Raw genomic sequence first — 56215 nt, forward strand, 5'->3', positions numbered from 1 at the left:
CGATTACGGTCTGGTGGGCGATCTGTTCACGCTCGTGCCCGAACTCGTTAGCGAACTCGGTTAAGCGCCGTAACGCCGCATAGAAGGCGTCTGGCAGCACATGAAGGGCGTGGGACCGATCAAGTCCAGCGCCCTTTTTTTATATCAGAAGCGGGAGGAGAACTGAAATGAGCTATACGGCGCCCATCAAGGACATGCTGTTCGTGATGAAAGAACTGGCCGGTCTCGAAGACATCGCGACCTTGCCGGGCTTCGAAGACGCGAACCTCGAGACGGCGCAAGCCGTCCTCGAAGAGTCGGCGAAACTGTGCGGTGGCGTGCTGGCGCCGTTGAATGCAGAAGGCGATCGCAATCCGAGCAGCTGGAAAGACGGCGTGGTCACCGCGACGCCCGGCTTCAAGGAAGCGTTTCGCCAGTTCGGCGAAGGCGGCTGGCAAGGCGTGCAACATCCCGTCGACTACGAAGGCCAAGGCCTGCCGAAGCTGATCGCGACGCCGTGCGTCGAAATGCTCAACGCGTCGAATTTGTCGTTCGCGCTGTGTCCGCTGCTGACCGACGGCGCGATCGAAGCGCTGCTCACCGCCGGCACCGAAGCGCAAAAACAAACCTATGTGCCGAAGCTGATTTCCGGCGAGTGGACCGGCACGATGAACCTGACCGAGCCGCAAGCCGGTTCCGATCTCGCGTTGGTACGCACGCGCGCCGAGCCGCAAGGCGACGGTTCGTTCAAGCTGTTCGGCACGAAGATTTTCATCACCTGGGGCGAGCACGACATGGCGAAGAACATCGCGCATCTCGTGCTGGCCCGCACGCCGAATGCGCCGGAAGGCGTGAAGGGCATTTCGCTCTTTATCGTGCCGAAGTTTCTCGTCAATGAAGACGGTTCGCTCGGCGAACGCAACGACGTGCATTGCGTGTCGATCGAACACAAGCTCGGCATCAAGGCGAGCCCGACCGCGGTGCTGCAATTCGGCGACCACGGCGGCGCGATCGGTCATCTGATCGGCGAAGAAAATCGCGGTCTGGAATACATGTTCATCATGATGAACGCGGCGCGGTTCGCTGTCGGCATGCAAGGCGTCGGCATTTCGGATCGCGCTTATCAGAAGGCGGTCGCGTACGCGAAAGATCGCGTGCAAAGCCGTCCCGTGGATGGTTCCGCGAAGCAGCCGGTCGCGATCATTCAACATCCGGACGTGCGCCGTATGCTTGCCACCATGCGCGGCCTCACCGAAGCGTCTCGCGCGCTGGCGTACGTGGCCGCGGCGCACTGCGACATCGCGCATCGTCATGCGGACGAAGGCAAGCGCGCCGAACATCAGGCGATCTACGAGTACCTCGTGCCGATCGTGAAGGGCTGGAGCACGGAGTTGTCGATCGACGTCACGAGCCTCGGCGTGCAGGTGCATGGCGGCATGGGCTTCATCGAAGAAACCGGCGCCGCGCAGTACTACCGCGATGCGCGCATTCTGACGATCTACGAAGGCACGACCGCGATTCAGGCCAACGACCTGATCGGCCGCAAGACCGTGCGGGACGGCGGCAAGGTGGCGAAGTCGCTGCTCGCCGAGGTGGCTGAAACGATCGAGGCACTCGGCGCGCAGCAAGGCCCGGCGTTCGATTCGATGAAGAAGTATCTCGCGCAGGGCCAGCGCTCGTTGAGCGCGGCGGTCGATTTCGTCGTGGCCAACACGAAGGGCGATCCGAACGCGGTGTTCGCAGGCAGCGTGCCGTATCTGACGCTCGCGGGCATCGTGCTGGGCGGCTGGCAGATGGCGCGTGCGTTGCTCGTGGCGGCTCAGAAGCGCGACGAAGACCCGTCGTTCTACGGCGCCAAGATCGCGACCGCGCAGTTCTATGCGGAGCATGTGCTGCCGCTGGCGTCGGCGCTCGAAGCGTCGATTGTCAGCGCGAAGGGTGGAGAGAGTGTGCTGGCTTTGTCGGAAGATCAGTTCTGAGTTAGCTTCTGCTTCGCTTAAAAACAAACGGCGCCTTGTGAGGCGCCGTTTGTTTTTGTCGCGCTGGTCTGTCAGATCGCAAACCAGCGCCACCGCTTTCGCGAAGCGTCGTCGTTAAACCTTAAGCATAAGCCGGGCGATGCGCGCCGCCGATCTCGCCGAGATAGCGATGCACCGACAGATCGTCCGCCTTGATGGCCGGTTGCTTGCCCGACATCACGTCGGCGAGCAGTTGACCGGAGCCGCACGACATCGTCCAGCCCAGCGTGCCGTGGCCCGTGTTCAGGAACAGGTTCGGCACGGGAGTGCGGCCGACGATCGGCGTGCCGTCCGGCGTCATCGGACGCAGACCGGTCCAGAAGCTGGCCTTCGACGTATCGCCGCCGCCCGGGAACAGATCGTTCACGCACAATTCCAGCGTTTCGCGACGCGCCTGGCGCAGCGATTTGTCGAAGCCGACGATCTCGGCCATGCCGCCCACACGAATCCGGTCGTCGAAACGGGTGATCGCGATCTTGTACGTTTCGTCGAGCACGGTCGACACTGGCGCCGACGCTTCGTTGACGATCGGCGCGGTGATCGAATAACCCTTGAGCGGATAGACCGGAATCTTCACCAGACCGGACAGGAACTGGGTCGAGTACGAACCCAGCGCGACGACGAACGAATCCGCGCGCACCAGTTCCTCGCCGCACTTCACGCCGGCGATGCGGCCACCCGCCATCGCGAGTGCGTCGATCGGCGTGTTGTAGCGGAATTTGACGCCGAGTTCCTCAGCCAGCGCGGCGAGCCGCGTGGTGAACATCTGGCAGTCGCCGGTTTCGTCGCCCGGCAGGCGCAGACCGCCGCTCAGCTTGTGCGACACCGCGGCGAGCGCCGGTTCGGCACGCGCGAGTTCAGTCGGCGACAGCAGTTCATACGGCACATTGGCTTCCTGCAGCACGGCGATATCTTTCGCGGCGCCGTCGAATTGCTGCTGCGTGCGGAACACCTGAAGCGTGCCGCCAGCGCGGCCTTCGTACTGAATGCCGGTTTCAGCGCGCAGCGCTTGCAGGCAGTCGCGGCTGTATTCGGCGAGGCGGACCATGCGGCCCTTGTTCACTGCATAACGCGACGACGTGCAGTTCTGCAGCATCTGCCACATCCATTGCAGCTGGAATTGCGTGCCGTCGAGGCGAATCGCCAGCGGCGCGTGCTTCTGGAACATCCACTTGACGGCCTTTAGCGGCACGCCAGGCGCGGCCCACGGCGACGCGTAGCCCGGCGAAATCTGGCCGGCATTGGCGAAACTGGTTTCGAGCGCCGGGCCGGCCTCGCGATCGATCACGGTCACTTCGTGCCCCGCGCGCGCCAGGTAATACGCGCTGGTCACGCCGACGACGCCACTGCCCAAAACGACGACTCGCATAGCTGCTCCAGGTATTCAAAATGAGATCTGAGGGCGATGCGCTCGTCGATACGTTGGAATTCGTTCGATTCACGAGGTGTAATGCGGCTCGCCCAGTGTTAACCGCTATACTATTAACAGTGAGGTAGGTTTTGTTATTGTATTTTCAAGATTTTCAGAAAAAACACCATGCGTACACAGCGCCAACCGGTCCGGGCTCTCGACAAACTCGATCACAAGATCCTGCGGCTGCTGCAACAGGACGGCCGCATGGCCATGAAAGACCTGGCCGAACAGGTTGGACTGTCGGTCACGCCGTGCATCGAGCGCGTCAAGCGGATGGAGCGCGACGGCGTGATCACCGGCTACCACGCGCGCGTGAACCCGGCGGAATTGGGCGCGGCACTGCTCGTGTTCGTCGAGATCACGCTGGATCACAAGAGCGGCAACATGTTCGACCAGTTCCGACGCGAGGTGCAGAAGATTCCGGAAGTGCTGGAATGCCACCTCGTGTCGGGCGATTTCGACTATCTGATCAAGGCGCGCATCGGCGAAATGGCCGACTACCGGAAGCTGCTGGGCGACATCCTGCTGCAACTGCCCGGCGCGGTGCAGTCGAAAAGCTACGTGGTGATGGAAGAGATCAAGGAAACGCTGACGATCGCGGTCGGCGATTAGGCGGCGCGACGGCGCAGGGCGGGGCTCGACAAACGGCGTAAACACTGTATATTTGTACAGGTGTTTTGCGCCGTTTTTCGTTTTTGCGTGTGCCAGCCGTGACCGACTCCAACCCTCACTTCGTCAACGAATTTCCGATCGCACCGCCCGTGCCTCGCAAGGGCCGTGGCGCGGTGACGAACTTGCAAGGCCGCTACGAAGTCGACCAGCGCGAAGCGGTGGACGACGGCTGGCTGTCGTCGCCGGAAGACGATGACGAGCCCAAGGTCTTGCGCACGCAGGTCTTCGAAGAGCGGGCCAAGACCATTCTCACGCGCAACGCGTCGCCGGATATTCCGTTCAGCGTGTCGCTGAACCCCTATCGCGGCTGCGAGCATGGCTGCATTTATTGCTTTGCGCGGCCCACGCACGCTTATCTGGGGCTGTCGCCGGGACTCGACTTCGAAAGCCGGATCTACGCCAAGGTCAATGCGCCGGAGTTGCTCGAGCGGGAACTGTCGAAGAAGTCGTACGTGCCGGAGCCAATCGCGCTAGGCGTCAATACGGACGCCTGGCAACCGGTCGAGCGCGACTTGCGGCTCACGCGCAGGGTGATCGAAGTGCTCAGCGAGCGTCAGCATCCGTTTGCGGCGATCACCAAGTCGTCGCTGATCGAACGCGAACTCGATTTGCTGGCGCCCATGGCGGCGCGCGGGCAATTCATGGCGGCCATCACCATTACCACGCTGGACGCGGACATCGCTCGCACGCTGGAACCGCGGGCGGCCACGCCGTCGCGGCGGCTGCGCACCATCCGCACCTTGAGCGAGGCGGGCATTCCGGTCGGCGTCAGCATCGCGCCGGTGATTCCGTTCGTCACCGAACCGGATATGGAACGCGTGCTGGAGGCCTGTGCTGAGGCCGGCGCAAGCAATGCGAGCTATATCGTGCTGCGTCTTCCTTGGGAAGTCGCGCCGCTATTCAAGGATTGGCTCGCCGCGCACTTTCCCGATCGCGCTGACCGGGTGATGAGCCGCGTGCGGGACATGCGCGGCGGCAAGGACTACGACTCGTCCTTCTCCACGCGCATGAAGGGCGAAGGCTTGTGGGCCGATTTGCTCAAGCAGCGATTCCACAAGGCGGTGCGCCGGCTGGGCCTGAACCGGCGCGACCGCGGCATTCTGGATATGTCGCACTTTCGCCGGGTCGAGGCGGCGCGTCCCGCCGAACCGGCACGCGATGATCCTCAGCTGGATCTTTTTTAGCGCGGTGCGCGCCGGATCACTGTGAGAGCGCTTTCGCCGCCTGCACCTGACTTTCGAAGTAGGTCTGGAACGAAATGGCGAGGCCGGTCATCAGCAGGAAGGCGCCGATCAGCAGCGAAAAAATCACGATGAAAATGACCGTCCAGCCGGAGCGGCTTTTGCGTTGGGTCTGAGCGTTGAACTGTGCGTCCCACTTTTCGTCCGGGCGCAACCCGTAGACGATCGCGGCAAGAAACGCCGCGAGTAGCGAGACCGCGCCGGGAAAGGCCAGCGCCCAGCCGAGCATCGACGACCGTTCGCTGGCTACCAGCAGCATGGCGCCCGGAATGCCGATCAGCGTGCCGATCACGTGAGCCCAACCGTAGATGTCGCGCATGCCGTACAGATAGAAGCGATGCGCGCCAAGGCTGCCGAAGAAGAACGCCAGGGCGGCGGTAATCGTCTTGGATCTGAAACGCGGGGAAGTCGAAACAAGGGTGGACATGTAGGCCAGAGCAGAGTGACAGGCGGTCGAAAGGAGCGGCGCGCGGGCTCGCGCGGACCGACGCGCATTCTACGCCCGCCGCAGGCCGCCGGTCACGTGACGGGTGGTCGCGGTCGCGGGACGGGTGGTGCGAGAAGCATTGGAGCGAGTCGGTCGGCCGAGCGGGTTGTGTGAGATACGCCGGATCGGAAGGCCGCGAGCGTGGCAATTTCGACTGACTGGCCGGACTTTCCGAGCGCCCGGCGTTCAAGGCGGTGAGTCGCTTGAGGCACGCTACGGCGCCGAATAGGTGACGCGATAGACAGCGCCGGCGTAATCGTCGCTGATCAGGAGCGAACCATCGGGCAGTGGCAACACGTCGGCCGGGCGCCCCCACTCGCTCTCGCCGGACTGAAGCCAGCCTTCGGCAAAGACTTCCTGGCGCGCGTTGCTGCCGTCCGGGTCCGTAGTCACGTGGACTACGCGATAGCCGATCTTCTTGCTGCGATTCCACGATCCGTGCTCGGCGATAAAAATACTGTTCCGGTAAGCGGGCGGAAACATCGAGCCGCTGTAAAAGCGCATGCCGAGCGCTGCGACATGAGCACCGAGTTTGACCACGGGCGGCGTAAACGCGCTGCACGGATGGTCCTTGCCGAACTCGGGATCGGGCGTGTCGCCGCCGTGGCAGTACGGAAAGCCGAAATCCATCCCGGCGCGCGGCGCGCGGTTGAGCTTGTCGTCCGGCACGTCGTCGCCCAGCAGGTCGCGGCCGTTGTCGGTGAACCACAGTTCGTGCGTCACCGGATGCCACGCGAAGCCGACCGAGTTGCGGATGCCGCGCGCCACGACCTCGTAGTGACTGCCGTCCGGATCCATGCGGCCGATCAGTGCGAAGCGGTTGCGATCTTTCAGGCAGACGTTGCAGGGCGCGCCTTGCGGCACGTATAGCTTGCCGTCCGGGCCGAACGCTATGAATTTCCAGCCGTGGTGCGTCTCCGTGGGTAATGTATCGATCACGACGGCGGGTTTGGGCGGATCGTTCAGATGGGTGTCGATCGCATCGAAGCGTACAATTTTCGACACCTCGGAGACGTAGAGCGCGCCATCGTGCCACGCCACGCCCGCTGGCGTTTCCAGCCCGGACGCGATCACATGGCGCGCCGTGACGCGTCCGTTTTGCAATTCGAGCGCGTACACGTGGCCGTCGAGGCTGCCTATATAAAGAATGCCCTTCGGCGAGAGCGCCATGGCTCGCGCGCTCGGCACGGCGTCCGACAAGACCGCGATATGGAAGCCTGGCGGCAGTTTGATTCGGTCCACCGGCAAAGCGGCGAGCGCCGGCAGGGCGGTTGCGGCGAGCAACACGGCGGCGCCTGCGCGCAGGCCCCGGCTTCGCAAAGCGAGCGCCAAGACGGCAATCCGCATGGCGGCGGTAAAAAAAGCGCGCAAAAACACAATTGGCAGCAGGAGTTTCACGGGCGCTCCGTCAGGTGATTCGGGCGTTTCGACGTGGTTCCGGGCTCCCGCCTGTATGGCCGGCGCAACCCCGTCGCTCAGTTTATCCGGGTAAGTGTTTGTTATGGCGTCGGTTTCCCGCTATAATCGCGTGTTTCAGTCGTTCCGAACCCCGGTTTTCAAGGATTCTAGTATGGTCATCATCCGCTTGGCTCGTGGCGGCTCCAAGAAGCGCCCGTTCTACAACATCGTCGCAACCGATTCGCGTAACCGTCGTGACGGCCGCTTCATCGAGCGCGTTGGCTTCTACAACCCGGTCGCTACGAAGGGTGAGTCCCTGCGTATCGCTCAGGACCGCCTGACGTATTGGCAAGGCGTTGGCGCACAACTGTCGCCGACCGTCGAGCGTCTCGTGAAGGAAGCTGCAAAGGCGCAGCCGGCTGCTTAATGGTGGCTAGCATGCGTATCGTCGTCGGGTCGACCGGCGGCTCGCGCGGTGTGCGTGAGCAGTCCGATGCGCGAGTTGTTTTGCTGAAGCAGGCGTCGAAGCTGGCAGCGAGGTTCTCTTATGTCTGAGCGTGATTTCGGCAGTTCTGGTCGCGTAAAGGCACAAGCGACAAAAGCAGCAGCAGCCCCGCGCGCGAAGACGTCTGATCAGGCGCCGTTCGGTGCATTCGTCCGCAAGACGGTCGAAAAAGCAGAAGGCAAGGCGAAAGCCAATGTTGCAAACGCCGGTTCCGGTGCAGGAGAAATGCGCATGGAAACGGTGGAAACCTGGCCGGCCGACGCGGTTGAGGTTGGCGCAATCGTCGACGCATACGGCCTCAAAGGCTGGGTCAAGGTAGCCGCTCATGCGGATGCCGGGCATGGCGGCGATGCTTTGCTGAGCGCGAAGCGCTGGTGGCTGCTCAAAGGCCAGGAGCGCAAGTCGGCGCCGTCGTTGCAAGCGAAAACGCATAGCGACAGTGTGGTTGCCCATCTGGGCGGCGTCACTGACCGTGATGTGGCGCTGGCACTGCGCGGCTCACGCGTCTATATCAGCCGCAGCGAATTTCCGGCCCTCGAAGCCGACGAATTCTACTGGGTCGACCTGCTTGGCCTCGATGTGGTGAACGTTGCCGGGGTCAATCTCGGCAAGGTTGCAGACATGATCGACAACGGTGCGCACTCGGTGATGCGTATCGAATATCCGGCTACCGACAAAAGCGGCAAGCCGGCAACCGGCGAGCGTTTGATCCCGTTCGTCGGCGTCTTTGTCAAAACGGTGGACCAGGCGGCGAAGCAGATCACTGTCGACTGGGAAGCCGATTACTAAATAATTCGCTGAATGGAGAGAGCGATGCAGTTCGATGTCGTCACGCTCTTTCCTGACATGTTTCGCGCGCTGACCGACTGGGGTATCACCAGCCGTGCGGCGAAGCAGGAGCGCTACGGGTTGCGTACGTGGAATCCGCGCGATTTCACCACCGACAACTACCGCACGATCGACGATCGCCCGTACGGCGGCGGCCCCGGCATGGTGATGCTGGCCAAGCCGCTGGAAGACGCGATCGGCGCGGCGAAAGCAGCGCAGGCGGAGCAGGGCATCGGCGCGTCGCGCGTCGTGATGATGTCGCCGCAAGGCGCCACTCTGAATCACGACCGTGTCATGCAGTTCGCGGCCGAACCCGGTCTGATCCTGTTGTGCGGGCGCTATGAAGCGATCGATCAGCGTTTGCTGGACCGTGTCGTCGATGAAGAAGTCAGCCTTGGCGACTTCGTGCTGTCGGGCGGCGAATTGCCGGCCATGGCCTTGATGGATGCCGTGGTGCGTCAGTTGCCCGGTGTGCTCAACGACTCGCAGTCGGCGGTGCAGGATAGTTTTGTCGACGTGCTGCTGGATTGCCCGCATTACACGCGCCCCGAGGAATACGACGGCGTGCGTGTGCCCGATGTGCTGCTCGGCGGCCATCATGCGGAGATCGAAGCGTGGCGTCGGCGGGAAGCCTTGCGCAACACGTTGAACAAACGGCCCGATCTGATCGTGAAGGCCAGAAAGAACAAGATGTTGAGCCGTGCCGACGAGGCATGGCTTGCGAGTCTCGCGAAGGAAGAGTCGAAGGCGTAAAGCCTTGGGTCTTTCGAGCGGACATTAGGCGGCGCCGCGCATGCGTGCACGGCGCCAGATGTGAACCCATCCTCTATCGGGGCCGTAGCCAAGTGTTTTCACGAGGCAGGTACGAACGTCGACAAGATGGACTTAGGAGTCAGTGATGAATCTGATTGCAATTCTCGAGCAGGAAGAAATCGGCCGCGCTCTCGGCGAGAAAACCATCCCCGAATTCGCTCCCGGCGATACGGTGATCGTCAGCGTGAACGTGGTTGAAGGCACGCGTAAGCGTGTTCAGGCTTACGAAGGCGTCGTGATCGCCAAGCGTAATCGTGGTCTGAATTCGTCGTTCATCGTCCGCAAGATTTCGTCGGGCGAAGGCGTCGAGCGTACGTTCCAGACGTACTCGCCGCTGCTGGCAAGCATCGTCGTGAAGCGTCGTGGCGATGTGCGTCGTGCGAAGCTGTACTACCTGCGCGACCGTTCGGGCAAGTCGGCCCGGATCAAGGAAAAGCTGGTCTCGAAAGACCGCGCTGCTTCCCAAGCGTAAATGCTGTAAGAAAAAGCACCCCTCGCGGGTGCTTTTTTGTTTGCCAGGTCAAAATAGCGGAATGTCCCCTATCCGCTCATTTCGAGAGACCCGTTGACCCGCCCCGTCTTTGAGCCTGAAACCCTGCCTGTCGAAGCGACAGGCGCCGATCTGCCGCCGGTGGCGGGCGCGCGTCTCACGCCTGATGGCCTGCGCGCCCGCTTCGAGCAGCGTCTTGCCTGGACCCCCGAGCTCGTCGTCGATGCGCCCTGGCGCGATGCCCACGCCGATCCGCGCGTCGCGGCGGTACTGGTGCCGCTGGTGGTCCGCGAGCACGGCCTGACCGTGCTGCTGACGCAGCGTGCCGACCATCTGAACGATCACGCTGGCCAGGTGAGCTTTCCAGGCGGCCGCCACGAACCGTTCGACGCCGATGCCACGGCCACCGCGCTGCGGGAAGCGGAGGAGGAGGTCGGCCTCGATCCATCGCGCGTGGAAATTCTCGGCGCATTGCCCGACTATCTGACGGGCACCGGTTTTCGTGTGACGCCGGTGATCGGCCTCGTGCATCCGCCGTTCACGGTGAAGGCGGACGCGCTCGAAGTGGCCGAAGTCTTCGAAGTGCCGCTCGCCTTCCTGATGAACCCCATGCACCACGAAGTGCGCGTGTTCCGCTATGAAGGCGGCGAGCGCCGTTTTTTCGCGATGCCGTATCCGCGCGCCGCATCGGCTGAACCCGAGGAGAACGGCAGCGAAGTCGGCAGCCACTATTTCATCTGGGGCGCGACGGCGGCGATGCTGCGCAACTTCTATCGCTTCCTTGCGGCCTGAGTTGCACCGGACTGTGCAGTTGTCAGGTGTTTGTCGACGTCCGCGCTCAGTGGCATCCGACCCTGTGCTATCGTTATAAAACAATCGTAAAACTCGAAAAGCACGGCGCATCGCATGACTTTTTTCTCCGTATTGCTGGCTCTGATCATTGAACAGGTACGCGCGTTGTCGCCGAACAATCCGGTGTCGGCGTTGCTTCAATACCATGCGGAGTCGGCGGCGCACGGATTCGATGCCGGCAAGCCGAAGCACGGCTTGCTCGCCTGGCTCGTGGTGGTGGTGCCCTGGACGCTGGCCGTCGCGCTCGTCTACTACGTGCTCTATCACATTCACTTTGCGCTGGCGTTCCTGTGGAACGTCGCGGTGCTGTACTTCACGCTGGGCTTCCGCCAGTTCAGCCACTACTTCACGGACATCCACCTCGCGTTGAATAACGACGACGTGCCGCGCGCGCGTGAGATCCTGAACGAATGGACCGGGCTCGATACCGTCGACATGCCTGTCAGCGAGATCGTGCGCCATACGTTGATTCATGCGGTGGTCGCTTCGCATCGGCACGTGTTCGGCGTGTTCTTCTGGTTTCTGATTCCGGTCGGCCCGGCGGGCGCGGTGCTGTATCGGATTGCCGAATATCTGGCGCGCACGTGGGCACGGCCGGTCGACGACCGCACGGTCGCGTTTTCGAGCTTCGCGCAGCGCGCCTTCTTCGTGATCGACTGGGTGCCGGCGCGGCTGACGTCGCTGGGTTTCGCGATCGTCGGCAATTTCGAAGACGCGATTTATGCATGGCGCAACCATGCGCGCCAGTGGCCGGATGCGAACGACGGCGTGTTGCTGGCCGCGGGCAGCGGTGCGTTGGGCGCACGTCTGAGCGGGCCGCTGGCTGAACCGTCGAGCCTCGACGCGCTCGCCACCGGCGACGGCGGCCCGATGCAGGTCGGCGACGACTGCACGCCGCGCACGCTGCAATCGGCCGTGGGTCTGGTGTGGCGCGCGGTGGTGTTGTGGATGATTTTGCTGCTGATGCTGACGATCGCGGTGTGGCTGGCTTGACGTCGCTACGCTAGGCGCTGCTCGCTACGAAAAAAGCCGGACAAACAATGTCCGGCTTTTTTTATCCGCTCATGCCGCTGCCACGATCAGCACGGTCAATAACGAGCCCTTCACCCATCCCGCGGATCGCGCGCCGTCCCACACTGCCAGCACACCGTAAACTGCGCTTCGAGCGTCTCACCACACTGACGACATCGCCAGCCAGGCGACCCCGCCGCCGGCCCATGCAACGCCGCGTCGATCAACCTCCGCGCCATCGCCTCATCGCGTTCGTCGACGAGCCAAAGCTCCGGCGAGCACTGATCCGCGGGAATATCGCCGAGCGCGCCGTTCAGGTAGCGGTTGTGCAACTCGCAAGCAATGCCCGCGGTCGCCAGCACATTGACCCAATGCTGTCCGATGATCAGATTCGGCGCGCGCATCAGTTTCATGTCAGCGGACGATCTGACTGGCTTCATGCACGAGTTGCGCATACAACGCATGCCGTTCGCGGCGGATGCGGCCGTCCGCGACCGCTTCGAGAATCGCGCAACCGGGCTCATGCAGGTGATGGCAATTGTAGAACCGGCAGTTCGGCAGCAACGGCCGGAACTCCGGAAACGCGCGCTCCAGCCGGCCTTCGGTCAGATGATGCAGGCCGAATTCCTGGAAGCCCGGCGAGTCGATCAACGCGCCGCCTTCGCCGTCCGCGCTGTCGAGCAGCGGATAGAGACGCGTGAAAGTCGTCGTATGGCGCCCGCTGTTCAACGCAGTAGAAATTTCGCGCGTGGCGACTTCGGCATCAGGAATCAGCAGATTCACGAGCGTCGATTTGCCCATGCCGGACTGGCCGAGCAACAGCGTCGAATGACCGTGCAGATGTTCGATCAGCGCGGCACGCGCGGCTTCGGGCTGCATCTTGATCGACACTTCCACGACCGTATACCCCAGCGCGCGATACGATTCGAGCCGCTTGCGCGCGCCTTCGAGCGCTTCGGTCACGTCGGTCTTGTTCAGCACGATCAACGGCCTCAACTCGTTCGCCTCAGCGGCGACGAGTGCGCGCCCGAGCAGGTCTTCGCTGAAATGAGGTTCAGTGGCGAGCACGATTAATAGCTGATCGAGGTTTGCAGCGAACAGTTTCGACTTGTACTGATCCGAGCGATACAGCAGATTGCGCCGCTCGCCGATTTCGACGATCACGCCCTGGTCCGCCGAAGCCAGCTCATAAATCACGCGATCGCCGACCGCCACTTCGCTGCGCTTGCCGCGCGGAAAGCATTGGAGCATGGCGCCGCCGTCATCCGGTGCGACCAGATAGTGGCGGCCATGCGCGGCCACCACGAGGCCGCCTACGCGCGCGCTGGACGGCGCGCGCGGCGCTTTCGGGGAGCGGCCGCTCATGCGTGCCGCAGCAGGCGGTCGATCCGCTGCGACGCCGGCGGATGCGAATAGTAGAACGCGGTGTAGAGCGGATCGGGCGTCAGGGTCGACGCATTGTCCTCGTACAGCTTGACGAGCGCGTTGACGAGGTCTTGCGCATCGGTCTGCGTCGCGGCGAACGCGTCGGCTTCGAACTCGTGCTTGCGTGAGCCGAGGCTGCCGAGCGGCGTCACGAAGAACAGGAACACCGGCAGCGCGAGGAAGAACAGCACCAGCGCGAGGCCGCTATTGCCGCCGATCAGCGACGGCCGCACGCCCAGCCCTTCGTAGAACCACACGCACTGCGTGAGCCAGCCGAGCAGGGCGAGCATCGCGAGACTGATCGCGAAGGTGACGAGCATGCGTTTGATCACATGACGACGCTTGAAGTGGCCGAGTTCGTGCGCGAGCACGGCTTCGATCTCGCTGCCCGACAGGCGCGCGAGCAGCGTGTCGAAGAACACGATCCGCTTGGCCGCGCCGAAGCCGGTGAAGTAGGCGTTGCCGTGTGCCGAACGGCGGCTGCCGTCCATCACGAAGAGGCCCTTGGCGGCGAAGCCGCAGCGCTGCATCAGCGCCTCGATGCGGCTTTTCAGCGCTTCGTCCTTGAGCGGCTCGAACTTGTTGAAAAGCGGCGCGATAAACGACGGATACAGCACCAGCACGAGCATCTGAAAGGCGACCCACACGATCCACGTCCACAGCCACCACAGGCTGCCGGCCTGGTTCATCAACCACAGCACGACGAACAGCAGCGGCAGGCCGAACGCGGCGCCGAGCAGCACGCCCTTGATCCGGTCGACGAAGAAAATGCCTTTGCTCATGCGGTTGAAGCCGAAGCGCTGCTCGACCACGAACTGCCGGTAGTAGTCGAACGGCAGGTCGATCGCGCTGGTGATCGCGATCACCGCCGCGACCAGTGCGATCTGGCCGACGTAACCACGGCCGAGCCAGTCGGAGATGCCCAGATCGAGCGCTTGCACGCCGCCGAGCAGCGTGAGGCCGATCAGCACCGCCGCGCTGACGACGATCTCGATCATGGTGAGGCGGGTGCGCTCGACGGTGTAGTCGGCGGCGCGCTGGTGCGCGGTCAGCGCGATGGTGCCGGCGAACTGGCTCGGCACCTGCTCGCGATGGCCGGCCACGAAGCGGATCTGCCGCGACGCGAGCCACAGTTTGGTGCCGACCATAGCCACGACGGCGATGACGAACAGAACGGTGAAGTACAGGGTAGGCATCCGGGGATTCCGTGGTATCTATGCGAGAATTATATGTTTCTTCCCGCCTCGCGGCGGGGGATGGGCTCAAACTAGCCCAAACCAGCTTAATCCAATCTCAAACGAACAATTGCCGCGGCAGGCGGGCTTGCAGAGAAGCCGTTTGCCCGGCCATCAGGGCTGCCTTCATGACTGACATCCTCGCATCCACCGAACAGCCGCCGCTCGTGCGCAGCGACATGAATCTCGTCTGGCTGGACATGGAAATGACCGGGCTCGAGCCCGACTCCGACCGCATCATCGAAATCGCGGTAGTGGTGACGAATTCGACGCTCGACAGGATGGTCGAAGGTCCGGTACTGGCGATTCATCAGAGCGACGAGACGCTCGCCAAAATGGATCAGTGGAATCAGAACACGCACGGCCGCTCGGGCCTGATCGACCGCGTGAAGGCGTCCACGGTGAGCGAGGCCGACGCCACCGAACAGATCCGCGATTTCCTGAGCGTCTACGTGCCGCCGGGCAAATCGCCGATGTGCGGCAACTCGATCTGCCAGGACCGCCGCTTCATGGCACGCTGGATGCCGGATCTGGAGCGCTTCTTCCATTACCGCAATCTCGACGTCAGCACGCTGAAGGAACTGTGCCGCCGCTGGCAGCCGGCCATCTACAAGGGCTTCCAGAAACGCGCGATGCACACGGCGCTGGCCGATATCCACGAGTCGATCGACGAGCTGAAGTACTACCGCGAGCACTTCCTGATCCCGTCGGCACCGGACCCCGCAGACGGCGCGGAATAAAACTGCGGAATAGCAGCAGTAGAAAAAGCGCGCCTAAGCCGGCCGGGGCGCGCGCTGCGCGTTCTTCGGCCGGAACGCCTTCACCACGTCGGCGTTGGTTTCCACGTACGGTCCGCCGATCAGGTCAATGCAGTACGGCACCGCGGCGAAAATGCCCGGCACCTTCACCGCGCCGCCTGCTTCGGCGTCGCGCAAGCCTTCCAGCGTTTCCTTGATCGACTTCGGCTGACCCGGCAGGTTGATGATCAGCGCCGCGTGCTCCGCCGTTTCGCGGATCACCGCGACCTGGCGCGACAGAATCGCGGTCGGCACGAAATTCAGGCTGATCTGCCGCATCTGTTCGCCGAACCCCGGCATTTCCTTGGTGGCGACGGCCAGCGTCGCCTCGGGCGTCACGTCGCGGCGCGACGGGCCGGTGCCGCCGGTGGTCAACACCAGATCGCAGCCGACCTCGTCGACCAGTTCGGTCAGCGTGGCGGAAATCGTCGGCGCGTCGTCCTGAATCAGGCGGGTGACCACTTGCCACGGCGAGGTGAGGGCCGCGCCGAGCCATTCCTGCAAGGCCGGAATGCCTTTGTCCTCGTACACGCCGGTGGACGCGCGGTCGCTGATCGACACGAGGCCGATCACGATTTCGTCGGGGTGCTTACGTGCCGCCTTAGGCGTCGCGGTCGTCATCGTCGTCTTCGTCCAGGGCGTCGTCGGCATCGGAACCGGTCTCAGCGGACGGGCCGTCCGCGTTCTTGATCCACTGGAACAGTTCGCGGAAGTAGCGCGGCGGCTTGCTCTGCTGCGCTTCCTTACGGGCGTTGCGGATCAGCGTGCGGCCCTGCTGCGGGTCGGCGTTCGGGTGCTGGCGGATGAACTCGGTCAGCGCGGCGTCGTCGGCGAGCAGCTTTTCGCGGGTGCGCTCGATCCAGTGGAGCTTGGCCGTTTCCGCCTTGTTGACGCCGTTATAGGTGTCGAGCGCGGTGCGCAGCGCGGCGGTTTCCTCGTCCAGCAGCGAGCGCATCACGCGGCCGACGTATTGCACCTGGCGGCGTTTGCCTTCGTGATCGGTGATGCGGCGCGCTTCGCGCACGGCGTCGTCGAGCTTTTCGGGCATCGGCATGCGCTTGAGCGCGTCTTTGGGCAGCGCGATCAGCGCCGAGCCCAGTTCCTGCAGCTCGTGCATTTCGCGCTTGAGCTGGGACTTGCTGGGACGGTCGTAGCCGTTCTCGTCGACTTCCGGCTCGGCGGATTCGATGGGTTGAATGCGGGTTTTGCGTGTCATTCCGATATTGTAGCGTGCCGCGCCCACCGCACCCGCAGTGCTGCCGCGCACAAGGGCCTCGTGCCTTGCGAAGCGATGGCGAGGCGGCGCTCGGACGGCGGTGAGGCGAGGCGCAGCGAATGCCAGGTACGGCATCGCGTACCTTGCTATGATCGCGGGATACGTAATCGGACACAGGCGCGGACATCGGCGCGCGTATGCGCCAGGCATGTGCGTGACCGGTGCGAACACAGCGAACACACTGGGCCGCTCGGCCCCGAACAGGACGGCAACGACAATGGCAGCAGACATGGACGTCAAGCAGCGCTTTTTTCCGCATACCCAGGATGAACTGAAGGAAATCGCCTCGGACATCCTTCGTCACGCGAAGTCGCTCGGCGGTACCGACGCGGCGACCGAGATTTCCGAAGGCGACGGCCTGTCCGTCTCCGTGCGGCGCGGCGAAGTCGAGACGATCGAGCACAACCGCGACAAGATGGTCGGGGTGACGGTGTTCATCGGCAACAAGCGCGGCAATGCGAGCACTTCGGACTTCTCGTCGCAGGCTTTGAAGGACACGGTCGCGGCGGCCTACAACATCGCCCGCTTCACGGCGGAAGACGATTGCGCGGGTCTCGCCGAAGCGGAGTTGCTGGAAACGGCGCCGCGCGATCTCGATCTCTATCACCCGTGGAATCTGTCCGCGGACGAAGCGGTGGAGATCGCTCGCCGCTCGGAAGATGCCGCGTTCGCGACCGATCCGCAGATCAAGAATTCGGAAGGCGCGAGCGTCTCGGCACAGCACTCGCAGTTCGTGCTGGCCACCTCGCGCGGCTTCCTGGCCGGCTATCCGTACTCGCGCCATTACATCGCGTGCGCGCCGATTGCGGGCAGCGCCCGCAACATGCAGCGCGACGACTGGTACACGTCCACCCGCAGCGCCGAAGATCTGGCCGATCCCGAAGCCGTGGGCCGCTACGCGGCGCAACGCGCGCTGGCGCGCATCGGCGCGCGCGGTCTGGATACGCGCAAGGTGCCGGTGCTGTTCGAAGCGCCGCTCGCCGCGGGCATCCTCGGCGCCTTCGTGCAGGCCACGAGCGGCGGCGCGCTGTATCGCAAGACCTCGTTCCTCGTCGATAGCCTGGGCAAACCGGTGTTCGCTCCGCACGTGCAGGTGGTCGAAGACCCGCACGTCGCCCGTGCCATGGGCAGCGCGCCGTTCGACGAAGAAGGCGTGCGCACCAAACAGCGTTCGGTGGTGAAGGACGGCGTGGTGGAGGGTTATTTCCTGTCTACCTACTCGGCGCGCAAGCTCGGCATGCAAACCACCGGCAATGCCGGCGGCTCGCACAATCTGTCGCTGCGGAGCTCGAATACGCGTCCGGAAGACGACTTCGAAGAGATGCTGCGCAAGCTCGGCACGGGCCTGTTGCTGACCGAACTGATGGGGCAGGGCGTGAACTACGTGACGGGCGACTATTCGCGCGGCGCGTCGGGCTTCTGGGTCGAGAACGGCAAGATCCAGTATCCGGTCGAGGAGATCACGGTGGCGAGCACGCTGCAGGAGATGTTCCACCACATCGTCGCGATCGGCGCGGATACGATCACGCGCGGCACCAAGCAGACCGGCTCGGTGTTGATCGAGCGGATGACGATCGCGGGGCAATAACAGGGTTCAGCCGCTGTTCGGCGCGCAAGTTGATTGGCCTGCGGGCCCGTAGAAACGAAAACGCCACGCAATTGATTGCGTGGCGTTTTTTTATGTCAGGCGCCTTTGCGCTTGTACGTCACGAACGCGTAGTCGAAATCGTTCGGCGCATCGGCGCGATGCGTTTCATGCGCGACTTCTACCCACTCGTTTTCATCGAGTTCGGGGAATGTGGCGTCGCCTTCGAAGTCGGCGGAAATCTCGGTGATGATCAGCTTGTCCGCCTGCCGCAAACCTTCCGCATACAACTGCGCGCCGCCGATCAGAAACGCTTCCGGCGCCTGATCCTGAGCGGCGAGCTTGAGCGCGTCTTCGAGCGTGGTGGCCGCGTCGCAGCCCTGGAAACGCCGCGTGGCATCCCGTGTCACGACGATGTTGCGGCGTCCCGGCAACGGCCGGCCGATCGACTCATGCGTCTTGCGGCCCATGATGATGGGCGCGCCCATGGTCGTGCGCTTGAAGAACGCGAGGTCTTCGGGAAGTCGCCAGGGCAACTGGTTGTCGCGGCCGATCACGCCGTTGTTGGCGCGAGCGACGATCAAGGTGAGCGTCGTCATCGAATGGAAAGGGGAACGTAACCGGACTGATTCTACCTGACGCGCGGCCCCGCGCCGCGGCGGCGGCTTTCGGCCCGGCGGCGGCCAGTGAGGCCGCAGCGCAGCCGGCCGGGACGCGCCGCGCAAACCACGCGCGCGCCGCAGCCGGACGCGGCTGCCAGATCACGCGGCTTCACTCAGCTTCACGAGACGCCGCCGGCCATGCCCAGCCCGCGCCGCCTCATTCCTGCGCGCTGTCGTCCGCGGCGAATGCCGCCTTCTCGTCGGCGGCGCTCAATTCGCGCAAGCCGTGCTGACCCATCAGCCGGTACAGCGTCACGCGCGAGATACTCAGATCCATCGCCGCCTCGTTCAACCGGTGACGGTGACGCAGCAGCGCCGCTTCGATCGCGCGCTTCTCGGCGGCCTCGCGGGCTTGCGAGAGCGTCATGGTCTGCTGCGCGGTGAAGTGCGCGAGATCGAGGTCGTCGGCGGAAATCAGCTTGTTCTCCGCCATCACGATCGCGCGGCGCACCCGGTTGATCAGCTCGCGGACGTTGCCGGGCCAGTTGTAGTTGTAGAGCGCCTCGATCGCCGACGGCGTGAAGCCGCGGATCTTGCGCGCGCTGTCGGTCTTGAACTTGTGCAGGATGTGCTGCGCGAGAATCTCGATGTCCTTGCCGCGCGCGCGCAGCGGCGGCTCGTCTACACGCAGCACGCAGAGCCGATGGAACAGGTCGGCGCGGAACTGGCCGTCGCGCATCGCGACTTCCAGATCGACGTGCGTCGCGGAAATGATCCGCACGTCGACCGGAATCGATTCGCGTCCGCCGAGCCGCTCGATCTTGCCTTCCTGCAAAAAGCGCAGCAGGCTCGCCTGGCTCTCGAGCGGCAGGTCGCCGATTTCGTCGAGCAGCAGCGTGCCGCCGTCGGCGGCTTCGACGCGACCGATCTTGCGTTGATTCGCGCCGGTGAACGCGCCGCGTTCATAGCCGAATAATTCGGATTGCAGCAGATGGTGCGGAATCGCGCCGCAATTGATCGCGATGAACGGCGCCTTGCGGCGCGGCGAACGCTCGTGAATCGCGAGCGCGGTCAGCTCCTTGCCGGTGCCCGACTCGCCGGAGATGAACACGCTCGCGTCGGTGTTCGCCACCTTGCGAATGGTGCGAAAGAGTTGCTGCATGGCTTCGCAGGTGCCGACCATTTCCTCGTCGCCCGACTGGCTCACGGGCGGCGCGACTTCGGGATCGCACAGCGTCACCATGCCGAACGCGTGCCCGACCAGATAGTCGACCGTGGTGTGGGCCACCGGCACCTTGACGAAATCGAAGCAGTAGTGGCGCACGAGTCGCCGCACCACGGGATCGTTGAGCCGTTCGTTGGTGGCGAGCGCGATCCAGCCGACTTGCTGCTGGCGCAGGCTCGCTTCGAGTCCGGCGAGGTCGCGCGGCGGAAAGCTCGCCAGATCGACGATGCCCGCGCAAGCCACATCGGGATTCACCAGACGGCCGAGCTCATGCGCCGAGCGCGCCGCCACGACGTGCCAGCCGCGGCTTTTCAGATGCGCGATCAGCGCGTCGTCCGGTGTACGCGCCACGTAGAGCAACAGCCGTTCGACGCCGGAGCCGATCGCCGCGGCCAACGGCGCCGCGCCGCCGATCGTCGCCACGACCGGCGAAGCCCGGCTTGTCGCACCGTCGACGGGGGGGCTCGCCGCCGTCTCGTTCGGCAGCGCCGGTGTCCTACGCGCTCCCGATCCCGCTCCGGCTACCGGAGCAACACTGGTCAGATGAGGTGATTCACGCACGTTCGACCTCGTATCGTTGGCACGTCAGAATGTGTAGGGGAACCGCATGCCGACCACGAAGTTCGGCGCGTCGGGCGTCAAGCCCACGGAGACCGAGCCGTTGATGGTCAGGTGCTTGTTCACGACGTGGTTCAGGCCAAAATTGAGCGCCGCGGCGGTCGTCTCGCTGCCCGGCACTTTTTCGTATGAGCCCCCGGGCGCGCGCGTCTTCGATTCGGGTGCGAGCGCCAGCGTGTAGGAAATGCTGGCCGAGTCCTTGTCGGAGAATGCGAGCGCCACGCCGCCGCCGAACTGCACGATGTCGCCGAGCTTGACCGTCGCCGGCTGGGTTTGGCCTTGCACCGACGAGATGTCCGCAAACGAGCGCGCGATGTTGTAGGTGTAAGAGAGGCTGCCGAACAGCACGACCGGGTCATAGGTCTTCAACAGCGAGACGCCGGCCGTGATGTTCCAGAAGCCCGTGCCGGTGGGCAGCTTGCTCGGCGCCACCAGATTGGTGTTGTTGGCGTCCAGCTGCACCAGCTTCTCGCCGAACGGCGAGGTGCCGGTCGGCGCCTTGATGCGCAGGCTGCCGACCACGTCCGGCAGGCTGTTGGTCTCCTTCAGGAACTGATAGTAGATCCCGAAGTTGACGTCGCCGATATTGCTGCTGTTCACCGCTGCATCCGACATCGTGCTGGCCGCGCCGCCCGCGCCACCCACGATGAAGTTGCTATGCCGGTAGATGTACGGCACGTCGACGTCGATACTCATGCGGTCGGTCAGGCCGTAGCGCGTGTCGAGGTCCGCCATTACCTGGTGCGACTTGGTCTCGCCCAGGTTGATGTTGCCGAGGAAAATCGCGTCGAGCGCGAGGAAGCCCGACAACTGCAACTGACGGCGATCGTAGTAGGTGTCGCTGATACCCCAGTCCATCGTCAGCTTGTGGTCGAAGAGCGGGGCATGCTCGCGCTGCACGACCGCTTCTTCGGCCTGCGTGCGCACCGGTTCGGCCGCTTTCTGCGTCTGGCCGATGGCGCCGCTGCCGTCGCTCGCGGGCGGCAGGCCGCCCGCGCTGCTGCCTGCGGGCGGCGGCGGATAGACGGGCACGCCGGTCGCCGTACCCGTGTTGCCGCCGGTCGCGGGGGTGCCGGGATTGAGCTGGGCGAGCGTCGGCAGCGGCACCGGCAAGCCATCGGCACCGGGCTGTTCGGCCACGGCTTCGCTGCCGGCCGGCGCGCCGGCGCCCGGTACGCCGCGACCGCGTTGCGACATCTCCAGATTGGTCATCTGGCGCTCGAGTGAATGAATCTGCCGCTGTTGTTCATCGACGACCCGCATCAACGTATTCAAACGTTCTTCGACCGATTGTCCAGCGAGCGCCTGGGCGCCCGCCCCTTGCGAAAGTGCGAACAGCATGACGGCGGCCGGAATGGCCGCCAGTGCCATGCGCGGCACCTTCTTCGATGAAAGATTGTTCATTTTGTGTTCCCCCGGTGTTCCGGCTGCGCGTCACCGGTCCTGACGGCGCGCGGCCTACCTGTACTGCCTTGCTACGGTCGGCGGGTGGCGGCCCGCGTGCCTATCTCCTGTTTTGCAGAGCTTGTAGTACGCCTAACTGGCGGATCATCGAGGCCGACATTGGCTGAGTTTGCAAATGCAGCTGCAAGGCGTTGGCGACTTGCTGGTTATTGCCTGCAATCTGCAGCAACTGGGCGATCTGCCCGTTGCCCGGTATGACGGTCTGGGTGGCGAGCCCAGCCGGCGTCTGCAGCGCGACACTGATGCCGTTGCTGCCGAACGAGATGCCGGCTTTAACGGAGCCGGTCGAATTGCTGGCCGAGGCTGACGGGGCATTGGCGGTGCCCGCCAGCGTCACGGCGTTGTTGTTGAAATCGATGAGTGCGGAGTTGGCGCTGCTGTTACGGTCGCCCGCCACCTGTGTCACTTGTGAAACACCGTTGACCGTGATGCTCTGGCCTCCGTTGACCTGAGCGTTGGGATTGGCTCCCGAATTGGCCGCATTGGTGTGGCTGCCGGGGCCGCCGCCGGTCACGCTCGCGAGCGTGCTGACGCTGGTGGTCACCTGGCCGAGCGCGTTCTGGGCCGCGCCGAGCGTGCCCTGGGCGAGGGCGGTCACGCCGTTGGGCAGTCGCCATTGCGAGATGATGTTCAGAACGAAGCCGGAGATCATCGTGCCGCCGGCATACTTGCCGGTCTGGCCGGCGAGGACATCGTCGTCCACCATCTGTACCTTGACGGCGCCGGAACCGCTGTCATGAGAAGCGAGAAATTCAGGCAACGGTGGCGAGCCGGTGCCTGATGCTGCCTGGGCGCTGCCGCTTATTCCGCTTAAGCCGCACATCATGGTGCAGATCGCGAGCCCGAGCTGGGTGAGGTGTTGCTTCATGGTCGGTTCAGAACAGGTCTGCCTTGATCAAGCCGTACTCGACAAAGGGAGTCGCAGCGGTGCCGTTGGCCAGCGCGCTGGCGCGCAGCTTGAGCGCCAGCGACTCGTTGTCCTGCAAGAGCGGGGAATCCTCCCTGAAGGGTTTGCCGAGGACCGCGAACACCAGACCGTTCCAGGTCCGGATGAAGTCCTCTTCGAGCAGGATGCGATTGCCGAGGGCGGGATCCGCGATGAACACGCGGCCATCCTGGGCATGCTTGATGATCACGAAATGCTCGTACCCGTCGATGTTCATCAGAACCATCACGGGAATCTGCAAGTGCTGGAGCGCGTCGGCGTTGACCCGGAAGCCGCGGCCGCGCAAACCGATGGTCTCGACGAATTTCTTCATGTCGAGCATGGAGAAGCCATTCTTGACAACGACTTCGGGCGTGGAGAACACCATCATCCGACTGATCAGTTCGGTTTCCGGAATATCGATGCCATAGCCGTATTTGAGGAGCGTAGCCAGCGCCGCCGCACCGCAGCTGTAATCGAACTGCTGATTGACGATGTGGCTGTAGCGGATGTCCTTCATCGAGCGGACCGTCTTTTTCAACGGAACGCCCGCCAGCGTGGACGTGTCGATGCTCGCCTGCGCGTAACTCTGGCCCACGCACAGCGTGCAACTGGCCAGCGCTACGGCGAACTGTAGCGCCGGGTACCTCTTGAACCCCGACATGCTGGTCTCCCCCTTCTTTACGCGCCGGCCGCTGCGATGGCTGCCGGCGCGTCCTCCCCAACTACTTGCCTGGCTTCTTCTGCCTGTCGCCGGCTTAGTGGCCGCTGTTCAGCGCAGCGATCGCGAGGCCGTTGTGCTGCAGGTTCCCCGCGCCGCCGGCGATATTCACGCCGATGTTGCCGGACGCGTTGGCCAGCGAGTTGGCACCCAGCATCGCGGTGCCCTGGAATTGACCCGTGACCGTCATGCCGGCGGTTTGCGAGTTGTCATCCGTGGCGACCATCGCCGTGGTCAGCGCGTTGCCCGCCTTGGTCGTCGTCACAGCACCGGCGAGGCTGTTGTTTTGGATGTTGCCGATGCCCGAGGCGACGTTCACTCCGACGTTGCCCGTCACCCCCGACAGCGAGCCATCCCCGATCGACGCATTCAGATTGAAGTTATTGATCCGGGCGGTGCCGCTCGACGATTGCGTGCTGAAGATCTGCGCATTGCCGAACACGTTGCCGATATCGACCGAGGCCAGCGACACGTCATTGCTCTGGGCGTTGCTGATGCCTTCCGCGATGTTGATGCCCAGGTTGCCCGAGACGCCGTTGGCCGCATTGGTGCCGGTGGTGGCGGTCAGCGTGGCGGCCGCTTGCGTGTTGGTGTGCTGCGTCACCGAACCCCGGGTCGTCACGTCGGTCGTGGTGAGGCTTGCGTCGACGCCGAATGCCGCGGCATAAGCATCGGAGGACGAGGTCCGGCTGGTCGTGTAGCCGGACGATTGTTCGCCGACCGCCGCAAGGCCCGAACCTTCGCTAGCCTTGTAGCCCCACACCTTGCCCTGTCCGGATGCTTCCGATGCTTCGAAGCCGCCGGCCACGCCCGATGTGTTGGCGTAGCTGGATTCGTTGTAGCCGGCCTGGAGTCCGCCTGATGCATGGAATCGCCCGCCGCCGCCGAACGGCGTGTTGATGCCCGAATAGTTGTAGTTGCCGCCGATCGAGCCGCCCGCTGCGATATGGCCGCCCGAGTTCTGGCTGGTGTGCGTGAAGCCGCCGGTAATCGCCGCTGCCTGCTGGCTGGTCTGATAGCCGCCGCCCGCCACCGACGCGCTCTGGCTGCCATACACGTAGCCGCCCGATGCCTGATAGCCCTGCGCGCCCGACGACGAAGTCGAGTGGCTCTGCGATGCCACGGCGAAGACCGAGCCGCTGCCCTTGATCGACGAGCTATTGTTGTTGACGGTCGTCGTCACGCGGCCGGTCGTGTAGCTCTGCGCTTGCGGGTTGAGCGTCGCGTGGACGTTGACCGACTGGCTGTTGTTGATCACCGCGCCCGCCGTGCTGGACACGTGGACGCAGCCGTACAGGCCGACCCAACCTTCGACGCCGATCGCTTCGCCGACCAGCGTGGCATTGAACAGATAGGCCTTTTGCGGCGCGGCAAACGCGCTGCCGGATGCGGCAACGAGAACGGCTGCGGCAATAAGAGTGCGCTTCATGATTCGCTCCGATACTTTAAATGTCATCAGTTAAAAAAAGTGCCCGCCGGGGGACGGAGCACAAAACTGTTTGCCGTGGCATTACCGGCGCCGGCCGTCTGGTTGATCTGCACGATCCCGCTGACGTTCTTGAATGCATCGTTGGAGATGGTTGCCTCGCGTACGCTATGAACCCCGACTGATTGCCCCAGACCTCCGTTTTTCGGGGCCGCCGCGGATAGCTCCCCATCCGAGACGGTCTCGACTCCGAGCGCGGCAGTGCCCAATTGAGTGCTGTTGCGCTGCAGATTTCCTGCTCCGGCGGACTGGTTCACCAGCACCGCACCGGAAGAATTCGAGAAAGCATTGGCTTCGATCGACGCCCGCGCGTTCGTGACCTTCGCGGCCACCGTGGCGCTTTGCACGCTGGCGTTGTCGTTGCCGACCACGCCGCCGGTCGACACGGTGATCTGGTTGGCCTGCGCGTTGTTCAGACCGGCCGTTTCGTTGACGGCGAACGCGCCCGTCACGCCGGCTGCGGCGCCGTTGGCGATGGTCGAGGTGGCGCCGATCGTCGGTACCGACTGCGCGTGGGCGTGGCTCGCCACCAGGGCGGCGCCCATGCAGACGCACAGCGCCGCTTGCAGCGAACGGAGCTTGAGCTGGCTAATGAGCGGATTCACGAGCGGGCTCATTTCAACCCTCCGAGCGCGCCAGTGAGCGTGTTCGACAGCGGTGCCAGCGCGCCCGTCACCGACGAGCTGATGGTCCCGCCGATGCCCGGCGCGGGCAGGCCGATGCCGCCGGAATTGAGCGCTACGTTATTGCCGGTGGCTTTGCCGCTGAGGATCTGGGTGACCGCCTGCATGCCGGTGTCGCCGAGCACGCCGCCGGCTGCCACGCCGCTGGACCCGTGCGCATTCGTCAGATCGGTATCGCCCACGATCGTCGCGACCGCCGGATTGAATGAGTTGGCCGGGAAAGTGGTGGCGCGCACGGCGACCGGGTCCTGACTCTTCGGCACCGGTACGAATGCATCGCGCGGTGTAATCGTGCGCTCGACGATGATGTCGCCCGGATTGACGGCCTGCTGCGCGATGGCGTCGACGGTAAAAGAGGCGCTGAGCAGGACCAGGACGCTTGCCAGTGCCGCCGGCAACGAGGTGTGCGCCGACACGCGCGACCTGAGTGCGCGCGGCGTCCGGATGGAGGTAGTCATGTCGGTCCTTGCTTGCGTCTTGTGTTTTCTTGTTCGCGGGCGGTGTATCCGCCACACCGCCACCCCTGTTTTTTGCTTCGTTAATTTGTTCGGCTACTTTCTTTGGTAGTTGGCGATGTTGCCCTGTGCGGCGCGCGCCGCGTCGATCGGAATCGGCAAGGGCGAGGGCGGGGCGATCTCATCCCACAGCGTCACGCTGTTGCCGCTGCCGCCGTTGCCGCGCATGAGTTGCGGTGTGGTGGCGACCATCACCATGCCGACCGCGCCGCCGCGTTGCCGCGAGAGCACCTGGTCGTCGAGCGAAAAATCGTTCACGGATGCACCATCGGCCGGAATGCTCAGCACGTTGGCGGCAAGCTGGGGGAAAGCGATGGCGGTGCGCGTCGTCGTGTCGGATGAAGAGGGCGCGGCGATCGTGGTGTTCGCGAAGGTGGCGGAGCCTGGGTCGGCGGATTCCGTCAGCGTGGCGGATGGAGCCTCTCCGGCTTCCTGTGCGTTGGCGCTAATGGGCAGCACGATTAGTGCGATTGCGGTGCAAAGTGCCGCGCATGGTGCAACCTTGCCCAGATCGATGCGGAAAGCGAGTCGCATGATGTGTCTCCTTGGTGCATGACATTTAGCGAAACGTGTGCCATCGCTCGCAATCCATTGATGCATCGGCAGGCGAGTCAAAACGCGGGAGTCACAATTGAGAAAACGGACAAAAACGTTTCAGCGTTGAAACGGTGAGCAGGAAATACCTGTAATTCGTTAATCCGGCCGGTACGAACTACCATGGGGTCTACGCCAGGAAAAGCGCTTCCACTAATGATTTATTCGTCGGCTGAATAAGTCTTTATCGCCCGCGCAGCGGCGCTGGGTAAGGAGTGCGCGATTAAATTCGCATAATTGTTTTCCAAGCGGCGCGCGTATAGTAAGCTCTCGAAAAAGAGCTTCAGATTTAAAAAAGCCCGCTAACGGGCCGTCTCAAACACACACGCCGCTTTCTTGGGGATCAGCTGTCCGCACGGAATGGAATGGCCGTTCGGTTTTTGCTATATCGCGAATCCCGAACGAGTCAGCGTGTCTGAACTTGTTTCAGGTGCGTGCGTCATCCTTAACGTTCGTTGACGAGAGGATCTGAATAATGGAACCCGCAACGCGGCAACTGATTTACGTTTCGCGCGATCCGAGCGCGGAGCTGAATACTCGGTTTCACCAGCGCGGCTGGCATGTGGAAGTCGTAGGGTCGGCGCGCGACGTGCGCCGGGCAGTTCGCGCCGGAATGGCGGCTGGCGGCCTGCTTGATCTGTCTAGCGAATTTCAGCCACACGAAATCGCCGCCTTCGAATCCTGCCTGACCATGCCGAACGTCGGCTGGGTTGCGGCCACCATGCCGGGGCAATTGCAGGACGCCGCGTTGCGTCGGCTCGTGCGCGATTATTGTTTCGACTACGTGACGGTGCCGTATTCGGGCGACAGGATCGTCGATTCGGTCGGTCACGCCTACGGCATGATCTCCCTCGGCGAAACGGCTTCCAACGATGCCTCGCAAGGCGCCGAAGGCGAAATGGTCGGCTCGTGCGACGCCATGCTCGCGCTGTTCCGTTCTATCCGCAAAGTGGCGATGACCGACGCACCGGTGTTCATCTCGGGCGAATCGGGCACCGGCAAGGAACTGACGGCGGTCGCGATTCACGAACGCTCGGCGCGGCGCAATGCGCCTTTCGTGCCGATCAACTGCGGCGCGATTCCGCCGCATCTGCTGCAATCCGAACTATTCGGCTACGAACGCGGCGCGTTCACCGGCGCCAATCAGCGCAAGATCGGCCGGGTGGAAGCGGCGAACGGCGGCACGCTCTTTCTCGACGAAATCGGCGACCTGCCGCTAGAAAGCCAGGCGAGCCTGCTGCGCTTCCTGCAGGAGCGCAAGGTGGAGCGGCTGGGCGGGCACGGCGCGATCGACGTCGACGTGCGGATCATCTCAGCCACCCACGTGGATATGACCGCGGCGATGATCGAAGGACGGTTCCGTTCCGACCTCTACCACCGCCTGTGCGTGTTGCAGATCGACGAACCGCCGCTGCGCGCGCGCGGCAAGGATATCGAACTGCTGGCGCGGCACATGCTGGAACGTTTCAAGAAAGATGCAAGCCGCCGCTTGCGCGGCTTCGCGCCGGACGCGATCGCGGCGCTGCATAACTACGGCTGGCCGGGCAATGTGCGCGAGTTGATCAACCGCGTGCGGCGCGCCATCGTGATGTCGGAAGGGCGCGCGATCACGGCGCGCGATCTCGAACTCGCGGAATATGTGGAGATCGTGCCGGTGTCGCTCGCGCAGGCGCGTGAAGCGGCCGAACGTCAGGCGATCGAACTGGCGCTGTTGCGTCACCGCGGACGTCTCGGCGACGCCGCGCAGGAACTCGGCATCTCGCGCGTCACGTTGTACCGGCTGCTGTGCTCGCACGGCATGCGCCATATGGAAGGGGAGCCGCTCGCCACGCCGCACGGCGAATTGCCGGCTTCGGTGCCGCATCTGTAAATCGTTTGACGGGCCTCGCGGGTCTCGTGGGCCGGTAAACGATTTCAGTGGTTCGTCCAGCGCGCATCGAGCGGTCCTGTGACCGGCCGCGTGCCGTCCGCTCGCCCCAACCTCGCACTACCTCGCGTCACCTTTTCCCTCGATATTTTCGATGCCGCGCGCCGTGACCGGGCGTCGTCCCGTCGCGCTTGTTAAAATCGGGTTTTCCGCTCAATCTCCGTGGCGCCCGGATCGACCCGGTCAGCGTCTCGTCGAAGGAACCCGAATGAAACAATACCTCGACCTCGTCCGCACGATTCTCGACACCGGCACGTGGCAGGAGAACCGCACTGGCATCCGCACCATCAGCATGCCGGGCGCGATGTTGCGCTTCGACCTTCAGGAAGGTTTTCCCGCGGTCACCACGAAAAAGTTGGCGTTCAAATCGGCGGTGGGCGAACTGGTCGGGTTCCTGCGCGCCTCGCGCAGCGCCGCGGATTTCCGCGACCTCGGCTGCAAGGTGTGGGACGCGAACGCCAACCAGAATCCGCAATGGCTCGCGAATCCCTATCGCCAAGGGCCGGACGATCTCGGCGACGTGTACGGCGTGCAGTGGCGCCAGTGGCCGGCTTACAAGGTGCTGGACGCGACCGCGAGCGCGCAGCTTGCCGATGCGACCGCACGCGGCTTCCAGGTGGTGACCGAGTTCGATGAAGACGGCAGCCGCAAAGTGCTGTTGTACAAAGCGATCGACCAGCTGCGCCAGTGCGTGGACACGATCATGCAGAACCCGGCCGATCGACGCATTTTGTTTCATGCGTGGAATCCTGCCGTGCTGGATCAGATCGCGTTGCCGGCTTGCCATCTGCTGTATCAGTTCCTGCCGAACGTGGTGCGCAAGGAGATTTCGCTGTGCCTGTACATTCGCAGCAACGACGTCGGGCTCGGCACGCCGTTCAATCTGACCGAAGGCGCGGCGTTGCTGCATCTGGTCGGTCGCCTGACGGGGTACACGCCGCGCTGGTTCACCTATTTCATCGGCGACGCGCATATCTACGAGAATCAGCTCGACATGTTGCAGCAGCAGCTCACGCGCGAGCCGTACGAAAGCCCGGCCTTCGCGATGTCGGAGCGCGTGCCGGAGTACGCGAAAACCGGTGTGTACGAGCCGGAATGGCTTGAAAAGATCGAGCCGTCGGATTTCTCGCTGGTCGGCTACCGGCATCACGAGCCGCTCACGGCGCCGATGGCTGTTTGATCGTCGGTCGGGTCGGTAAGCGGCCCGCTCGCGCAAAAAAAAACCGCCGCGATGCGAATCGCGGCGGTTTTTTTATGCTCCCTGCCAGTTGGCAGGCGGAAGATGCTCAGCCTTTGTGATGCTCGTCGCGGTTGCCGCCGCCCGAATGCTGTTCGCCGTGCTGCGGCTGCGCTTGAGGATGTGGCTGCTGCGCCTGCTGCGGACGCGGCTGCTGCTGCGGCTGCGGTTGCGGATGAAACTCCGGCCGAGGTTGTTGCTGCACCTGCTGCTGGCGCGGTTCGGGACGCGGCTGCTGTTGCTGCTGCTGTTGCGGCTGCGGATGAAACTCGGGCCGAGGTTGTTGCTGCACCTGCTGCTGGCGCGGCTCGGGACGCGGCTGCTGTTGTTGTTGCTGTTGCGGCTGCGGATGAAACTCCGGCCGAGGCTGTTGCTGCGCCTGTTGCTGGCGTGGCTCGGGGCGCGGTTCCTGACGCGGCTGCTGCGTCGGTTGCTGCATGGGCTGCGGATGATATTCCTTACGCGGTTGCTGCTGCGCCTGGACTTCCGCCGGACGCGGCGCCTGCGGCTCAGGCTGACGCTGCGCTTGGACCTGCGGCTGCTGTTGCGGCCGAATCTCCTGCTGACGCGCCTGCTGCTGTTGTTGCTGGACCGCCGGGTTCTCGACCGGGCGTGGCGCGCCGTGCTGCTGCGCACCGGGTTGTTGCGCAAACTCCGGCCGTCCCGCTTGCGGCTGCGGACCGCCGCGCTGCTGGGCTTGCTGTGCCTGCTGCGCCATCGGCGTATGCGGCTGAGTCCAGGCCGGCTCGTGCCGCCCGTTCACACCTGGCTGCTGACCCGCCTGCTGCGGCATACCTCGCTGCTGCTGCTGCTGTTGCCCCATCGCCGCCGGATTGCCGATGTTCGCTTGCGGCGGACGCGGCACACCGTTCGACGGATGTCCCATCTCACCAGGCTGCGGCCGCTGATTGGCGATTTGCGGCGGCATGCCCGGCCGCGCTTGCGGTTCGCCGCCATGCGGCGCCTCACCCGGCCGCTGTCCGGCCTGCTGCTGCATGCCGTTAGGTCCAACAACCGGCGCGCCCGGCGCCATCCCCGGCGCACGTCCGGCGATATGCGACTGCACGACCCGCACGTTCTGCACCGGCAGCGCGCTCGGTCCGCCCGCCATGTGCGCCGGCACCGAGGTTCGAACGATAGGCTGACCGGCGCCCGGCACCCGCCCACCGCTTTGCGCGAAACGCTGCGCGAGACTGTCGTGGTAAGCCGCCGGCATCGCCGGACTACGGGTCGCCACGACCGGACGCGTCATCACCGCCGCGGGTGGGCGGTAATTCGCGTTGCGCAGACCTGGCCCGAAGCTCTCGTGCACCGGCGCGATTCCCGGCCCGCCCGGGTTGATCTGCGCATTGCGCCATTGCCGCGGATCGACCTTCTGGGCGAAGCGCCCAACAGGCTGGCCGTGCACGAAGGCCGTCGCCGGCACCGCGGTCACGCCGCCCGGCGCGCGGTAGTTGATATACGTGTTGTGAATGTTGGTCACATTCACGTTGCGGTTGTAGTTGTTGACGATCGTCGTCCGGTTGACGCGGTTGTAGTAGCCCGGGCTCCAGTGATCGTGATTGCCCCAGTGCGGATGCCACGGCTCGCCTGGGCCGAGCGGGAACCACGCGACACCGGCCGCCACCGCTCCGCCGATCGCCAGATCCACGCCCCAGTTCACGCCGCCGCCACCGCCGCCTACGAAGGCGACGAGGGCCGGTGCGTAGACGGGCGGCTCGCTGACCGCGACCGGCCCCGGCACCCATGCCCACGTATCGTCGACCTGGGCCCAGCGACCGTAGTGATAGGGCGCGAAGCCCCACGGCGCGTCGTCGACCCAGGTCCAGCCCCACGGCGCCTGCCAGACCCAATGGCCGTCGTGATACGGCGCCCAGCCGGCGGGCGTACCGCGCGGCACCCACACTTCGCCGTACTGCGGCGTGCTTTGCCACGTGCCATTGGCGTCGAGATCCTGGTAGCCGGGAATGTCGCGCGACACGTAGCGTGCCGACACCGAGCGGTCTTCCGCAGCGTCGCGGCTGGCGGCCCACTGATCGAAGCCGTCGAGACCGGGTGCGCCGTTGTCGGCGGCCTGTTGCAGGTTGGTGCCGCCGAAGCGGATCTGCTGGCCGGCCGCGACCGGCACCTGGCCGCTGTCGCCGTACACCGTGGCGCCGCCGCTGCGCACGGTGACGGTCGTGCTGCTGCCGTCCGGCGCGACGTCGACGCGATAGTCGCCGGGGCCGTCCAGGCTGAGCGCGAGATTCGGCGTATCGATCTCATAGGACGAGCCGGGCGCAAGTTCACGCACGCGCGCCGACAACGTGCCCTGCGCGACTTTGAGCTGGGCGCTGTTGTCGTCGAGATTCAGTAGATCGAGGCTGGTGGACGGGCCGAGGCGCACCGCGGTCGAGCCGATATGCAGCTCCGAGCGCGCGTTTTGATCGTTCCACAACTGGTCGCCGGTGGTGAGCGGACGGTTGATCTGCGCATACGACCAGTCGGTGGCGCCGGCCGGCTCGGTGGTCACGGCGCCCGCCGTGTAGTTCAGGCGCGCGACGCGGCCGGGCGGATCGGTGTCCTGGGTGGCGGCGGCGTTCTGCGGCGCCTCCTGGATTTCCTGAGCGAAGGTGGCCTGGCCTGCAAAGAGGAACGTGGCGGCTGCGATCAGCGTATAGCCGATAACCCGGCGGTTCGAATGGCGGTGTGGGGTGACTGTTCTCATGATTTGGCTCCGACGGACGCGGCATCTTGCGGCATCCGTGCAGTCACTGTACCCGCGGCGTTTGTTTCAAGGCCCGCACTTTTGTAAGGCTGCCTCACCACCGTGTAACAAAAGGTCTCGATAAGGCGATTCGTAAGCTGATTGCCGATTTCGTGTAACCGCGTCAGACAGTCGGGCGTGCCTCACGCAGCGAGAAACGCATCGAAATGGCGGTGACCGGCCGGCGTGATGCGAAGGATTCGCGGCCGTTCGGTGCGCTCGACCCAGCCATGCGACGTCCACGAATCCAGCAGCGCCGCGCCGAGGGCGCCGCCCAGGTGCGGACGCCGCTCGCTCCAGTCGGGGCAGGTGCAGGCAAAGCGGCGGCGCCGGCTTTTCTGCGCCGACATGTCGATGCCCCAGTCGGCGAGGCGGGCGGCGCCCTCGGTGGTGGCTTCCAGCGACGTGCCGTGCAGCGTCAGCAGGCCGCCTTCGACCAGCCGCTCGAACACGCGCACCGACAATTCGCCGGCCATATGGTCGTAGCAAGTGCGCGCGTAACGCATGTCGAGCGGCACGGTGCGCACGGGTCGCGGCACGGGACGCTGCGGCGCGCTGACTTGCGCGACATTGGCAAGCGCTTCGATCGACGCGGCGATATCCGGCGACGCGATCCGGAAATAGCGATGCCGGCCGCGCACTTCGAGCGCGAGCAGGCCGCCGTCGGTCAGACGCGCGAGATGGGCGCTGGCCGCCGATGGCGAGAGCCCGGCGATCATCGTCAGTTCGCCGGCCGGGCGGGCGCTGCCGTCCATCAGCGCCCACAGCATGGCGGCGCGGCCGGGGTCGGCGAGCAACGCGCCGATGCGGCTCAAGCCGGGAAAGTGGTTCTGTTCGTCTGCGAGAGTGGCTGGCATTTGGCGTCTCCGGAGGGCGGCGCGGTTAGGCGCGCCATGCAGTCCACTGTATCGGGCTGCGCGATTCGATGTTTCAGCTTAGCGTGAAGTGTTGAATGCAGCAGCTACGAAAACCTGGCAGGCGTCGTGGGAAGGGAAGGTGAGCAAAGGCCCCAAAACGCGCTTTGGCGGCGCCGCGGGCCAGCATCGCTGCCGCTATCCAAATCGCGCTCTGGCGGCGCGCAGGACCGCCGTCGGTGCCGCACACCGTGCTTCAGTGCCGGGCATGGCCGCCAGGCTAGAATCAAAGTCTGTCCTAGCAGGAAACTCGCTGTCATGAAAACTCTTCTGGCCGTCGTTGCCGCGACATTGCTGCTCAGTGCATGTGCACAGGGCGGCGGCGGTTCGGGCGCGGGCACCGGCAGCATCACGATGTACGGCACCATCGACGAAGGCATCACGGTCCGCAAATAGGCGGCTGGCGCACGCTTTTCCGGACAATGGTCACGTCTGGCAGGAATTGATGCATCATTGGCATCTCTGCCATCGACGCTCATGTGACGATCAGGTCATCTCACTTCCGCCGCCCGGGACCTTTCGATGCCGCCGTCCGCCGCTTCCGCCGTTCCCACCCATCCGGCCAGCCTGCGCGACTCCGATCCGCACGACCGGCGCGCCGCGCGCGTGCTGGCCATTTGCCAGGCGCTGTACACGTCATCGGTATCGATCGATCTGACCTTGACTGGTCTGGTCGGCTACACGCTCGCCGATGACAAGGCGCTCGCCACGCTGCCGTTCTCGCTGATCACCGTCGCCGCCGCGCTGACGACGATCTTCGCGTCGTTCCTGATGGCGCGCATCGGCCGGCGCGCGGGCTTCGTGCTCGGCGCGGGCGTCGGCGCGCTCGGCGGGGCGGTTTCGGTGTGGGCGATCTTTCATCACAGTTTCTGGGCCTTCTGCGCCGGCACGGCGACGGTCGGCGTGTTTCAGGCGTTCGCGCAGTACTACCGGCTCGCCGCCGCCGATGCGGTCGGCGTCGAAGACAAAAGCCGCGCGATTTCGACCGTGCTGGCGGGCGGCGTGGTGGCCGCCATCTGTGGACCGCTGCTTGCCGCATGGAGCAAGGACTGGCTGGCGCCGGTCGCATTCGCGGGTTCGTATGCGCTGGTGACAGGCTTCGGGCTTCTATCGATTGCCTTGCTGGCGCTCCTGTATCGCGACGCGGCGCCCGTCGTGAGCACGACGGCGACTCACGAGGCGGCGCGGCCGCTCGGCGAGATCGTGCGGCAGCCGATCTTCGCCGCGGCGCTCGCCAACAATGCGCTCGGCTACGCCGTGATGATGTTCGTGATGACCGCGACGCCGATCGCCGCGGTCGCCTGCGGGCACACGATCGGCGACGGCGCGGCGATCATCCAGTGGCACCTGGTCGGCATGTTCGCGCCGTCGCTCTTTTCCGCGCGGCTGATCAAACGCTTCGGCGTGCTGCGGGTGATCGGCGCGGGCATTGTGCTGTCGGCGCTGTGCGGTGTGCTCGCGTTGCGTTCGACCGATCTGCCGCATTTCTACGCGGCGCTCGCCTGTCTCGGCGTGGGCTGGAATTTCATGTTCGTCGGCGGCTCGACGTTGCTCGCGCAGTCGTACCGGCCGTCGGAGCGCGCCAAGACGCAAGCGACCAGCGAATTCACGACGTTCGCGTTTTCCGCGCTGGGTTCCCTGTTTGCAGGGCAATTGCTGGCGCGCTTCGGCTGGACGACGATCAACGTCGCGATTTTTCCGCTGCTCGCGGCGGCGGCGCTCGCCACGCTCGGCTATGCGTGGTCGCGTAAGCGGCAGTTGGCCGCGGAGGTGTCCTGATGGCGGCGCGTCATATCGTTTTCGCAGTCGCACCGGATCTGGTGCTGCTCGACGCTTGCGGGCCGCTGGAGGCGTTCTGGCGCGCTGAGTTAACGGTTGCCGGGATAGCGGCAGCGAGTGTTGCCAAAGCCGTGGAAAGCGAGGAGGGAGTCGCCAGCGATGAGGGCCGATCGGGCATATCGATCAGTTCGGCCAGTTCGGCCAGTTCGGGACGCAGCACGCCACAACCCGTGGCCTACCGCACGACGGTCGCGTCGATCGACGGCGGCATATTGCAGACATTCCCCGGCCTGCCGATCGTCACCGAACGGCTCGATTCACTCGACGACCAGCCGATCGACACGCTGATCATTCCCGGCGTCCCCGTCGACGAACACTGCACGTTGCAACCGGAACTCGTCGCATGGATCCGGCGCCATGCGCCGCGTGCGCGGCGGGTGTGCTCGGTGTGCACCGGCGCGTTCTATCTGGCGGCGGCGGGCCTGCTCGACGGCCGCCGCGCGACCACGCACTGGCGCGACGCCCCGCGGCTCGCGCGCCGTTTTCCCAATGTCCATGTGGATGCCGATCCGATCTTTATCCGCGATGCCGGGCGTCACGAAGGCGATGGCGTCGTCTGGACCTCGGCGGGGGTGACGGCGGGCATCGATCTGGCGCTGGCGCTGATCGAGGAGGACGTCGGGCATGCGGTCGCGATGCAGGCGGCGCGGCGCCTGGTGGTCTTCATGAAGCGGCCCGGCGGCCAGTCGCAGTACAGCGCGGCGCTGGCGGCGCAGGCCTCGGCGAATGGGCCGTTCGAGGCCTTGCATAGCTGGATGGCGGCGCATTTACGCGACGACCTGTCGGTCGAACGGCTCGCCGAGCGAACCCGGATGAGCCCGCGCACTTTCGCGCGACGCTATGTCGATGAAGTCGGCCGCACGCCGGCTAAAACCGTCGCGGCGCTGCGGCTGGAAGCGGCGTCGCGCGAGCTCGCCGAATCGCGCCGGCCGCTCAAGCGAATCGCCCTCGACTGCGGCTTCGGCAGCGAACAGAACTTGCGGCGGGCGTTTTTGCGGCGCTTCGGCGTGCTGCCGCTCGATTATCGCGAGCGCTTCATGTCGGCGGTCGCCCCGCGAAGCGGGGCCATTTCCGAAGTCGCGTCCGAGATTGCCGAGGCGAGCTGAGCTGGCGCATAACGAAAGCTTCCCGAAAGCTTAGGCCGCACTCCCACTGGAATTCTTCCGCGCGCCGCATCCCACCCACGACGGGCCAATATTGCGCTCGTATAATCGCCTCCTTTCAATGCATCCGATTGACCGGAGTCAAGATGAGCACCCCTCCCGTAGCGCCGCTGGACCGTTCCGAAACCACTTTCCGCTTTCTGGCCGAGCCGAGCTCGGTCAACTTCGGTGGCAAGGTGCACGGCGGCGCGTTGATGAAGTGGATCGACGAGACGGCGTACGCGTGCTCGGCGGTGTGGTCGGGACGCTATTGCGTGACGGTCAGCGTGGGCAATATCCGCTTTCGCCGGCCGATTCTGGTCGGCAACCTGGTCGAGTTGCGCGCCCGGGTCGTGGCCACGGGCCGAACCAGCATGCACATTCATGTTTCGGTGCAGGCGGGCGATCCGAAGGGCGGCGAGCTGCTGCAAACCACGGATTGCCTGATCGTGATGGTCGCCGTCAACGAGAACGGCCAGCCAGTGCCCGTGCCGGCCTTCGTGCCGGATACGGACGAACAGAAACGCCTCGCCAGGTACGCGATAGACGTGAAGGAAGCGCTCGACGCGATCGTCGAATTGAAGCCGGAAGAGGTGGCGCAGGGGAAGGTGTAGGCGGCGCCGCAAGTGCCGCTCGCGGGCCGCGCGAAGTCGATATCCGCGCGGCCTGCTGTTGATTCGAATCACGCTGGAGCGCAGGGAGCGCCTCAGCTCCCGGCCAAGCCTGCACGCCCCCGTGCGTGATTACACAGTCGATTAGCCCGCCGAATTGCCGACCATATCCTTCGGCTGCACCCATTCGTCGAACTGCTGCTCGGTGACAAAACCGAGCGCGAGCGCCGAGGCTTTCAGCGTGGTGCCTTCCTTGTGCGCCTTCTTGGCGATCTTCGCGGCCTTGTCGTAGCCGATGTGCGGATTGAGCGCCGTCACCAGCATCAGCGATTCGTTGAGCAAGGTGTCGATGCGCTCGTGATTCGGCTCGATGCCGACCGCGCAGTTGTCGTTGAAACTGTGCGCGCCGTCGGCGAGCAGACGCACCGATTGCAGCAGGTTGTGCGCGATCATCGGCCGGAACACGTTCAGTTCGAAGTTGCCGCTCGCGCCGCCGATATTCACCGCGACGTCGTTGCCGAACACTTGCGAGCACAGCATCGTCAACGCTTCGGACTGGGTCGGATTGACCTTGCCCGGCATGATCGAGCTGCCCGGTTCGTTCTCCGGAATCGACAGTTCGCCCAGCCCGCAGCGCGGACCGCTTGCCAGCCAACGGACGTCGTTGGCGATCTTGTTCAGGCTCGCCGCCACCGTCTTCAACGCGCCATGCGCGAACACCAGCGCGTCGGCCGCGGCCATCACTTCGAATTTGTTCGGTGCCGAGACAAACGGCAAACCGGTCAGCTTGCCGATGGCGGCCGCGACCTTGTCAGCGAACTGCGGATGCGCGTTCAAACCGGTGCCGACCGCGGTGCCGCCCTGCGCGAGTTCGTACAGATGCGGCAGCGCCGATTCCACGTGACGAATGCCGTGCTCGAGTTGCGCGACGTAGCCTGAAAACTCCTGGCCGAGCGTGAGCGGCGTGGCGTCCTGCAAGTGCGTGCGGCCGATCTTGACGATGTCGACAAAAGCTTTCGCCTTGCCGTCGAGCGTATCGCGCAGCGTCTTCAGCGCCGGCAGCAGATGCTTGACGATCGCATACGCCGCGGCCACGTGCATGGCGGTCGGAAACACGTCGTTCGACGACTGGCCGCGATTCACGTCGTCGTTCGGATGCACCTTGCGCGCTTCGCCGCGCTCGCCGCCGAGCAGTTCGCTCGCACGATTCGCGATCACCTCGTTGAGGTTCATGTTGGTCTGCGTGCCGGAGCCGGTCTGCCACACGGCGAGCGGAAATTCATCCGGATGCTTGCCGTCGATGATCTCGTCGGCGGCCTGCATGATCGCCTTCGCCTTGCTTTCGTCGAGCACGCCGAGGCCCAGGTTGACTTCGGCGGCGGCGCGCTTGATGACGGCCAGCGCGGTGATCAGTTCAGGCGATTGCTTCTCGGTCGAAATGCGGAAGTTCTGCAGCGAGCGCTGAGTCTGCGCGCCCCATAGACGAGCGTTCGGCACGGCGATCTCGCCGAACGTGTCACGCTCCATTCGTACGTCTTCTGTCATGTTCCACTCCGCTGTTCAAAGTTCTGCGTTGACGGGCAATAGGGAGAATAGACCTGTTAGCGCATTCCGGTACAAACCGGCCTGCGGATCGAATATGTAGGTGCGGCGCATGCCGTTTTCGACGTCGGTCCACACGAGCGGCGAGAGCGGTGCGCCGATCGAGCGCAGATAAGCGAACTGCGCCTCGTCCGCGAGCGTGACGCGATAGCTTTCCTCGGGTCCGGTGGCGCGACCGAAGATTTGCGCGACCTGTTCGGCGAGCGGCGGGCTGTGGATCACCAGCGCCAGTTCGGTGTTCAGATTGGCCGAACGCGGATCGAGGTTCATCGAGCCGATCACCAGAATCTTGCGATCGATCACATACGTCTTGGCATGCAGACTGGCGCGCGAACGCGAGCCGGCAACGCCCGCGGTCGGCGTGTTCTGCTGCGGCTTGAATTCGTATAACTCGACGCCCTGTTTCAGGAGCGGCACGCGATACGGACTGTAGCCCGCCTGCACGGCGACCGCGTCGGTGGCGGCGAGCGAATTGGTCAGCACGGCGATGCGAACGCCGCGATGCGTCAGTTCGCCGGCCGCCTTGACGCCCGCATCGTGCGGCACGAAGTAGGGCGAAATGATCAGGAAGTCTTTCTGCGCATCGCGCATCAATTCGCCGAGCCGCTGCATCGGCGGACTCACATAATCCGGCGACGGATGCACGATCTTCTCGGGCAAGTCCGCTTTGAACTCGGCCGGGGCCCAAGTCAAGCCGAGTTGATCGTTGGCGATCTGCGAGGCGAGCGGAGTGGCGTTCAGCGGTTTTGCGTTGTACGGATCGGCGTTGGTGCGCCAATGCTGACGCAACTCGTCGCGCGTCTGGTCCAATTCCTTTGCGTCGAATTTCTGCTTGTTCAGCACGCGCAACGGATAGGCGATGCTGCTGTTCCAGTAGTCGTCGAAACTCGCGGAGACGTCGGCGGTGATCGGGCCGGCGGCCAGCACGTCGAGATCGCGGAACTGCAGCGTTTCGCTCGCGCTGAAATATTCGTCGCCGAGATTGCGGCCGCCCACGATCGCGATCTGGTTGTCCGCGATCATCGCCTTGTTATGCATGCGGCGCGTGAAATGGCCGATCTGCGTGAACACGTTGGTGGTGCGTTGGAACACGCCTTCCTGCGCGCTGCCGAACGGATTGAAGACGCGAATCTCGATGTTGTCGTGCGAGTTCAAGCCCGCCATCACGCGATCGATGTCCTTGAAATTCAGGTCGTCGACCAGCATGCGCACCCGCACGCCGTGATCGGCCGCATAGAGCGCGGCACCGAGCAGCAGCTTGCCGGTGGTGTCCTCGTTGGCGATGTAGTACTGCATGTCGAGCGTTTTGGTCGCGGCGCGCGCGAGCGCGATGCGCATCTGCAACGCGTCGGTGCCGCTCGCGAGAACCCGGAAGCCGGATTGACCCGGATGTGCCGCTTCGAGCGGCGTGAGCGCCGTGTGCAGCGGAGTCGTTTCCGTGGCGGGGAGTGCGTGAGTGACCTCGCGGTCGAATGCGGTGGCGGGCGGCCTGGTCGCGCAGGCAGTCAAAAATACCGTTGCGCAACACAGCAGGAAGAATTGTCTCGTTGTCCCCCAAGGGGACTTCCTTCGGGGCATGCTAAACGCGCACGTGCGTTTCAGTGCGGCCCAGCTTTGATCTTGATGCGACGGCACGCTTTTCCCCTAGTTTGCAGGCTTGTCATGGCGACAGCGCATGAGTGGCTCACGCTGTCGAGAAATGCATTCTAAGGGGAATCAGGCCGATGGGCTTTCGTTCTTGCACGCGATCGCGGCGACTGGACTTTCGCGTTCGACTGCGCACGTTGCGCGCTCTGCCGATACGTCGTGGACGCACCGGCAGAAGCTGCTATTGAACGCCGATCGTGCACGCTGCACGCGTCGGGGTCGTGAAGCAATCGCGACACGCGCGGCGCGCCTCGCGGCTTGCTGTTACCCGCGTCCGGCGTTCAACACCCGCTCGCCATCCATATGCGTGGAGCCTTTCGCGGGACGTCCCGCCCAGTACCCGGCGAGCAGCGAGCCCGAGAGGTTGTGCCACACCGAAAACAACGCGCCAGGCAAGGCCGCGATCGGCGTGAAATAGAGCTTGCCGAGCGTCGCGGCGAGGCCCGAGTTCTGCATGCCCACTTCGATCGCGAGCGTGCGGCACACGGCTTCGTCGAAACCGAGCAGACGGCCGCCCCAATAGCCGCCGAGCAAACCGATGCCGTTATGCAGCACCACGCCCAGCATCACCACGAGGCCGACCGACGCGATGCTCTTCTGTGTGCCGCCCACCACCGCGCCGATGATCAGCACGATCGCGACCATCGAAATCAGCGGCAGGATCGGTTCGATCTTGCGCACGATCTTGCCGAACAGATGATTGACGATCAGGCCGACCACGATCGGCAACGCGACGATCTGCAGGATGCTCATCAGCATGCCGTGTACGTCGACGGCGATCGACGCGTCCACATAAAGACGCGTGAGCAGCGGCGTCGCGAAGACGCCGACCAGCGTCGACAGCGCGCTGATCGTCACCGACAACGCCACGTCGCCGCGTGCCAGATAGATCATCACGTTCGACGCCGTGCCGCTTGCCACGCTACCGACCAGCACCATGCCGGCGGTGAGATCCGGCGGCATGCGCAACGCCTTGGCGATCACCCAGGCGGCCAGAGGCATGACGAGATAGTGCAGCACGATGCCGGCGATCACCGGCGCGGGCCGCGTGAAGACACGCTGGAAATCGGCGACGGAGAGCGTGACGCCCATCGCCAGCATGATGATCGTCAGCAGCGTGGTGACGTGCGGCGCGATGCCGGAGAACGAGGCGGGCGAAAAGTACGCGGCAATCGAAACGAGCACGGCCCAGAGCGGGAAAAGACGGGTGACGCGGGCAAGCATGACGGGTGGTCCTTGGTTATGTTTTAGCGCGAGAAGCAGGGTCGGTCGAGCGGCGCGCCACCGGCGGCGCGCTTGCGAGAGTCTGCCGCGTGAGAGCGGCAAGCCTTGATGGCGGGTGATGAGCCTTCGGGCGGCGCTGGCCTTTTTGAGGCGCGCGAGCGGGTTTTCGGCACATGGGCGCGGGTGCGCGTCCATTGGCCGGAACGCTGCATTTTACCGTTCGCGGCGTATTTCCCGTGCGCCGATGGTTGCGCGTGCAACCAGCCGGGCATCGTTCAAACGGGATTGGCGGGCGGTGTGGCGAGCGTGGGTGGACTGCGGCGTTGGTTCAGCTTTGAACGCGTTTGCCCGGCGCCGTGCTGGCCGCATTGGGATGCGCTACAAGTGCGACTTCAAACCGATGTGGCAGGCGGCGCGCCGCGCATGATGAGACCAGCGGCGCTAGTTCAGCTTTGAACGCGTTTGCCCGGCGGCGTGGCGAGCGTGGCGAATACGCGCCTCAAGCTCGGCTTCAGGCGGATTTAACCGGCGACACGCTAGACGTGGCCGGCACGCGCCGCAAGCTCAGTTTATGAAAGCGCAGCGTCATCAGCAGCGCGACGCTCGCGAGGCCGGCCGCGAGTCCCCACCACAAACCGCGCGCGCCGAGGCCGAAGTGAAACGCCAGCGTGTAGCCGGTCGGAAAACCGATCACCCAGTAGCCGAAGGCGGCGGCGATCATCGGTACGCGGGTGTCTTTCAGGCCGCGCAGACAGCCGGAGCCGACCGTCTGCATGCCATCGACGATCTGGAAGATCGCCGCCACGCCGAGCAGCGAACTCGCGAGCGTGACCGTGGCAGCGTTGGCCGGATCGTCGAGATGCAGATAGAGGCCGACGATCCAGTGCGGCGCGGCGATCAGCACGAGGCCCGACAGCGTCATGAAAGCGACGCCGAGCGCGAGCGCGACAAAACCGGCGTGGCGCGCGGCGAGCGGCTGGCCGGCGCCGGACCAGAAGCCGACGCGCACGTTGGCCGCCTGGCCGATCGCGAGCGGCACCATGAAGGCCACCGAGGCGACGTTCAACGCAATCTGATGCGCGGCCAGTTGCGACTCGCCTAGCAGGCCGACCATCAGGCCGGTGGCGAGAAAGAGCGTCGACTCTACGCCGTAGGTGATCGCGACCGGCCAGCCGATGCCGAACAGTTCGCCCATCAGCGGCACGTCGGGCCGCGTGGCGACGACGAAATGGCGATAGCGCGGGCGCAAATGCAACAGCGCCATCAACACGAGCGCGCTCAACCAGACGGTGATCGAGGTCGCGGCAGCCGAGCCGAGAAAACCGAGCCGCGGCAGGCCATAAGCGCCGTGGATCAGGCCGTAATTGAGAAAACCGTTCACGCCGACGCTCACCAGCGACACCCACAACAGCCGTTTGGCCGCGCCGATCGCCGGCAGGAAAGAGCGCATCAGGCCGACCCCGATCAGGCTGCCGAGCGCGCCCCAGCGCAGCACCGCCGCATATTCGCCGACGTTGCGCGCGAGCAGCGCAGGTTCGCCGAAAGCGAGCAGGATCGGCGTGGCGAACGAGAGCAGGAAGAACGCCGGCACCGACAGCAGCACGGACAGCACAAAGCCGGTCCAATAGATGTGCGGCACGCGGCCTTCGTCCTGAGCGCCGCGCGCGTGCGACACGCTCACGCTGACCGAGGTCAGCACGCCTTGCAGCAGCGTGACCACCACGAAAAACAGGTTCGCGCCGAGGCCGCCGGCCGCGAGCGCGTCGGGGCCGAGCGAGCCGAGCAGGATCGTGTCGGTGACGCCCATCGCCATTTGCGAGAGTTGCGCGATGGCGAGCGGCGCGGCGAGCCGCGCGGTGTCCGCCGCGTGGCGGGTCAGGGTCGGCGGCCGGGCGGCCACCCGGGTGATGCCGGATTGAGTCATGGAGCGCTTGGCGGCGGAAGTGGCGACAGCGCGACGGCGGGCGCGACGAGCGCGCGGGCGGAGGCGAGGGCGGCGGCTCGATGAGCCTTGGCGAATGCATGAGGCAGGCGCCAGCCGGGTATGTCAGCCGATTATTTGTTTGTCGAAACTGACAGCTTATTGCTTGGGCGCGGCGATGTCGATGGAAGAGGCACGATTTTGGTGCGCACGTTGCTCCGAGTTTTCGGACTGCGGGCGACGGGCCGCGTGTCAAGCCTCGTGGACTGCGATCCGCGTATCGCCGAGCAGCACAACCTGACCCGCGCGGATCTTGCAGGTTTTACGCGTTTCGACCCGGCCGTCGACGGTGACCGCACCGTCCGCGACCATCATTTTTGCCGACCCGCCGCTGTCCGCCAGCCCCGTTATCTTCAGGAGATTGTGCAGTTCGACGTAGTCGCCGGTGAGCGTGAAATCGAGGTTGGGCATGGCGTTTGCACCTTCAGGCAAAGGGTTCGCATCATAAGCCAGAAGCTTGCCCTAGATGAAGTTCGCGGTGCGCGCCGTCGTCGTGTGAGCATCTGCAAGCAGATGTTATGCGATTGTCGGAAAGTGAAACGTTCCGTAACGACGGTCGTAAAACATGAACTTCACTCGTAAAGTGCAGATCAATAGGGAAAGCCTGCTGGATTTTTATCTGGCAGCGAGCAGACCGGGCGAGGCGCGCAGAGCGCGCTCATGCAGTGACTCAAATGCAGCGGCTCAAATGCGCAGCGCCGGACAGCTCGCCCGCGTCACAACAACTTTAGAGAGGATTAGCCATGACCCAGATTCGTACGCTTCTGATCGGTACCGCCCTTACGGCTCTTGCTTCCACGGCCGCGCTTGCGCAGACCGCGCAACCGGCAGCGGGTACGGACGGCCAGCCGCAGGTTCAGATGCAAGGCGCCGATACCGCGACCGCCCCTGCCGCGCAGGGCGTGCAGCCGGTGACGCCGCCGCCGACGCGTCTGACGGCGTCGGGCTCGACCGATCCGCTGGTGCAGAAGCGCGACGCCAATGCGAAGGCTAACGCCGAATATCGCGCGTCGAAAAAGGCATCCAAGGCGGAGCTCAAGGATCAGCAGAAGGCCGCCAAGGTTCAGTACAAGGAACAGGTGCGCGACGCCAAGATCAACCAGAAGGCGGATAAGCAGACCGCCAACAACGAGATGAAGATGAACATGCAAGGCCAGACGGGCGACCAGTCGGACGGCGCCGACGTCAAGCACTAAGGCCGAGTTTTGATCAAGCGGCGTGGCGGCGCGCTTTGCCGCCGCGGCCGCTTTAACGGATTTTCAGGTCCGGGCATCTCGTTTCAACGGAGGTATCGCATGAGCATTACCCAGTCCACGAAGACCACGCTTGTCGCCGCGTTGATCGCGGGTTGCCTGTCGTCGGGTGCGTTCGCGCAGGCTAGCGATCCGGCCGCGGCGCCGGTTACCCATGCCGACAAGAAGGCGGCCAAGGAACAATCGAAGGCGGACAAGAAGGCGTCCGTCGCGCAGGCCAAGGCCGACAAGAAGAAGACCGATGCGCAGGCCGACGCCGACAAGGCCAGCGCCGACGCTAATGTGAAGGACGCGAAGAAGCAATAGCAGGCTTGGCGGCAGCGGCAGCGGCAGCGGCAGCGGCAGACGCGGGGCGCATGAACGTCTCGCGATGTTCTGCCGGCAAAAGATGGCCCGTGCGCATTCGTGCGACGGGCCATTCTTTTTGCGCTGGTCTTCGCCCGTGCGGCCGCTTGAAAATGCAGACAGGGCGTGCGGCTAAAAAAGGGTCGCTTGTCTGCGCTAGTTGTATGGATATACAGTATGCGTCGCCGCTCTGAATCCATCCAACGCCCAAATCAATCGTGCTCTCAGTCGCCGAATCCGCGCCTCCCTCGCCGTCCCCGACGTCCCCGCCGTCCCCGACGTCCCCGACGTCCCCGACGTCCCCGACGTCCCCGACGTCCGACACCGCCGCCTGGCTGGCGAAGCTCAACGACGCGCAGCGCGAAGCCGTCGACTACGGCGCCGACACGCCCACCGCGCCGCTCGGCGCGCTACTGGTGATCGCGGGCGCCGGTTCCGGCAAGACCAACACGCTCGCGCACCGGGTCGCCAATCTGGTGGTGAAGGGCGCCGATCCGCGCCGCATCCTGCTGCTGACCTTTTCGCGCCGCGCGGCGCTCGAAATGACCCGGCGCGTCACACGCATCGCCGGCGCGGCGCTCGGTTCGCGAGCCGCGTTGGCGCAAGGACTGACGTGGTCGGGCACCTTCCATAGCGTCGGCGCGCGGCTGTTGCGCGAGTACGCGGATCTGATCGGCCTCGCGCCGGCCTTCACGATCAACGACCGCGAGGATTCCGCCGACCTGATGAACCTCGTGCGCCACGAACTCGGCTTGTCGGCGAAAGAGCGGCGTTTCCCGGCCAAGAGCACGTGCTTTGCGATTTACTCGCGCGTCGTGAACACCGGTGCGTCGCTCGGCCAGGTGCTCGACAAGGCGTTCCCGTGGTGCCGTGAATCGGAGGCCGATCTGCGCATGCTGTTCGCGGCCTACGTCGAGGCGAAACAGAAACAGAGCGTGCTCGACTACGACGACCTGCTGCTCTACTGGTCGCACATGGCCGCCGAGCCGGGAATCGCCGCCGACTTGTCGGCGCGCTTCGACCACGTACTGGTCGACGAATATCAGGACACCAACCGCTTGCAGGCGTCGATCCTGCTCGCGTTGAAGCCGGACGGCCGCGGCCTGACCGTGGTCGGCGACGACGCCCAGTCGATCTATTCGTTTCGCGGCGCGACCGTGCGCAACATTCTCGATTTCCCCGCGCACTTCGATCCGCCGGCCAAACAGGTCACGCTCGAGCGCAATTACCGCTCGACCGCGCCGATCCTGGCGGCGTCGAACGCGGTGATCGAACTGGCCAGCGAGCGCTACACGAAGAATTTGTGGACCGACAAGGCGTCGGCGCAGCGCCCGCGTCTCGTGACCGTCGCCGACGAAGCCGACCAGGCACGCTACATCGTCGAGCAAGTGCTGGAAGCGCGCGAACAGGGCATGAAGCTCAAGTCGCAGGCGGTGCTGTTCCGCGCCGCGCATCACAGCGCCGCGCTGGAGATCGAACTGACCCGGCGCAACATTCCGTTCGTGAAGTTCGGCGGGTTGAAGTTTCTCGATTCGGTGCACGTGAAAGACGTGCTCGCCGTGCTGCGCTGGGCGGAAAATCCGCGCGACCGCGTCGCCGGCTTTCGCGTCGTGCAGTTGCTGCCGGGCGTCGGGCCGGCCACCGCGGCGAAGGTGCTCGACGAGATCGTCGCGCGCGCGGGCAGCGGCAATCCGGCCGACACCGCCGGCGGCGCATTGGCTGCCTTCACCGCGCCGGCTCGCGCACAAGAAGACTGGCATCCGTTCGTCAAGCTGATGTCGAGCGTGTACGGGCGCCAGACGCCGTGGCCCGCCGAGTTCGAAATGGTGCGGCGCTGGTACGAGCCGCATCTCGAGCGCAATCACGAGGACGCGGCGATCCGTCATGCGGACGTGTTGCAGATGGAGAGCATCGCGGGCACGTATCCATCGCGTGAACGCTTTCTGACCGAGTTGACGCTCGATCCACCCGACGCCACCAGCGACGAATCCGGTGTGCCGCTCATCGACGAAGACTATCTGATCCTCTCCACGATCCATTCGGCGAAGGGGCAGGAGTGGCGCAACGTGTTCGTGCTGAACGGCGTGGACGGCTGCATTCCGTCCGATCTCGGCACCGGCAGCGAAGAGGAAATCGACGAGGAGCGGCGTCTCCTCTACGTGGCGATGACGCGCGCGAAAGAGGACTTGCATATCGTCGTGCCGCAGCGCTTTTACGTGCACAACCAGACGCATATGGGCGATCGTCACGTGTGGGCGTCGCGTACGCGCTTCATTCCCGCGCATCTGATGCCGCTCTTCGACGCCTATGCATGGCCGCGCGTGCCGGTTCCGAGCGCGCCCACGGCGGCCGGGCTGGCCGCGGCGGCGCAGGCGAAGATCGAAATCGGGGCGAAACTCAGGAAGATGTGGGATTAAGAGCGCGACGGCGCGCGCTCCCGTGCGTAACAGCGGTAACGCGATCAACGTTGAGCAACGGACGCGGGTGAAGACCGTTGGCCTGGTCCGTTGGTAGGCGATACGTCTCTTGAGCGGCGGCGGGTTGCCGCCGTTGTAGAGGTTTTCGAGGGTCTTTAGCGTCAGCGCGACTGCCGTTGCTGCTGTTGCTGCGGCGCCGGCCGCGGCGGCACGAAGAAATTACGCAGCCAGGCCGCCATCCGCGAAAACACGTCGTACGGCTCTTCCACGAAAATCTCCGGCTTGAGCAGGCGCAGGAACTCCATGATCTGCTGCGCTTCCTGCTTCTGGAACGAGCCGTGCGAAATGCCGAGCCGCAGCAGCCCGCGCAGTTCGCCGAGCTTTTCGCGCGCGGTGCTACCCACGCTCGTTTCGCACGCCACCTTGGCCTCGTAGACGCGCTGACGCAGCGATTCCACCAGCCGCCACGCCGGCGTCTGCATGACTTCCTCGAGCGCCTGAATGTCCTGCGCCGCGCTCTTGATCTGCGCCGCGAGCGGGTCGATCAGCACGGCGTCGCCTTCCGCTTCCTTGACGATCGCCGCCGCCCAGTCGCGGCACTGCTTGGCGAGTTCTTCCGGCGTCCATTCCGAGCGGGCCGCGAAGCCGAAGCCGAACTCGCCCGCCTGCCGCATCAGAATCGCGACGACATCCGGAAACTCCTTGTCCAGCGTGCGTTTAGCCCAGGCGTACTGGCCGCCCTGCAACATCCGCTGAACCGCGTGTTCGGTCAGCGGCACCATATTGTCGAGCAGCTTGGCGCGCAAAAAATCCTCAAACGACGGCGTCGCGAACTGCGGATCGAGCTTCAGCGATACCCGCAGAAAAGCGTCGAAATCCTTGCGCAGTGTCGCGATGGTCTCGTCTTTGAGCGTGAGGGTGATTTGACCCATGTGTTATCCCGTTTGGTCCTGCCGCGCGGCCTCGCCACGCCGCCCGGCCACGCGGGCCATGGGAGGCGCGGCGTTCGATGCCGGCGCGCTTGATTCCTGCCTGATGCCGCGTAACCAGCGGGACGTATCCCGACGAGCGGACCTCGACTGCATAACGGCGGATTGACGGGAAACTTAAGGGAGCACGGGGCGGGGGGCGCCCGCTTTAGAGGGAAGCGTCGCCGTGCTTGCGCGCGGGCGGCGCGAGCCGGACGACGCCGATGCCGGCATGAAAGCGGCGTGCGCCTATTTGAGCACGACGCATTGCCAGACAAAAAACACGGTCAGGCCGACGGCGATGGTCAGAAGCGGCCGCCGCGTCAACGCGCTGACAACCACCGCAGCCAGCGCGCCGACCAGTTGCGGATTGCGCCACGTCAGCTCGGCGTCGCTGCCGTGCGGCGAAACCGCCATCGGCACGATGATCGCGGTCAGCACGGTGACCGGCACGAAGCCGAGGGCGGTGCGCACGAGCGGCGGAAACACCAACCGGTCGCCGAGCACGAAGACGGCGGCGCGGATCACCCACGTGATGGCCGCCATGCCGAGAATCAGGACGACGTAGTTCATCGCGACGCCTCCGCGGTTTTGCCCGTGCCGCGCAGGTTGGGCCGCGACGTCGAAAGCAGCACGCCGATCGCCACGCCGGCGAACACCGCGCCGAGCAAACCGAGCTTGTATGGCCACGCCTGCCAGAAGAAGGCCAGCGTGCCCGCGGTGACGGCGGCCGCGATATAGCGCAACGCGACGAGTTGCGGCACGACGATCGCGATGAAGGTGGCGACCATGGCGAAATCGAGGCCGAGCGATTGCAGGCCCGGAAAAGCCGCGCCGAACAGCAGGCCGGCGACGGTCCAGAGCTGCCAGTTCAGGTACATGGCCAAGCCGGCGCCGAAGAAGTAGTGCGGGCCGACCGTGCCGGGTTCGCGATGCCGGTAGTGCTCCCACGCGACGGCGAAGACTTCGTCCGTGAGCAGCGCGCCGAGCACCCAGCGCCAGCGTGTGGGCAGATGCGCGACGTGCGGCGCGAGCGTCGCGCTGTACAGCACGTGCCGCAAATTGACGACGAGCGTGGTCGCCCAGATCACGGCGAAACTCGCGTGTCCGGCGATCAGGCCGAGCGCGATGAACTGCGCGGAGCCGGCGAACACGACGAGCGACATCAACTGGCCGTGCCATAGATGCAGCGGGCCGGATGCGACGAGGGTGCCGAAAATGACGCCGAAAGGCGCCGCGCCGACCATCATCGGAATGATGTCGCGCGCGCCGGCGGTGAACTCTTTGAAATGGCCTGAGCTCGTGGGCTGGCCTGCGGTGGAATGGGTCAATCTAGCCTCCTTGATTCGGGAAGCATAGCGGCGGCGGCCGGGCGGGGCTTGTACGTTCTTGCGGATGGGGGTGGTTTGATGCGGGAGCGTGGGCGCCAGGCCGTATCTTGCGCCGGAATGAGCACGTAGCGTGGCACGCAGAGGTTGCCAGCAAGCCGTGCCCCAGCGCCGCGTCAGACGCCTTGCCAGCGTCCCGGCGGCACGCCGAACATGCGCCGGAAGTGTCGCGTGAAATGGCTCTGGTCGGTGAAGCCGCTGGCGGCGGCGACATCTGTGACGGAAACGCCGGCGCGCAGTGGCGCGAGCGCGCGCTGCAAGCGCACCTGGTTGCGCCACGCGTGGGGCGGCAGACCGGTCGTTTGGGTGAAAAGACGCGCTGCGTGGAACGGCGAGAGTCCCGCCGCCTGGGCCACTTCAGCGAGCGTGACCGGCTCGACGAGGTCGCCCGTCAGGCGCTCCTGCATGATCGCCACGCGAGTGTCGTCGGGGGCGAGGCGCGAATGCGCCGGCTGCGTTTGCGCGTAGCGCACCAGCAGCGTGGACAAGGCGTCGAGCATGGCGGCCTCGGCAGCGAGCGCGTCGTCGCCCGCTTCCAGCAGACGATGCGCGCGCGCCAGCCGCGCGGCCAGATCCGGGTCGCGGATCACGCCGGGCGCGAACCACGGCAAGGCCTGCGGCTTGCCGCTGACTTCGTCGGCGAGGGCGTGGATGAAGTCCACCGGCGCATACATCACGCGATACCGCCAGCCCGCCTCGACCGCCTTCGAGCCGGTGTGCAACTCGCCGGGATTGATGATCGGCACGCTGCCGGCCTCGGCGACATAGTCGGAACCGAGATACCGGTAACCCTCGGCGCCCGCCACGATCACCGGAATCGTGTACGCGTCGTGCCAATGCGGCGTGAACTCGTGATCGTGATATTCGGCCGTGAGCAGGTCCGCGCCGGGCAGAAGCGGCGTGCGCCAGTAGCGGGCGGAATCCTGGAAACGATGGGCGGCGGTCATGGCGAAGGTCCGGCTGGACCGGTCAGTGTAACGCGTAGCGACCGGTGCCGCCTCATGCGCGGATGGGTCGGCCGGCTGCGTTTTTTGCCGTAGGGCGGCGCCTACTTGACCGGGATCGTTGTTCCGGCCGGCACCGGCACGGCGCTCACGCTGTTCTTCGCGCTGCCGCTGACCACCCGGTCGCTATAGGTGAGATACACCAGCGAGTTGCGTTTCGCGTCGACCACCCGCACCACATGTAGCGACTTGAAGATGAACGACATACTCACCGAGAACACGTCAGCCTGTTTCTTCACCGGGCCCGTGAAGTGGATTTCGCCCACCTGACGACAGGCGATCGACGCCTCCGTGGGGTCTTCCGCGATGCCGAGCGTACCCTTGACGCCGCCGGTACGCGCCCGCGACACGTAGCAGGTCACGCCTTGAACCACGGGATCGTCATAGGCCTCGACGACCACGCGATCGGAGCCCGTGACGCGAAAATTGGTATTGACGCTGCCGACTTCTTCGCTGTGTGCCGAAGGCAGCAGGAGGGCGGCGGCCGCCGCAAGCGCGATACGCAACAAAGTGGGTTTCATGGGATGGGATTGCCGGAAATTGAGCGCCTGGGTTGGGCGCAAGACGTGCGCCAGGAAATCGCCATCGTATAACGGCCGGTGGGTGAGAGGGCCGATGCTCCCGGGCGACAGGTTCGCTGGAACGGCGCGAGCTTGGTATCGACCACGGTGACATGGCTCGGCACCGTGCGGCGCGCAAAAAGAAAAAGGCCCGCACGGATGCGGGCCTTTCAATTTTTTGGCTCCTCGACCTGGGCTCGAACCAGGGACCTACGGATTAACAGTCCGGCGCTCTACCGACTGAGCTATCGAGGAACAGCAGTGCAGCTTGATTAACTACAACTTGATCTACATAAAAAAGCCCGTCTTGGTTAACGGGCCTTTGCAATTCTTGGCTCCTCGACCTGGGCTCGAACCAGGGACCTACGGATTAACAGTCCGGCGCTCTACCGACTGAGCTATCGAGGAACAGAACAACAACAGCAGAGAAACGAAATTGTAGGAGGAGCTTAAGCGCCTGTCAATACCTTGTGCTCATCTCGATTTCATTCGAATTCGGCTGCGCACGCGGCAGACAGCGAGGCTCAGCGTACGAGCAACTCGAGCTTTTCCTTCACGTCCTTGAACTCGTCGGCTTCCGGCAGCGGCGCCTTGGTCTTGGTGATGCTCGGCCAGTTCTTCGCGAGATCGGCATTCAGCTCGATGAAGTTCTGCTGGTCGCCCGGCACGTCTTCCTCGGCATAAATGGCGTTCACCGGGCACTCGGCCACGCACACGGCGCAGTCGATGCATTCATCGGGGTCGATCGCGAGGAAGTTGGGACCTTCGCGAAAGCAGTCCACCGGGCACACATCGACACAGTCGGTATAGCGGCACTTGATGCAGCTTTCGGTCACAACGTGAGTCATTCAGGCAGCTCCTGCATGCGGTATCTGGGGAGGCGGAAACGCCAAAAGCGCTATTGTATCGTAACGTCAAGAGGCGCATGCAGCATCGCACAAGACCGTTTATACGTTTTCGTGATTAGTTTATGGCGTGCGCATTGGGACGTCCCTGGGGCGCGCTGCGCGGGCGTCCGCCGGCGCGCTGAACGCCGGCGCATTCGGGTAACATGCGTCAGGTCGGCGCGCACGGGGCGTGCCGTACGCGCATGGGTGAGTCGGGCCTTTCGTGTCAGGCCTTCCGTTTTCCGCAGTCCAGTTCGCACCATCATGATTATTACTTCGCTGCTCGACACCGATCTGTACAAGTTCACGATGATGCAAGTGGTGTTGCATCACTTTCCCGCGGCGAATGTGGAGTATCGCTTCCGCTGCCGTACGCCGAATGTCGATCTCGTGCCGTATATCGGCGAGATTCGCGACGAAGTGCGCAAGCTCTGCAAGCTGCGCTTCGCCGACGACGAGCTCGACTACCTGCGGCGCATGCGCTTCATCAAGGGCGACTTCATCGAGTTTCTGGCGCTGTTCCATCTGAACGAGAAATACATTTCGATCGAACCGTCGCCGAAGGGCAATGGCGAAATCGACATCGAGATCAAGGGACCGTGGCTGCATACGATCCTGTTCGAGATTCCGATGCTCGCGATCGTCAACGAAGTCTACTTCCGCAACACCCAGCAGAAGCCGGACTACAGCGAAGGACGCGGCCGTCTCGTCGACAAGATCAAGCTGCTCGGCGCGCGTCCGGAATTCGCCGACTGCAAGATCGCCGACTACGGCACGCGCCGGCGCTTCTCGAAGCAATGGCACGAGGAAGTGATCCTCAAGCTCAAAGAAGGCCTCGGCGAGCAGTTCGCCGGCACCAGCAACGTCTTCTACGCGATGAAGCACAGCCTCACGCCGCTCGGCACGATGGCGCACGAATACCTGCAGGCGTGCCAGGCGCTCGGTCCGCGATTGCGCGACTCGCAGATCTTCGGCTTCGAAATGTGGGCCAAGGAATACCGTGGCGACCTGGGTATCGCGCTCTCGGACGTCTACGGCATGGAAGCGTTCCTGCGCGACTTCGACATGTACTTCTGCAAGCTGTTCGACGGCGCGCGCCACGATTCCGGCGATCCGTTCGACTGGGGCGAACGCCTGCTCAAGCACTACGAAGCGAACCGCTGCGACCCGCGCACCAAGATCCTCGTGTTCTCCGACGCGCTCGACATTCCGAAGGTGCTGCAACTCTATGAGCGCTTCCGTGGCCGCTGCAAGCTCGCGTTCGGCGTGGGCACGAATCTGACCAACGACCTCGGCTACAACCCGTTGCAAATCGTCATCAAGATGGTTCGCTGCAATGGTCAGCCGGTGGCGAAGCTGTCGGACTCGCCGGGCAAGAACATGTGCGAAGACAAGGCTTACCTCGCATATCTGCGTCAAGTGTTCGGCATTGCGCAGCCCGAGGAAGAGGCGGCGAAGTAACGCGGTTCGTAGCTGGCTATAGCGTAAGGCCCGTGTTCGACACGCGGCAATAGCCCGTTCGGCCAGGGTGTTCGCGCGCAGGGTGGCCGGTATAATTCTCGCCATATCGCACGGCTGTCGACACGAGGATTTCGCACATGGACACATCGATTGCCCGCCGCAACATCCTGGCGCGTATCCGCGCGGCGCAAGGGCGTGAGCCGGAGCCGTCCGCTTCCGAGCGCGAGGCCGCCGCGGACTACCTGGCGCGCCATCCTGCTGGCCCGCGGCCGGAGATGCCGGTCGACCTCGTCGCGCGCTTCATCGAAGAAGCGCAGAAATTGGCCACCACGGTCGACTCGGTGCAAGCACTGAGCGATGTGCCGGCCGCGGCGCATCGCTACCTCGCGCAACATGCGTTGCCGCTGCAGGCCATCGCCTGGCAAACGCTGCAGGATCTGCAATGGGCCGAAGCCGGCCTCATCGTCGAATTTCGCAAGCCGCAAGACGGCGACGTGGTCGGTCTCACCGGCTGCTTTTGTGCGACCGCCGAGACTGGCACGCTAGTGCTGCTGTCCGGGCCGGAAACGTATGCGTCGGCCGGTCTGCTGCCGGAAACGCACATTGCCATTGTGCCGGCTTCGCGCATCGTCTCGGGTCATGAAGAGGCATTCGCACTGATCCGCAAGGAGCGCGGCGAACTGCCGCGCGCAGTCAATTTCGTCTCAGGGCCTTCGCGTACCGGAGATATCGAACAGACCATCGTGCTGGGCGCGCATGGGCCTTATCGGGTGCATGTGATCGTCGTGCAGGGCGCCTGAGCGGCAAGCGCGGCTCGGCGGTGCATCGGGACGCATGCTCCGATGTGCGGCTGCGGGCAATAACAAGGACTTCAATTCTATGAAAGGACGTGCCGTTTGTACTGGCATGGGGCTCGCGGCTGCATTGACGCTGGCCGGCTGGCCGCAATTTGCGTCGGCCGCCACGCTCGACGGCGCAACTTTGTCGGCGCTGTGGGGGCTGCCGTTCGCGGGCGTGCTGCTGTCGATCGCGGTGTTTCCGTTGATCGCGCCGGCGTTCTGGCATCACCACTTCGGCAAGATTGCGGCGGCCTGGGCGCTCGTATTTCTCGTGCCGTTCGCGCTCAGCTACGGCAGCGGCGTCGCATTCGGCACGCTCGTGCATGCGCTGCTCGAAGAATACGTTCCGTTCATCGTGTTGCTGATGGCGCTCTACACCGTGGCGGGCGGCATCTGCGTGCGCGGCAATCTGCATGGCACGCCGCGCCTGAACACGGCGATCCTCGCGCTCGGCACGTTGCTCGCGAGCATCATGGGCACGACCGGCGCGGCCATGTTGCTAATCCGCCCGTTGCTGCGTGCCAACGACAATCGCAAGCACGTCGTTCATGTGGTGGTTTTTTTTATCTTCCTGGTGGCCAACGCGGGCGGCTCGCTTTCGCCGCTGGGCGACCCGCCACTCTTTCTCGGCTTTCTGCAGGGTGTGAGTTTCTTCTGGACCACCACGCATCTCGCGCTGCCGATGCTGTTCGTCTGCGGCGTGCTGCTGATCGCGTTCTATGCGCTGGACTCGTACTACTTTCATCGGCGCGAGGAAGAACGCTCGCGCTTTCTCGATCGGACGCCCGACACGCCGCCGCTCGGCATCGATGGCAAGATCAATTTCGTATTGCTCGCCGCCGTGATCGCGCTCGTACTGATGAGCGGGCTGTGGAAACCGGGCGTGGAGTTCGACGTGTTCGGCACGCACGTGGCTTTGCAAAATGCCGTGCGCGATGCCGCGCTGATCGGTGTGACGTTACTCTCGTTGGCGCTCACGCCGCGCGCGGCTCGCGCGGGCAACGACTTCAACTGGGCGCCGATCGAAGAGGTGGCCAAACTGTTCGCCGGCATCTTCGTGACGATCGCGCCGGTCATCACGATTCTGCGCGCCGGCGAGGCGGGTGCGTTCGCGGGCATCGTCCATCTGGTCAACGACGCGTCGGGCCAGCCGCACGATCTGATGTACTTCTGGGCGACCGGGCTGCTATCTTCGTTTCTCGACAACGCGCCGACCTACCTCGTGTTCTTCAACCTGGCCGGCGGCGACGCGCAGACGCTCATGACCACCGGCGCCACCACGCTCGCGGCGATCTCGGCCGGCGCGGTGTTCATGGGCGCGAACACCTATATCGGCAATGCGCCGAACTTCATGGTGAAGGCAA

The 56215-nt window shown here is 64.5% G+C and carries 53 protein-coding genes and 2 tRNA genes (1 of these 55 cut by a window edge); 23 read left to right on the forward strand and 32 right to left on the reverse strand.

Annotated elements, in window-relative coordinates; translation table 11 throughout:
* The first annotated feature begins 167 nt into the window (after window positions 1–167).
* A complete protein-coding gene (locus tag P0D73_RS34345; RefSeq protein ID WP_408290552.1) occupies window positions 168–1958 on the forward strand; it encodes an acyl-CoA dehydrogenase in 1791 nt (596 codons plus the stop codon).
* Window positions 1959–2079: 121 nt separating this feature from the next.
* Here P0D73_RS34345 and P0D73_RS34350 read toward each other — a convergent pair whose 3' ends face one another.
* Window positions 2080–3366 carry a D-amino acid dehydrogenase gene (locus tag P0D73_RS34350; RefSeq protein WP_408290550.1) on the reverse strand — a complete coding sequence of 429 codons (1287 nt, stop codon included), beginning with the start codon at window positions 3364–3366 and terminating at the stop codon, window positions 2080–2082.
* Between the two features lie 168 nt (window positions 3367–3534).
* Here P0D73_RS34350 and P0D73_RS34355 point away from each other — a divergent pair, with 168 nt between their 5' ends.
* Together P0D73_RS34355 and P0D73_RS34360 are read left to right on the forward strand one after the other, a co-directional pair.
* Window positions 3535–4023: an Lrp/AsnC ligand binding domain-containing protein gene (locus P0D73_RS34355; protein WP_007180908.1), complete on the forward strand. Its 489-nt coding sequence runs from the start codon at window positions 3535–3537 to the stop codon at window positions 4021–4023.
* 98 nt (window positions 4024–4121) lie between these two features.
* Window positions 4122–5267: a PA0069 family radical SAM protein gene (locus tag P0D73_RS34360; RefSeq protein ID WP_408434866.1), complete on the forward strand. Its 1146-nt coding sequence runs from the start codon at window positions 4122–4124 to the stop codon at window positions 5265–5267.
* A gap of 16 nt (window positions 5268–5283) precedes the next feature.
* Here P0D73_RS34360 and P0D73_RS34365 read toward each other — a convergent pair whose 3' ends face one another.
* Window positions 5284–5751: an NINE protein gene (locus tag P0D73_RS34365; RefSeq protein WP_132373524.1), complete on the reverse strand. Its 468-nt coding sequence runs from the start codon at window positions 5749–5751 to the stop codon at window positions 5284–5286.
* 273 nt (window positions 5752–6024) lie between these two features.
* Entirely contained in the window at window positions 6025–7158 is a 1134-nt protein-coding gene (locus P0D73_RS34370) for a PQQ-dependent sugar dehydrogenase (RefSeq protein ID WP_459252577.1), read from the reverse strand.
* A 223-nt stretch (window positions 7159–7381) separates the two neighbouring features.
* Here P0D73_RS34370 and rpsP point away from each other — a divergent pair, with 223 nt between their 5' ends.
* From rpsP to P0D73_RS34400, 6 genes are all read left to right on the forward strand, one after another.
* Window positions 7382–7636 carry a 30S ribosomal protein S16 gene (gene rpsP, locus P0D73_RS34375; RefSeq protein WP_007180912.1) on the forward strand — a complete coding sequence of 85 codons (255 nt, stop codon included), beginning with the start codon at window positions 7382–7384 and terminating at the stop codon, window positions 7634–7636.
* 120 nt (window positions 7637–7756) lie between these two features.
* Window positions 7757–8503, forward strand: a complete 747-nt coding sequence (gene rimM / locus P0D73_RS34380; protein WP_408434868.1) for a ribosome maturation factor RimM — start codon at window positions 7757–7759, stop codon at window positions 8501–8503.
* Between the two features lie 24 nt (window positions 8504–8527).
* Entirely contained in the window at window positions 8528–9295 is a 768-nt protein-coding gene (gene trmD, locus P0D73_RS34385; protein ID WP_408181087.1) for a tRNA (guanosine(37)-N1)-methyltransferase TrmD, read from the forward strand.
* 145 nt (window positions 9296–9440) lie between these two features.
* Window positions 9441–9827 carry a 50S ribosomal protein L19 gene (rplS, locus tag P0D73_RS34390; protein ID WP_074765043.1) on the forward strand — a complete coding sequence of 129 codons (387 nt, stop codon included), beginning with the start codon at window positions 9441–9443 and terminating at the stop codon, window positions 9825–9827.
* Window positions 9828–9920: 93 nt separating this feature from the next.
* Window positions 9921–10637, forward strand: a complete 717-nt coding sequence (locus tag P0D73_RS34395; protein ID WP_408290541.1) for a CoA pyrophosphatase — start codon at window positions 9921–9923, stop codon at window positions 10635–10637.
* A 114-nt stretch (window positions 10638–10751) separates the two neighbouring features.
* The gene (locus P0D73_RS34400) at window positions 10752–11690 is read left to right on the forward strand and encodes a CobD/CbiB family protein (RefSeq protein ID WP_115102193.1); all 939 of its coding nucleotides are present in this window, start codon (window positions 10752–10754) and stop codon (window positions 11688–11690) included.
* A gap of 110 nt (window positions 11691–11800) precedes the next feature.
* Here the strand turns inward: P0D73_RS34400 and P0D73_RS34405 are convergent, their stop codons facing one another.
* From P0D73_RS34405 to P0D73_RS34415, 3 genes are read right to left on the reverse strand one after another with little or no spacing between them, the layout of a single operon-like run.
* A complete protein-coding gene (locus P0D73_RS34405; RefSeq protein ID WP_408290562.1) occupies window positions 11801–12121 on the reverse strand; it encodes a putative signal transducing protein in 321 nt (106 codons plus the stop codon).
* Window position 12122: 1 nt separating this feature from the next.
* Window positions 12123–13073, reverse strand: coding sequence for a ribosome small subunit-dependent GTPase A (rsgA, locus tag P0D73_RS34410; RefSeq protein ID WP_408434870.1), 951 nt, complete (start codon window positions 13071–13073; stop codon window positions 12123–12125).
* Window positions 13070–14329 carry a M48 family metallopeptidase gene (locus tag P0D73_RS34415; protein WP_408434872.1) on the reverse strand — a complete coding sequence of 420 codons (1260 nt, stop codon included), beginning with the start codon at window positions 14327–14329 and terminating at the stop codon, window positions 13070–13072. The genes rsgA and P0D73_RS34415 overlap by 4 nt, the downstream gene beginning before the upstream one ends.
* Window positions 14330–14496: 167 nt before the next feature.
* Between P0D73_RS34415 and orn the strand changes: the two genes are divergently transcribed.
* On the forward strand, window positions 14497–15108 hold the full coding sequence (gene orn, locus P0D73_RS34420) for an oligoribonuclease (RefSeq protein WP_408318344.1): 612 nt from the start codon (window positions 14497–14499) through the stop codon (window positions 15106–15108).
* A gap of 33 nt (window positions 15109–15141) precedes the next feature.
* On the opposite strand, the gene mog is transcribed toward orn, so the two are convergent.
* Entirely contained in the window at window positions 15142–15786 is a 645-nt protein-coding gene (mog, locus tag P0D73_RS34425; RefSeq protein ID WP_132373532.1) for a molybdopterin adenylyltransferase, read from the reverse strand.
* Window positions 15767–16381 (reverse strand): ribosome biogenesis factor YjgA, encoded by a 615-nt coding sequence (gene yjgA, locus P0D73_RS34430; RefSeq protein ID WP_408318358.1) that lies wholly within the window; start codon window positions 16379–16381, stop codon window positions 15767–15769. Before yjgA ends, mog begins: the two co-directional genes overlap by 20 nt.
* A 277-nt stretch (window positions 16382–16658) precedes the next feature.
* Here yjgA and pmbA point away from each other — a divergent pair, with 277 nt between their 5' ends.
* Window positions 16659–18029 (forward strand): metalloprotease PmbA, encoded by a 1371-nt coding sequence (gene pmbA, locus P0D73_RS34435; protein ID WP_408434874.1) that lies wholly within the window; start codon window positions 16659–16661, stop codon window positions 18027–18029.
* 95 nt (window positions 18030–18124) lie between these two features.
* Here pmbA and P0D73_RS34440 read toward each other — a convergent pair whose 3' ends face one another.
* From P0D73_RS34440 to P0D73_RS34480, 9 genes are all read right to left on the reverse strand, one after another.
* The gene (locus P0D73_RS34440) at window positions 18125–18625 is read right to left on the reverse strand and encodes a dihydrofolate reductase (protein WP_132373534.1); all 501 of its coding nucleotides are present in this window, start codon (window positions 18623–18625) and stop codon (window positions 18125–18127) included.
* Between the two features lie 220 nt (window positions 18626–18845).
* Window positions 18846–20414, reverse strand: coding sequence for a sigma-54 dependent transcriptional regulator (locus tag P0D73_RS34445; protein ID WP_408434876.1), 1569 nt, complete (start codon window positions 20412–20414; stop codon window positions 18846–18848).
* A gap of 24 nt (window positions 20415–20438) precedes the next feature.
* A complete protein-coding gene (locus tag P0D73_RS34450; protein ID WP_408318340.1) occupies window positions 20439–21875 on the reverse strand; it encodes a hypothetical protein in 1437 nt (478 codons plus the stop codon).
* A gap of 100 nt (window positions 21876–21975) precedes the next feature.
* Window positions 21976–22803, reverse strand: a complete 828-nt coding sequence (locus tag P0D73_RS34455) for a peptidase C39 (protein WP_408434878.1) — start codon at window positions 22801–22803, stop codon at window positions 21976–21978.
* A gap of 7 nt (window positions 22804–22810) precedes the next feature.
* On the reverse strand, window positions 22811–23524 hold the full coding sequence (locus P0D73_RS34460) for a C39 family peptidase (protein ID WP_408318336.1): 714 nt from the start codon (window positions 23522–23524) through the stop codon (window positions 22811–22813).
* Between the two features lie 94 nt (window positions 23525–23618).
* Window positions 23619–25010, reverse strand: coding sequence for a FapB/FapC family functional amyloid domain-containing protein (locus P0D73_RS34465; protein WP_408318334.1), 1392 nt, complete (start codon window positions 25008–25010; stop codon window positions 23619–23621).
* A gap of 26 nt (window positions 25011–25036) precedes the next feature.
* Window positions 25037–25684 carry a FapB/FapC family functional amyloid domain-containing protein gene (locus P0D73_RS34470; protein WP_408318332.1) on the reverse strand — a complete coding sequence of 216 codons (648 nt, stop codon included), beginning with the start codon at window positions 25682–25684 and terminating at the stop codon, window positions 25037–25039.
* Entirely contained in the window at window positions 25681–26208 is a 528-nt protein-coding gene (locus P0D73_RS34475; RefSeq protein ID WP_408318330.1) for a FapA family amyloid fibril periplasmic chaperone, read from the reverse strand. Before P0D73_RS34475 ends, P0D73_RS34470 begins: the two co-directional genes overlap by 4 nt.
* Before the next feature lie 93 nt (window positions 26209–26301).
* A complete protein-coding gene (locus P0D73_RS34480) occupies window positions 26302–26799 on the reverse strand; it encodes a hypothetical protein (RefSeq protein WP_408434880.1) in 498 nt (165 codons plus the stop codon).
* Between the two features lie 535 nt (window positions 26800–27334).
* Between P0D73_RS34480 and P0D73_RS34485 the strand changes: the two genes are divergently transcribed.
* Both P0D73_RS34485 and P0D73_RS34490 read left to right on the forward strand, forming a co-directional pair.
* Window positions 27335–28729 (forward strand): sigma-54 dependent transcriptional regulator, encoded by a 1395-nt coding sequence (locus P0D73_RS34485; RefSeq protein WP_106283797.1) that lies wholly within the window; start codon window positions 27335–27337, stop codon window positions 28727–28729.
* Window positions 28730–28994: 265 nt separating this feature from the next.
* On the forward strand, window positions 28995–29966 hold the full coding sequence (locus tag P0D73_RS34490) for a thymidylate synthase (RefSeq protein WP_408434882.1): 972 nt from the start codon (window positions 28995–28997) through the stop codon (window positions 29964–29966).
* A gap of 106 nt (window positions 29967–30072) precedes the next feature.
* Here P0D73_RS34490 and P0D73_RS34495 read toward each other — a convergent pair whose 3' ends face one another.
* Complete coding sequence (locus tag P0D73_RS34495) at window positions 30073–32730, reverse strand: DUF6600 domain-containing protein (RefSeq protein ID WP_408434884.1); 2658 nt, start codon at window positions 32728–32730, stop codon at window positions 30073–30075.
* A 182-nt stretch (window positions 32731–32912) separates the two neighbouring features.
* Window positions 32913–33626 (reverse strand): ArsR/SmtB family transcription factor, encoded by a 714-nt coding sequence (locus P0D73_RS34500; RefSeq protein WP_408181075.1) that lies wholly within the window; start codon window positions 33624–33626, stop codon window positions 32913–32915.
* A 315-nt stretch (window positions 33627–33941) separates the two neighbouring features.
* On the opposite strand from P0D73_RS34500, the gene P0D73_RS34505 reads away from it, so the two are divergent.
* The 4 genes from P0D73_RS34505 to P0D73_RS34520 all read left to right on the forward strand — a co-directional run bounded on the left by P0D73_RS34505 (window position 33942) and on the right by P0D73_RS34520 (window position 37278).
* Window positions 33942–34079 (forward strand): hypothetical protein, encoded by a 138-nt coding sequence (locus tag P0D73_RS34505; protein WP_408181074.1) that lies wholly within the window; start codon window positions 33942–33944, stop codon window positions 34077–34079.
* 126 nt (window positions 34080–34205) lie between these two features.
* Window positions 34206–35462, forward strand: a complete 1257-nt coding sequence (locus tag P0D73_RS34510; protein ID WP_408434887.1) for an MFS transporter — start codon at window positions 34206–34208, stop codon at window positions 35460–35462.
* The gene (locus P0D73_RS34515) at window positions 35462–36628 is read left to right on the forward strand and encodes a GlxA family transcriptional regulator (protein ID WP_408434889.1); all 1167 of its coding nucleotides are present in this window, start codon (window positions 35462–35464) and stop codon (window positions 36626–36628) included. Before P0D73_RS34510 ends, P0D73_RS34515 begins: the two co-directional genes overlap by 1 nt.
* A gap of 143 nt (window positions 36629–36771) precedes the next feature.
* The gene (locus P0D73_RS34520) at window positions 36772–37278 is read left to right on the forward strand and encodes an acyl-CoA thioesterase (RefSeq protein WP_132373541.1); all 507 of its coding nucleotides are present in this window, start codon (window positions 36772–36774) and stop codon (window positions 37276–37278) included.
* A gap of 141 nt (window positions 37279–37419) precedes the next feature.
* On the opposite strand, the gene fumC is transcribed toward P0D73_RS34520, so the two are convergent.
* The 5 genes from fumC to P0D73_RS34545 form a co-directional block, all read right to left on the reverse strand.
* A complete protein-coding gene (gene fumC, locus P0D73_RS34525) occupies window positions 37420–38820 on the reverse strand; it encodes a class II fumarate hydratase (protein WP_132373542.1) in 1401 nt (466 codons plus the stop codon).
* A gap of 15 nt (window positions 38821–38835) precedes the next feature.
* Entirely contained in the window at window positions 38836–40455 is a 1620-nt protein-coding gene (locus tag P0D73_RS34530; RefSeq protein ID WP_132373543.1) for a phospholipase D family protein, read from the reverse strand.
* 333 nt (window positions 40456–40788) lie between these two features.
* Complete coding sequence (gene panS / locus P0D73_RS34535; protein WP_408434891.1) at window positions 40789–41748, reverse strand: ketopantoate/pantoate/pantothenate transporter PanS; 960 nt, start codon at window positions 41746–41748, stop codon at window positions 40789–40791.
* A gap of 511 nt (window positions 41749–42259) precedes the next feature.
* Window positions 42260–43672 (reverse strand): MATE family efflux transporter, encoded by a 1413-nt coding sequence (locus tag P0D73_RS34540; protein ID WP_408434893.1) that lies wholly within the window; start codon window positions 43670–43672, stop codon window positions 42260–42262.
* Between the two features lie 249 nt (window positions 43673–43921).
* Complete coding sequence (locus P0D73_RS34545; protein WP_011489423.1) at window positions 43922–44140, reverse strand: RNA-binding S4 domain-containing protein; 219 nt, start codon at window positions 44138–44140, stop codon at window positions 43922–43924.
* Between the two features lie 332 nt (window positions 44141–44472).
* Between P0D73_RS34545 and P0D73_RS34550 the strand changes: the two genes are divergently transcribed.
* The 3 genes from P0D73_RS34550 to P0D73_RS34560 all read left to right on the forward strand — a co-directional run bounded on the left by P0D73_RS34550 (window position 44473) and on the right by P0D73_RS34560 (window position 47744).
* Window positions 44473–44925: a hypothetical protein gene (locus P0D73_RS34550; protein WP_132373546.1), complete on the forward strand. Its 453-nt coding sequence runs from the start codon at window positions 44473–44475 to the stop codon at window positions 44923–44925.
* A gap of 99 nt (window positions 44926–45024) precedes the next feature.
* Window positions 45025–45288: a hypothetical protein gene (locus tag P0D73_RS34555; RefSeq protein ID WP_408290517.1), complete on the forward strand. Its 264-nt coding sequence runs from the start codon at window positions 45025–45027 to the stop codon at window positions 45286–45288.
* A 374-nt stretch (window positions 45289–45662) separates the two neighbouring features.
* The gene (locus tag P0D73_RS34560; RefSeq protein ID WP_408434905.1) at window positions 45663–47744 is read left to right on the forward strand and encodes an ATP-dependent helicase; all 2082 of its coding nucleotides are present in this window, start codon (window positions 45663–45665) and stop codon (window positions 47742–47744) included.
* Window positions 47745–47905: 161 nt separating this feature from the next.
* On the opposite strand, the gene P0D73_RS34565 is transcribed toward P0D73_RS34560, so the two are convergent.
* The 8 genes from P0D73_RS34565 to fdxA form a co-directional block, all read right to left on the reverse strand.
* Entirely contained in the window at window positions 47906–48676 is a 771-nt protein-coding gene (locus P0D73_RS34565; RefSeq protein WP_132373549.1) for a DUF4088 family protein, read from the reverse strand.
* A gap of 285 nt (window positions 48677–48961) precedes the next feature.
* Window positions 48962–49285: an AzlD domain-containing protein gene (locus tag P0D73_RS34570; RefSeq protein ID WP_408257139.1), complete on the reverse strand. Its 324-nt coding sequence runs from the start codon at window positions 49283–49285 to the stop codon at window positions 48962–48964.
* Window positions 49282–50043 (reverse strand): AzlC family ABC transporter permease, encoded by a 762-nt coding sequence (locus P0D73_RS34575; protein WP_132373551.1) that lies wholly within the window; start codon window positions 50041–50043, stop codon window positions 49282–49284. The genes P0D73_RS34570 and P0D73_RS34575 overlap by 4 nt, the downstream gene beginning before the upstream one ends.
* 173 nt (window positions 50044–50216) lie before the next feature.
* Window positions 50217–51047, reverse strand: coding sequence for a helix-turn-helix transcriptional regulator (locus tag P0D73_RS34580; RefSeq protein ID WP_408181063.1), 831 nt, complete (start codon window positions 51045–51047; stop codon window positions 50217–50219).
* Window positions 51048–51148: 101 nt separating this feature from the next.
* Window positions 51149–51625, reverse strand: coding sequence for a CreA family protein (locus tag P0D73_RS34585; protein ID WP_132373553.1), 477 nt, complete (start codon window positions 51623–51625; stop codon window positions 51149–51151).
* Between the two features lie 218 nt (window positions 51626–51843).
* Window positions 51844–51919: transfer RNA gene (locus P0D73_RS34590), tRNA-Asn, on the reverse strand.
* Window positions 51920–51996: 77 nt separating this feature from the next.
* A tRNA-Asn gene (locus P0D73_RS34595) sits at window positions 51997–52072 on the reverse strand.
* A gap of 116 nt (window positions 52073–52188) precedes the next feature.
* Window positions 52189–52512: a ferredoxin FdxA gene (gene fdxA / locus P0D73_RS34600; RefSeq protein ID WP_064268471.1), complete on the reverse strand. Its 324-nt coding sequence runs from the start codon at window positions 52510–52512 to the stop codon at window positions 52189–52191.
* Window positions 52513–52815: 303 nt separating this feature from the next.
* Here fdxA and pncB point away from each other — a divergent pair, with 303 nt between their 5' ends.
* The 3 genes from pncB to P0D73_RS34615 all read left to right on the forward strand — a co-directional run.
* Window positions 52816–54012, forward strand: coding sequence for a nicotinate phosphoribosyltransferase (pncB, locus tag P0D73_RS34605; RefSeq protein WP_408181062.1), 1197 nt, complete (start codon window positions 52816–52818; stop codon window positions 54010–54012).
* Window positions 54013–54149: 137 nt separating this feature from the next.
* Window positions 54150–54812: a LutC/YkgG family protein gene (locus P0D73_RS34610; protein ID WP_408181061.1), complete on the forward strand. Its 663-nt coding sequence runs from the start codon at window positions 54150–54152 to the stop codon at window positions 54810–54812.
* A 79-nt stretch (window positions 54813–54891) separates the two neighbouring features.
* Window positions 54892–56215: the 5' portion of a sodium:proton antiporter gene (locus tag P0D73_RS34615; protein WP_408181060.1), read on the forward strand. It continues 107 nt past the right edge of the window; the window shows 1324 of its 1431 coding nt (coding positions 1–1324); it begins with the start codon at window positions 54892–54894; its stop codon lies off the right edge, out of view.

The organism is Paraburkholderia sp. RL18-101-BIB-B (assembly GCF_046026985.1).
GTDB lineage: Bacteria > Pseudomonadota > Gammaproteobacteria > Burkholderiales > Burkholderiaceae > Paraburkholderia.

Coding starts and splice junctions, on each gene's coding strand:
- P0D73_RS34345 (WP_408290552.1), top strand. CDS start 168: ATGAGCTATACGGCGCCCATCAAGGACATGCTGTTCGTGATGAAAGAA.
- P0D73_RS34350 (WP_408290550.1), bottom strand. CDS start 3,366: ATGCGAGTCGTCGTTTTGGGCAGTGGCGTCGTCGGCGTGACCAGCGCG.
- P0D73_RS34355 (WP_007180908.1), top strand. CDS start 3,535: ATGCGTACACAGCGCCAACCGGTCCGGGCTCTCGACAAACTCGATCAC.
- P0D73_RS34365 (WP_132373524.1), bottom strand. CDS start 5,751: ATGTCCACCCTTGTTTCGACTTCCCCGCGTTTCAGATCCAAGACGATT.
- P0D73_RS34370 (WP_459252577.1), bottom strand. CDS start 7,158: ATGCGGATTGCCGTCTTGGCGCTCGCTTTGCGAAGCCGGGGCCTGCGC.
- rpsP (WP_007180912.1), top strand. CDS start 7,382: ATGGTCATCATCCGCTTGGCTCGTGGCGGCTCCAAGAAGCGCCCGTTC.
- rimM (WP_408434868.1), top strand. CDS start 7,757: ATGTCTGAGCGTGATTTCGGCAGTTCTGGTCGCGTAAAGGCACAAGCG.
- trmD (WP_408181087.1), top strand. CDS start 8,528: ATGCAGTTCGATGTCGTCACGCTCTTTCCTGACATGTTTCGCGCGCTG.
- rplS (WP_074765043.1), top strand. CDS start 9,441: ATGAATCTGATTGCAATTCTCGAGCAGGAAGAAATCGGCCGCGCTCTC.
- P0D73_RS34400 (WP_115102193.1), top strand. CDS start 10,752: ATGACTTTTTTCTCCGTATTGCTGGCTCTGATCATTGAACAGGTACGC.
- P0D73_RS34405 (WP_408290562.1), bottom strand. CDS start 12,121: ATGAAACTGATGCGCGCGCCGAATCTGATCATCGGACAGCATTGGGTC.
- rsgA (WP_408434870.1), bottom strand. CDS start 13,073: ATGAGCGGCCGCTCCCCGAAAGCGCCGCGCGCGCCGTCCAGCGCGCGC.
- P0D73_RS34415 (WP_408434872.1), bottom strand. CDS start 14,329: ATGCCTACCCTGTACTTCACCGTTCTGTTCGTCATCGCCGTCGTGGCT.
- orn (WP_408318344.1), top strand. CDS start 14,497: ATGACTGACATCCTCGCATCCACCGAACAGCCGCCGCTCGTGCGCAGC.
- mog (WP_132373532.1), bottom strand. CDS start 15,786: ATGACGACCGCGACGCCTAAGGCGGCACGTAAGCACCCCGACGAAATC.
- yjgA (WP_408318358.1), bottom strand. CDS start 16,381: ATGACACGCAAAACCCGCATTCAACCCATCGAATCCGCCGAGCCGGAA.
- pmbA (WP_408434874.1), top strand. CDS start 16,659: ATGGCAGCAGACATGGACGTCAAGCAGCGCTTTTTTCCGCATACCCAG.
- P0D73_RS34440 (WP_132373534.1), bottom strand. CDS start 18,625: ATGACGACGCTCACCTTGATCGTCGCTCGCGCCAACAACGGCGTGATC.
- P0D73_RS34450 (WP_408318340.1), bottom strand. CDS start 21,875: ATGAACAATCTTTCATCGAAGAAGGTGCCGCGCATGGCACTGGCGGCC.
- P0D73_RS34455 (WP_408434878.1), bottom strand. CDS start 22,803: ATGAAGCAACACCTCACCCAGCTCGGGCTCGCGATCTGCACCATGATG.
- P0D73_RS34460 (WP_408318336.1), bottom strand. CDS start 23,524: ATGTCGGGGTTCAAGAGGTACCCGGCGCTACAGTTCGCCGTAGCGCTG.
- P0D73_RS34465 (WP_408318334.1), bottom strand. CDS start 25,010: ATGAAGCGCACTCTTATTGCCGCAGCCGTTCTCGTTGCCGCATCCGGC.
- P0D73_RS34470 (WP_408318332.1), bottom strand. CDS start 25,684: ATGAGCCCGCTCGTGAATCCGCTCATTAGCCAGCTCAAGCTCCGTTCG.
- P0D73_RS34475 (WP_408318330.1), bottom strand. CDS start 26,208: ATGACTACCTCCATCCGGACGCCGCGCGCACTCAGGTCGCGCGTGTCG.
- P0D73_RS34480 (WP_408434880.1), bottom strand. CDS start 26,799: ATGCGACTCGCTTTCCGCATCGATCTGGGCAAGGTTGCACCATGCGCG.
- P0D73_RS34485 (WP_106283797.1), top strand. CDS start 27,335: ATGGAACCCGCAACGCGGCAACTGATTTACGTTTCGCGCGATCCGAGC.
- P0D73_RS34490 (WP_408434882.1), top strand. CDS start 28,995: ATGAAACAATACCTCGACCTCGTCCGCACGATTCTCGACACCGGCACG.
- P0D73_RS34495 (WP_408434884.1), bottom strand. CDS start 32,730: ATGAGAACAGTCACCCCACACCGCCATTCGAACCGCCGGGTTATCGGC.
- P0D73_RS34500 (WP_408181075.1), bottom strand. CDS start 33,626: ATGCCAGCCACTCTCGCAGACGAACAGAACCACTTTCCCGGCTTGAGC.
- P0D73_RS34505 (WP_408181074.1), top strand. CDS start 33,942: ATGAAAACTCTTCTGGCCGTCGTTGCCGCGACATTGCTGCTCAGTGCA.
- P0D73_RS34510 (WP_408434887.1), top strand. CDS start 34,206: ATGCCGCCGTCCGCCGCTTCCGCCGTTCCCACCCATCCGGCCAGCCTG.
- P0D73_RS34515 (WP_408434889.1), top strand. CDS start 35,462: ATGGCGGCGCGTCATATCGTTTTCGCAGTCGCACCGGATCTGGTGCTG.
- P0D73_RS34520 (WP_132373541.1), top strand. CDS start 36,772: ATGAGCACCCCTCCCGTAGCGCCGCTGGACCGTTCCGAAACCACTTTC.
- fumC (WP_132373542.1), bottom strand. CDS start 38,820: ATGACAGAAGACGTACGAATGGAGCGTGACACGTTCGGCGAGATCGCC.
- P0D73_RS34530 (WP_132373543.1), bottom strand. CDS start 40,455: ATGCCCCGAAGGAAGTCCCCTTGGGGGACAACGAGACAATTCTTCCTG.
- panS (WP_408434891.1), bottom strand. CDS start 41,748: ATGCTTGCCCGCGTCACCCGTCTTTTCCCGCTCTGGGCCGTGCTCGTT.
- P0D73_RS34540 (WP_408434893.1), bottom strand. CDS start 43,672: ATGACTCAATCCGGCATCACCCGGGTGGCCGCCCGGCCGCCGACCCTG.
- P0D73_RS34545 (WP_011489423.1), bottom strand. CDS start 44,140: ATGCCCAACCTCGATTTCACGCTCACCGGCGACTACGTCGAACTGCAC.
- P0D73_RS34550 (WP_132373546.1), top strand. CDS start 44,473: ATGACCCAGATTCGTACGCTTCTGATCGGTACCGCCCTTACGGCTCTT.
- P0D73_RS34555 (WP_408290517.1), top strand. CDS start 45,025: ATGAGCATTACCCAGTCCACGAAGACCACGCTTGTCGCCGCGTTGATC.
- P0D73_RS34565 (WP_132373549.1), bottom strand. CDS start 48,676: ATGGGTCAAATCACCCTCACGCTCAAAGACGAGACCATCGCGACACTG.
- P0D73_RS34570 (WP_408257139.1), bottom strand. CDS start 49,285: ATGAACTACGTCGTCCTGATTCTCGGCATGGCGGCCATCACGTGGGTG.
- P0D73_RS34580 (WP_408181063.1), bottom strand. CDS start 51,047: ATGACCGCCGCCCATCGTTTCCAGGATTCCGCCCGCTACTGGCGCACG.
- P0D73_RS34585 (WP_132373553.1), bottom strand. CDS start 51,625: ATGAAACCCACTTTGTTGCGTATCGCGCTTGCGGCGGCCGCCGCCCTC.
- fdxA (WP_064268471.1), bottom strand. CDS start 52,512: ATGACTCACGTTGTGACCGAAAGCTGCATCAAGTGCCGCTATACCGAC.
- pncB (WP_408181062.1), top strand. CDS start 52,816: ATGATTATTACTTCGCTGCTCGACACCGATCTGTACAAGTTCACGATG.
- P0D73_RS34610 (WP_408181061.1), top strand. CDS start 54,150: ATGGACACATCGATTGCCCGCCGCAACATCCTGGCGCGTATCCGCGCG.